This window comes from uncultured Tateyamaria sp. (assembly GCF_947503045.1).
Lineage (GTDB): Bacteria > Pseudomonadota > Alphaproteobacteria > Rhodobacterales > Rhodobacteraceae > Tateyamaria.
On the sequence record NZ_CANNCF010000011.1, the window covers coordinates 1 to 41419 of the forward strand.

General features: G+C 55.5%; 46 protein-coding genes and 1 pseudogene. 25 read left to right on the forward strand and 22 right to left on the reverse strand.

Annotated elements, in window-relative coordinates; genetic code table 11:
- Positions 1-453, reverse strand: a 453-nt coding sequence (locus tag Q1A89_RS22400; RefSeq protein WP_299733809.1) for an NAD(P)H-binding protein, incomplete at its 3' end; no start/stop codon positions are given.
- Positions 454-475: 22 nt separating this feature from the next.
- Positions 476-1120 carry a DsbA family protein gene (locus Q1A89_RS22405; RefSeq protein ID WP_299733811.1) on the reverse strand — a complete coding sequence of 215 codons (645 nt, stop codon included), beginning with the start codon at positions 1118-1120 and terminating at the stop codon, positions 476-478.
- A 211-nt stretch (positions 1121-1331) separates the two neighbouring features.
- Here Q1A89_RS22405 and Q1A89_RS22410 point away from each other — a divergent pair, with 211 nt between their 5' ends.
- Both Q1A89_RS22410 and Q1A89_RS23565 read left to right on the forward strand, forming a co-directional pair.
- Positions 1332-2222 (forward strand): LysR family transcriptional regulator, encoded by an 891-nt coding sequence (locus Q1A89_RS22410; protein WP_299733813.1) that lies wholly within the window; start codon positions 1332-1334, stop codon positions 2220-2222.
- Between the two features lie 189 nt (positions 2223-2411).
- Entirely contained in the window at positions 2412-2672 is a 261-nt protein-coding gene (locus Q1A89_RS23565; protein ID WP_366524524.1) for a 2Fe-2S iron-sulfur cluster-binding protein, read from the forward strand.
- Between the two features lie 9 nt (positions 2673-2681).
- On the opposite strand, the gene Q1A89_RS22415 is transcribed toward Q1A89_RS23565, so the two are convergent.
- Entirely contained in the window at positions 2682-3584 is a 903-nt protein-coding gene (locus Q1A89_RS22415) for a LysR family transcriptional regulator (RefSeq protein WP_299733815.1), read from the reverse strand.
- Positions 3585-3684: 100 nt separating this feature from the next.
- Between Q1A89_RS22415 and Q1A89_RS22420 the strand changes: the two genes are divergently transcribed.
- The 8 genes from Q1A89_RS22420 (at position 3685) to Q1A89_RS22455 (ending at position 8510) form a co-directional block, all read left to right on the forward strand.
- On the forward strand, positions 3685-3993 hold the full coding sequence (locus tag Q1A89_RS22420) for a hypothetical protein (protein ID WP_299733817.1): 309 nt from the start codon (positions 3685-3687) through the stop codon (positions 3991-3993).
- A gap of 4 nt (positions 3994-3997) precedes the next feature.
- Entirely contained in the window at positions 3998-4384 is a 387-nt protein-coding gene (locus tag Q1A89_RS22425) for a DUF4440 domain-containing protein (protein ID WP_299733819.1), read from the forward strand.
- 66 nt (positions 4385-4450) lie between these two features.
- The gene (locus tag Q1A89_RS22430) at positions 4451-4885 is read left to right on the forward strand and encodes a hypothetical protein (RefSeq protein ID WP_299733821.1); all 435 of its coding nucleotides are present in this window, start codon (positions 4451-4453) and stop codon (positions 4883-4885) included.
- Positions 4886-4931: 46 nt separating this feature from the next.
- Complete coding sequence (locus tag Q1A89_RS22435; protein WP_299733822.1) at positions 4932-5318, forward strand: nuclear transport factor 2 family protein; 387 nt, start codon at positions 4932-4934, stop codon at positions 5316-5318.
- 23 nt (positions 5319-5341) lie between these two features.
- Positions 5342-6286: a pyridoxamine 5'-phosphate oxidase family protein gene (locus Q1A89_RS22440; RefSeq protein ID WP_299733824.1), complete on the forward strand. Its 945-nt coding sequence runs from the start codon at positions 5342-5344 to the stop codon at positions 6284-6286.
- Between the two features lie 4 nt (positions 6287-6290).
- A complete protein-coding gene (locus Q1A89_RS22445; RefSeq protein ID WP_299733826.1) occupies positions 6291-7181 on the forward strand; it encodes an NmrA family NAD(P)-binding protein in 891 nt (296 codons plus the stop codon).
- A gap of 10 nt (positions 7182-7191) precedes the next feature.
- Positions 7192-7815, forward strand: coding sequence for a glutathione S-transferase family protein (locus tag Q1A89_RS22450; protein WP_299506064.1), 624 nt, complete (start codon positions 7192-7194; stop codon positions 7813-7815).
- A 26-nt stretch (positions 7816-7841) separates the two neighbouring features.
- Entirely contained in the window at positions 7842-8510 is a 669-nt protein-coding gene (locus tag Q1A89_RS22455; RefSeq protein ID WP_299733828.1) for a DsbA family protein, read from the forward strand.
- Positions 8511-8722: 212 nt separating this feature from the next.
- Here the strand turns inward: Q1A89_RS22455 and Q1A89_RS22460 are convergent, their stop codons facing one another.
- From Q1A89_RS22460 to Q1A89_RS22470, 3 genes are all read right to left on the reverse strand, one after another.
- Positions 8723-9160 (reverse strand): nuclear transport factor 2 family protein, encoded by a 438-nt coding sequence (locus Q1A89_RS22460; protein WP_299733830.1) that lies wholly within the window; start codon positions 9158-9160, stop codon positions 8723-8725.
- Positions 9161-9227: 67 nt separating this feature from the next.
- Positions 9228-9629, reverse strand: coding sequence for a hypothetical protein (locus Q1A89_RS22465; RefSeq protein ID WP_299506070.1), 402 nt, complete (start codon positions 9627-9629; stop codon positions 9228-9230).
- Between the two features lie 39 nt (positions 9630-9668).
- Positions 9669-10202: a peroxiredoxin-like family protein gene (locus tag Q1A89_RS22470; protein WP_299733832.1), complete on the reverse strand. Its 534-nt coding sequence runs from the start codon at positions 10200-10202 to the stop codon at positions 9669-9671.
- A 70-nt stretch (positions 10203-10272) separates the two neighbouring features.
- Here Q1A89_RS22470 and Q1A89_RS22475 point away from each other — a divergent pair, with 70 nt between their 5' ends.
- Entirely contained in the window at positions 10273-10881 is a 609-nt protein-coding gene (locus tag Q1A89_RS22475) for a TetR/AcrR family transcriptional regulator (protein WP_299733834.1), read from the forward strand.
- A 160-nt stretch (positions 10882-11041) separates the two neighbouring features.
- Here the strand turns inward: Q1A89_RS22475 and Q1A89_RS22480 are convergent, their stop codons facing one another.
- Genes Q1A89_RS22480 through Q1A89_RS22495 form a run of 4 tightly spaced genes read right to left on the reverse strand, consistent with a single transcriptional unit; the run spans position 11042 to position 16539 of the window.
- Positions 11042-13423: a 1-deoxy-D-xylulose-5-phosphate synthase N-terminal domain-containing protein gene (locus Q1A89_RS22480; protein ID WP_299733836.1), complete on the reverse strand. Its 2382-nt coding sequence runs from the start codon at positions 13421-13423 to the stop codon at positions 11042-11044.
- 21 nt (positions 13424-13444) lie between these two features.
- Entirely contained in the window at positions 13445-13996 is a 552-nt protein-coding gene (locus Q1A89_RS22485) for an OsmC family protein (RefSeq protein ID WP_299733839.1), read from the reverse strand.
- The gene (locus tag Q1A89_RS22490) at positions 13996-15312 is read right to left on the reverse strand and encodes a PLP-dependent aspartate aminotransferase family protein (protein ID WP_299733841.1); all 1317 of its coding nucleotides are present in this window, start codon (positions 15310-15312) and stop codon (positions 13996-13998) included. Before Q1A89_RS22490 ends, Q1A89_RS22485 begins: the two co-directional genes overlap by 1 nt.
- 21 nt (positions 15313-15333) lie before the next feature.
- Positions 15334-16539 (reverse strand): methionine gamma-lyase, encoded by a 1206-nt coding sequence (locus Q1A89_RS22495; RefSeq protein ID WP_299733843.1) that lies wholly within the window; start codon positions 16537-16539, stop codon positions 15334-15336.
- A 93-nt stretch (positions 16540-16632) separates the two neighbouring features.
- Between Q1A89_RS22495 and Q1A89_RS22500 the strand changes: the two genes are divergently transcribed.
- Positions 16633-17112: an Lrp/AsnC family transcriptional regulator gene (locus Q1A89_RS22500; protein WP_299733845.1), complete on the forward strand. Its 480-nt coding sequence runs from the start codon at positions 16633-16635 to the stop codon at positions 17110-17112.
- Here the strand turns inward: Q1A89_RS22500 and Q1A89_RS22505 are convergent.
- From Q1A89_RS22505 to dctP, 8 genes are read right to left on the reverse strand one after another with little or no spacing between them, the layout of a single operon-like run.
- Complete coding sequence (locus Q1A89_RS22505) at positions 17109-17798, reverse strand: TetR/AcrR family transcriptional regulator (RefSeq protein WP_299733847.1); 690 nt, start codon at positions 17796-17798, stop codon at positions 17109-17111. The two genes, Q1A89_RS22500 and Q1A89_RS22505, sit on opposite strands and share 4 nt — an antisense overlap.
- Positions 17799-17820: 22 nt before the next feature.
- A complete protein-coding gene (locus Q1A89_RS22510; protein WP_299733849.1) occupies positions 17821-18429 on the reverse strand; it encodes a hypothetical protein in 609 nt (202 codons plus the stop codon).
- Positions 18422-21214: a 2Fe-2S iron-sulfur cluster-binding protein gene (locus Q1A89_RS22515; RefSeq protein WP_366524525.1), complete on the reverse strand. Its 2793-nt coding sequence runs from the start codon at positions 21212-21214 to the stop codon at positions 18422-18424. Before Q1A89_RS22515 ends, Q1A89_RS22510 begins: the two co-directional genes overlap by 8 nt.
- Positions 21211-21477 carry a sarcosine oxidase subunit delta gene (locus Q1A89_RS22520; RefSeq protein WP_299210647.1) on the reverse strand — a complete coding sequence of 89 codons (267 nt, stop codon included), beginning with the start codon at positions 21475-21477 and terminating at the stop codon, positions 21211-21213. Before Q1A89_RS22520 ends, Q1A89_RS22515 begins: the two co-directional genes overlap by 4 nt.
- A gap of 12 nt (positions 21478-21489) precedes the next feature.
- Complete coding sequence (locus Q1A89_RS22525; RefSeq protein WP_299733851.1) at positions 21490-22743, reverse strand: sarcosine oxidase subunit beta family protein; 1254 nt, start codon at positions 22741-22743, stop codon at positions 21490-21492.
- A gap of 17 nt (positions 22744-22760) precedes the next feature.
- Entirely contained in the window at positions 22761-24050 is a 1290-nt protein-coding gene (locus Q1A89_RS22530; protein ID WP_299733853.1) for a TRAP transporter large permease, read from the reverse strand.
- Positions 24047-24631 (reverse strand): TRAP transporter small permease, encoded by a 585-nt coding sequence (locus Q1A89_RS22535; RefSeq protein WP_299733855.1) that lies wholly within the window; start codon positions 24629-24631, stop codon positions 24047-24049. The genes Q1A89_RS22530 and Q1A89_RS22535 overlap by 4 nt, the downstream gene beginning before the upstream one ends.
- 58 nt (positions 24632-24689) lie before the next feature.
- Positions 24690-25679, reverse strand: coding sequence for a TRAP transporter substrate-binding protein DctP (dctP, locus tag Q1A89_RS22540; protein WP_299210639.1), 990 nt, complete (start codon positions 25677-25679; stop codon positions 24690-24692).
- Positions 25680-26502: 823 nt separating this feature from the next.
- Between dctP and Q1A89_RS22545 the strand changes: the two are divergent.
- A pseudogene (locus tag Q1A89_RS22545) lies at positions 26503-26670 on the forward strand (hypothetical protein); the annotation flags it as partial.
- 8 nt (positions 26671-26678) lie between these two features.
- Here Q1A89_RS22545 and Q1A89_RS22550 read toward each other — a convergent pair.
- Complete coding sequence (locus tag Q1A89_RS22550) at positions 26679-27554, reverse strand: LysR substrate-binding domain-containing protein (RefSeq protein ID WP_299733857.1); 876 nt, start codon at positions 27552-27554, stop codon at positions 26679-26681.
- 113 nt (positions 27555-27667) lie between these two features.
- On the opposite strand from Q1A89_RS22550, the gene Q1A89_RS22555 reads away from it, so the two are divergent.
- The 4 genes from Q1A89_RS22555 (at position 27668) to Q1A89_RS22570 (ending at position 33114) form a co-directional block, all read left to right on the forward strand.
- Positions 27668-28654, forward strand: coding sequence for a TAXI family TRAP transporter solute-binding subunit (locus Q1A89_RS22555; RefSeq protein WP_299210635.1), 987 nt, complete (start codon positions 27668-27670; stop codon positions 28652-28654).
- An 81-nt stretch (positions 28655-28735) separates the two neighbouring features.
- Entirely contained in the window at positions 28736-31105 is a 2370-nt protein-coding gene (locus tag Q1A89_RS22560; protein WP_299733859.1) for a TRAP transporter permease, read from the forward strand.
- 1 nt (position 31106) lies between these two features.
- Positions 31107-32378 carry a M20/M25/M40 family metallo-hydrolase gene (locus Q1A89_RS22565; RefSeq protein ID WP_299733861.1) on the forward strand — a complete coding sequence of 424 codons (1272 nt, stop codon included), beginning with the start codon at positions 31107-31109 and terminating at the stop codon, positions 32376-32378.
- Complete coding sequence (locus tag Q1A89_RS22570) at positions 32371-33114, forward strand: sulfite exporter TauE/SafE family protein (RefSeq protein ID WP_299733863.1); 744 nt, start codon at positions 32371-32373, stop codon at positions 33112-33114. Before Q1A89_RS22565 ends, Q1A89_RS22570 begins: the two co-directional genes overlap by 8 nt.
- 143 nt (positions 33115-33257) lie before the next feature.
- On the opposite strand, the gene ctlX is transcribed toward Q1A89_RS22570, so the two are convergent.
- Entirely contained in the window at positions 33258-34139 is an 882-nt protein-coding gene (gene ctlX, locus Q1A89_RS22575) for a citrulline utilization hydrolase CtlX (RefSeq protein WP_299733877.1), read from the reverse strand.
- A gap of 167 nt (positions 34140-34306) precedes the next feature.
- On the opposite strand from ctlX, the gene Q1A89_RS22580 reads away from it, so the two are divergent.
- The 6 genes from Q1A89_RS22580 (at position 34307) to Q1A89_RS22605 (ending at position 37807) form a co-directional block, all read left to right on the forward strand.
- Positions 34307-34753, forward strand: a complete 447-nt coding sequence (locus Q1A89_RS22580; RefSeq protein ID WP_299733865.1) for an Lrp/AsnC family transcriptional regulator — start codon at positions 34307-34309, stop codon at positions 34751-34753.
- A 314-nt stretch (positions 34754-35067) separates the two neighbouring features.
- Entirely contained in the window at positions 35068-35493 is a 426-nt protein-coding gene (gene tnpA, locus Q1A89_RS22585) for an IS200/IS605 family transposase (protein WP_299506105.1), read from the forward strand.
- A gap of 605 nt (positions 35494-36098) precedes the next feature.
- Positions 36099-36308: a hypothetical protein gene (locus Q1A89_RS22590; protein WP_299506107.1), complete on the forward strand. Its 210-nt coding sequence runs from the start codon at positions 36099-36101 to the stop codon at positions 36306-36308.
- A 257-nt stretch (positions 36309-36565) separates the two neighbouring features.
- The gene (locus tag Q1A89_RS22595; protein ID WP_299506111.1) at positions 36566-37018 is read left to right on the forward strand and encodes a hypothetical protein; all 453 of its coding nucleotides are present in this window, start codon (positions 36566-36568) and stop codon (positions 37016-37018) included.
- Entirely contained in the window at positions 37000-37431 is a 432-nt protein-coding gene (locus tag Q1A89_RS22600) for a thermonuclease family protein (protein WP_299506114.1), read from the forward strand. Before Q1A89_RS22595 ends, Q1A89_RS22600 begins: the two co-directional genes overlap by 19 nt.
- A gap of 37 nt (positions 37432-37468) precedes the next feature.
- The gene (locus Q1A89_RS22605) at positions 37469-37807 is read left to right on the forward strand and encodes a single-stranded DNA-binding protein (protein WP_299733869.1); all 339 of its coding nucleotides are present in this window, start codon (positions 37469-37471) and stop codon (positions 37805-37807) included.
- A gap of 365 nt (positions 37808-38172) precedes the next feature.
- Here the strand turns inward: Q1A89_RS22605 and Q1A89_RS22610 are convergent, their stop codons facing one another.
- The gene (locus Q1A89_RS22610; protein WP_299733871.1) at positions 38173-38358 is read right to left on the reverse strand and encodes a hypothetical protein; all 186 of its coding nucleotides are present in this window, start codon (positions 38356-38358) and stop codon (positions 38173-38175) included.
- Between the two features lie 53 nt (positions 38359-38411).
- Here Q1A89_RS22610 and Q1A89_RS22615 point away from each other — a divergent pair, with 53 nt between their 5' ends.
- Both Q1A89_RS22615 and Q1A89_RS22620 read left to right on the forward strand, forming a co-directional pair.
- Entirely contained in the window at positions 38412-38771 is a 360-nt protein-coding gene (locus Q1A89_RS22615) for a DUF736 domain-containing protein (RefSeq protein WP_299506120.1), read from the forward strand.
- Between the two features lie 84 nt (positions 38772-38855).
- On the forward strand, positions 38856-39386 hold the full coding sequence (locus Q1A89_RS22620; RefSeq protein ID WP_299506123.1) for a hypothetical protein: 531 nt from the start codon (positions 38856-38858) through the stop codon (positions 39384-39386).
- A 46-nt stretch (positions 39387-39432) separates the two neighbouring features.
- Here the strand turns inward: Q1A89_RS22620 and Q1A89_RS22625 are convergent, their stop codons facing one another.
- Positions 39433-41109 carry a type IV secretion system DNA-binding domain-containing protein gene (locus Q1A89_RS22625; RefSeq protein ID WP_299733873.1) on the reverse strand — a complete coding sequence of 559 codons (1677 nt, stop codon included), beginning with the start codon at positions 41107-41109 and terminating at the stop codon, positions 39433-39435.
- Between the last annotated feature and the right edge of the window lie 310 nt (positions 41110-41419).

Sequence of the window (41419 nt, forward strand, 5' to 3'; positions counted from 1 at the left end):
GTTCTCCAGATACACGGCCGATTGCAGGACAATGGACGGAATGCCAGACCCCAACACGGCGGTCATGCCCTGGGTCGTTCCGTCAACGATGGCAGATGAGGGGAAGCGATCACCAGACGGCCCGCCCGTGACGTAGACCAGCAGGGGCAGGTTGACCTTGTGCGCTGCGGCGAAGAACGCAGCTGCCCAGTTCTGGCTGTCATCTGGCCCGCTTGGCATCGGGAAATGCAGGAAGGCTGCATCCACGCCGCGCAGCGCCTCAGCCACGGCATCTTCGTCGGAAAGGTCAGCCGCCACGGCAACGGCGTTTGGATGAAGTGCCGCGATCTTGGCGGCATCGCGTGCCACAGCCCGGACAGTGTGCCCTTTGGACAGGGCCTCTTTTACGACAGGGGCACCTTGGGCACCGGTCGCTCCAAAGATGGCAACGGTTTTGGGAGTTGTAGATGTCATGTCACGCTCCTTTCGAGCAGGATTAAAGTGTCGAGAGTTCAAATGGATCAGCGGGAACAGCCTCAGGACGACCGTAGAAGGCCTGGTGGTCGACTTTGGATACGTGGTCGCCACTGATCTTCAGCACTGTGGGCACACCACGTGATCCGACGGCAGCCATCAGCGATTGTGCGCGCTCGGAAAGGGCCGCGGCTTCTGCCTCGAGTTCAGGGGTTCCAAGGCGTTCAGCCTGTTCTGGTGAAACACCTTCTGCAATCAGGGCATCGACGATGGATTGCCGGTCGGCCGAGGACATGCCTTCACCGAAGTGAAGGGTTTCGAGACGATGGCGCAGCGCAAATTCCTTTTCCGGACCCTGATCATGTACCAGGGCTGCTGCTTGTGCTGACAGTCCGGATTCAAGGATTTCAGTCTCAGAGCGCGCGATGTTGTCTTTGAAAGCGTCCGAAAAAACCTGTCCGGTAAGGGCTTCGACATGCGGCGTCGTTTGGAGGATTTGAGCCCCTTTACCGTCGCTCATCTTCGGCGCGTAAGGTGCTTGGAACAGGTGGCGGTGCAGAACCTCGACCTCTGCATCTGTATCTATGAGGGCATCGAATACTGGAGCGGCACCATAGCACCAGCCGCAAAATGTGTCATAGATTACAACCAGTTTTTCGTTAGACATGATGTTCTCCAATTTGCTTTGGATAAGAGGTAGCGTCCCCTATCGGTCAGTAAAAGAGAGAATAACTAGACGCACTGTATGCTTTTAGCTTACAATGTAGTGGCACACCGAACTGTCCACGTAGCTTGGTATGTTTGCAGAATTTTTGAAGCCAAAGTGCCAGTTGATACCGGCCAGTTTCGGTAATCTATCAGCCTGAAACAGGACGAACATGGGAAAACGCCTCAACTTCAATCGCTTGGCACACTTCATCGCGACTGTGGAAGCAGGCACCATCACCGGTGCCGCTGCCGCTCTGGGGATAAGCAAGGCAGTTGTCAGCAAACAATTGCAGCTTCTGGAAGAGGATGTTGGTACGCCGCTATTGTTGCGCAACACCCGCCATCTTCAGCCGACGGACGCGGGGCGTGTTTTCTACGAAGACGCAAAATCGGCCCTTACCCAAGCCAACAATGCCTATGAACGGATTCAGGATCGTGACAAGACGCCAAAGGGCGTTTTACGAATAACTGCACCTGTTGATTTCGGCGTGTCTTATGTCGCGCCATTTGTGGCGCGGTTTCAGGACACCTATCCAGAGGTGACGATAGATCTTCATCTGACAGACGGACTCGTCGACATCATAGAAGATCGGTACGATCTTGCGTTCCGCATCGGATGGCTGTCGGATTCTAGTAATCTCGCACGCAAGCTATTAGATTTCGAGGTGATTGCTATCTGCTCTCCCAGCACCGAGCGGCGCTTGAACGTGAAGAACCCAGACGATCTAGCAACAGCTCCATTTGTTCGCAGCACCGCATTTCCTGAAAACACAGAATGGGTCTTTGAAAAGAATGGTCGACGGCAAGTTCTTTCAACCCATACGGTATCCACGATGAACATCACACTTGCGATGCGCACCTACGTGGCTGCGGGGTTTTGCTACACGCTCTTACCTGATTTCTTGCTAAAGGAAGATTTGAAAGAGGGTCGTTTGAAGCAGCTACTACCGGATTGGTCATCGCGCGCCGGAGGCGTCTACACGGTCACGCCACCCAGCCGAGTCCGGTCCAATGCATTGCAACGGTTTTTGGACATGGCACACAAGGATATCAGAAAATAGAAAGGGCGGTGTGTCATTTATTGCTGTCGGTTCTTCTCTATATTCTCTGTTTATTGGGCACACGCCACGCAGTATCTCTTCGATGGCAAATAAGCGTCTTCAGGTGACAACCGGCGGTCAGTGCTCTTCTTGTGCGTTCAGAGCCCGTCGAAATTGTCATCTCAGAACCCGGTTCGCTCTTTGCTGTGGATGCCGGAGAAAAGCAACCTATTGGATTTTGCTGAATTCCATGGACTTGCGCCAAATCTTGTATGTCGACGTGGAAGTCCAGGGGCATGTTCAGTCAAGTCGCGGAGCGGAAAGGTCGACTATCCGACGAAGCCAGATTTTGAGCTTTCCGAGGACCGGGCTTTGATCTGCTGCACAGTCCCACTTCGAGACTTGACTTGTGGCGATGGTGTTGGCGTGTCGGTCGACCAGAGTGCATGCAGGTTAGGTTCTGCGAAATGACATCACCACTCACTGAACATGTGACCCTTCTTTGGCCAGGTCCAAAAACGCGCGAAGGCGACGGGTCATGTGTTTCTTGCTTCGATAGTTGATCGAATATCTAGGGAAGGGGGCCAGGTTATTTGCAAGAACTTCAACCATATCCTCGTTGGCAAGATAGGGAGCTGCGATTTCCGCGTAAGCATAGGCCAGTCCGAGGCCGTGCGCGGCATAATGCAACAGTGATCGCATATCATTTGCGACCAACCTGGGTTTTGGTTGGATTACATACCCGCCATTTGGCCCTTTGAAACTCCATGGTGCAAGCTGGCCACTGCGACCAAAGACATAACAGATAGTGTCGTGGTTCAAGATATCGCGCGGCTCTTTTGGCATGCCTTTTCGCTCGATGTAGCCGCGTGTCGCGACAATAGACATGTTCAACTCCGGTCCAACTTGAACCGCATGGGTGTCCGGTTCCAGCAGCGTGTTAGAGCGGATCGTTGCGTCAATCCCGGACGTTAACAAATCCACTTTTTGATCATCGTAGATCAGTTCGACATCAACCGCCGGATAGGTCGCGGCAAACCGGGCGATCAATTCATCCAGGAAGAAAGGGCCGGCACTGTAAGGCGCAGATAGGCGTAAGACGCCCGAGACGTCGTCTTTCTGATCATCAATATCGCTGACCGCGCCTTCCAACTCGGTCACTGCTGGCAAGCTGCGTTCATAAAACTGTTCACCAATCGCTGTTAGGGCGACGGACCTTGTAGAGCGTTCGAACAGCCGTACGCCCAAGCGTTCTTCAAAACGTTGTATCGCTTCACTCACGGATGCTGGTGCTTGTTGCAGATGTTCAGCGGCGGCGCGGAAGCCGCCGCGGCGCGCGACTTCAACGAAGACCCTAATATCGCCAAAATGGTTACGATTCATTGTTCGATTTTTCGATCACAGTGTAAGGAAATAGATGTATTATCCTTACGATAGCAGTGCGTTACATTGTAAGCAAGCGAACAATTCACAGGAGCTAACGATGGCGGAAATTACTGAAATCTTCATTCTGAAAATGAAGGAGGGTGCCGAAGTCGATGCGATCCGCGAAGCGGCACGGGACGACTTCGTTGCTCTGGAAGGCGTCACATCCTGGGAAACTCTGGTCACGACCGACCGCACTCGTCAGACCCTGTACGCTGACATTTTCACCTTCCCTGACCACGACACGGCCAAGCGTGTGACACCTCAATTTGCAGAACGGCCAGCGACAAAAGCATTCCTTGGCCAAATCGAAGAAATGGTCGTTGGCCAGTTCTTCACAGCCCATCAACCCAAAACATCGGAGTAAGATCATGACTGAACACGAAGAAATCCAAGCCGCAATCGACGAATGGAACAATGGCCTAGACAATGGGGATATCGAACGGATGATCCGGTCGTGTCATCCAGACGTTATGACAGTGAATGAAGGCCAGCCTGTAACGATTGGCACCCAGGCGATCCGCGACAAATACAACCCACGCATCGCCGCAGCCGAAATCACGTCCGGCTACGACATCGAAGACCTGCAAGTGTACGGTGACACAGCGATCGTGTCCGGCCGCTTCTACGGCACCATGAAAATGCGCGACACCGGCGACGTCAAAAATCCTGAGGGCCGTTTGGTCCTTGGCTACAAGCGCGATGAAGCGGGCGCGTGGAAGATGTTCCTCGACATCGACAATAACGGTCCCGTGTAAGGCACCCCTTGGTCGCGCTGTTCAAGCGCGACCAAACCCATCAGACCCATAACTAGGAGTTGGACAATGGCTACTTTGGAGATTGTCAGGAAAGAAATCGTCGATCTGCATGATTTCTTCACAGAATGGTTCAATGGCACGGCAGATCGTGACCAGCTTGAACCGCGCTTCCTGTCGCGCCTGCACGAGGACGTGCAATTCATTCCCCCTGAAGGGCAGGTCATGAGTGGTGCATTCCTCAAAGAAGGGATCGCACGCGGCTACGGAACCAATGCGGATTTCCGGAGTAAAATCCGGGACGTCAATATTCGCTATGAACGCGGTGACCTTGTGCTGGCGACTTACACCGAATGGCAGACCGGATCCAAAGTTTCCGCGGAAGCCAACAACGCGCGCATCACGACAGTTCTAGTGGAAATGACCGACCCTCTGACCTGGCTACATATTCAGGAAACCTGGTTGCCTGACGCGGTGCGCGATGCCGGGATGCCCTCCCTCTGACAGCTGCATGCCCCCTCACTTCAAATCCACATCCAGAGGACGCCCAGTGACGCAACGCATTGCCCATCAACCCCGCGAGATTGCCAATTGCGTCGGTGCTTATCTGCAAGAAGGTGATCTGGAGGGCATCACCTCGCTGTTCCATCCCGACTGCAAGATTTTCTTCCTTCCCGATCAACCTCCCAGCATGGGGCTAGCCGGTGTGCACTCGGTATTCGAAGACTTCATGGACCTTAGACCTGAGATCAAAAGCGATGTGTTCAGCGAAGTCATCATCGGTGACATCGCCTTACTCCGTGCCAATTGGAGCGTCGTCGCACCGGACGGCACAGTCATGGCGGAAGGCCAATCGACGGAAGTGGCCAAGAGGCTGGAAAACGGCGGCTGGGGCTATCTGATCGATTGCCCGAACGGCCCGCCAAACCTCGCGTAACCCCTCACCGAACGGAGCCTCTCATGACACTTCAGCATTTCCACGAAGGCGAATTGCGTTTGCAGGAGCAAACCGGCGACCGCGAGAAAATTGCGGTGATGACCCGGCACCTGATGAATGACTTCATGCCGGATCAGCATCGGGCGTTCTTTGAGGGGCTTGAATATATCTTTCTGGGCACGGTGGATGCAAAGGGATTGCCCCATGCGTCTATCGTGACCGGCCCTGCTGGGTTTGCGTCCTCGCCGGACCCGAAAACGCTGTTGATCAAAACGGGCGACCGTGCCGGAACACCTGCATTCGATGCGCTGGATTTGGGGCAGGCGGTCGGCGTTGTGGGGCTGGATCTGTCCAATCGGCGGCGCAACCGCATGCATGGCAAGGTAACGGCCATAGACGATGGCTCGGTCACGATTACCGTGGTGCAAAGCTATGGCAATTGCCCCAAGTACATCAGCCTGCGCGAGATTTCAGAGCGGGAGCTTCCAACTGCCGGAGGCAAGATCGAAACGCGCGATAGGCTCAATGCAGACGATACGACCCTCATCAAAGCGGCGGATACGTTCTGGATCGCGTCCTACGTGCAGGATGGATCAGACGCCCCCTATGAAGGGGTCGACGTCAATCATCGCGGCGGACAGCCGGGCTTTGTCTCGGTGGATGGCCCGTCGCAGATCACCATACCCGACTACCGGGGCAACAACCTGTTCAACACCTTCGGCAACCTACTTTTGAACCCTGATGCGGGGGTGCTGTTTATCGATTTTGAAACCGGTGACCAGCTGCATCTGCACGGTAAGGCCTCGCTGATCGAAGACGCTGACGAGGTTGCCCAAACCTCCGGTGCTCTGCGCCTATTACGTATCCAAATCAGCGGTGTTCGCCGCACCGCCAAAGCCACACCGCTTCGGTGGTCCTTGGCTGAGCACTCTCCTGTCAATCCAGACCTTGCTCCAGAAAAGGAATGATCTCATGACCCTTAGAATTCTTGCATATGGCGCCAACGGTGCGCAGATGGCGGCCGGAACGCAGGCGCTGGTCGATGCCGGGCATGACGTGCGTGTCTTCACACGCTCCGAGGCCGGAGCTGAGCGGTGGAGAGCCGCTGGTGTCGAAGCCATTATTGGAGACATGGCGGATCAGGACGGGCTGATTGCCGCGAGTGATAAGCGCGATGCGCTATTTCTTCATGTGCCGCTGATCACTAATCCTGATGATGACCGGAATGCCTATGGGTTGAATGCGCTCAGCGCCGCCCGGACAACGGGCGTCAAGAAAATCGTCTGGAACACAGGCGGTCCGATCATGGACCCCGCTTCGACGACTGATCCAGGAGCTGTGTTGCTACGGGCATTGCAGGAGGACGGGTTTTCGTTCCTTGGCCTGACCCCGGTCACTTACATGGAAAACCTGCTTGGTCCTTGGACCACCGCCGGTCTTGCGCAAGGCAAATTGCTTTATCCAACGCCGGCCACTTTCAAGATGCAGTGGGGCGCTGCGGCCGATTTCGGGCGGGTGGCAGACAAGGCTCTTCAGGGCGAGCTGCCCAATGAGGTGCTGACACTTGGCGGCCCTCAGGCCCTTGATGGCGACGATCTGGCCCGGATTATGGGGGATACGCTTGGCACCGAGCTGGCATTTGAAACGATGCCCGCATCTGAATTTGAAACACATCTGGCCAAGATGGGGAGCCCTCAAGTCGCCAGTATGATCGCGGGCATGTACGGCGGCATTCAGGCCAATCCCGATCAGTTCCAGCCGGGCTTTGTGACCGATGCCGGCGCCATCGAGAACCGCTTCAACATCAAACTGACATCCTTCTCTCAATGGGTGTCGGATCACTCCACAGCTTTCAAATCCTAAGGATAAAGACATGAAACTTTATGATCATCCCGTCTCCGGTCACGCACATCGAGCAAGCGCTATGCTAGCGCTTCTGGGCTTGGACTATGAAAATGTCATCGTTGACCTGCAAAGTGGGGCGCACAAACAGCCAGAGTATTTGAGGCTCAATCCGCTCGGGCAAGTGCCCACGCTTCAAGACGGCGATGTGGTCTTGCGCGATTCAACTGCCATCCTGACCTATCTTGCGCTGCAATATGATCCTGCCCGTTCCTGGCTTCCCAATGATCCCGAGCTTGCGGGTAAGGTTCAGGAATGGCTGGCGACGAGCGTGAAGGAGGTTTTTGAGGGACCATGCGGTGCTCGGCTCTCCAAGTTCTTGGGTGTCCCAATTGACTACGATCAAGCTGTCGAGAAAACTCACGCGCTGCTGAAAACGCTTTTTGAACCGCATTTGGCAGAAAACAATTGGCTCGTAGGCACAGCGCCGACGATCGCGGATGTAGCCAACTACGGATACATCGCCGCCGTTGAAGAGGCCGGGGTCTCGCTTGCGGACTATCCGAATGTACAGGCCTGGATTGCCCGGCTTGAATCGTTGAACGGTTTTCCAAAAATCAAGTCCGTAGCCGAAGTCATGGGCGGCAGGGCCTGAGCATTCAAAAACAAGAGGATAGCCTCATGAAAAAGACCAAACTTATCTATGGTCATGACACGCTCTGCGGATGGTGCTTTGGGTTTACCCCGACGCTTGATGCATTTGCCGCAGCTCATCCTGACATCGAAATCGATGTCATCCCAGGTGGTCTGGTCAAAGGTGAGCGGGTCGGCAGCTACGCTGACATGGCAGATTATATTGCCCAAGCTGAGGTCAAAATGACAGGAGTGACTGGCCGCGCTATCGGTCAGCCGTTCCGGGACATGTTGCAGCAAGCAGATGCGCCGCTGAGCATTTCTGCGCCGCCAAGTCTTGCGATCCTGCAGATGAAAAAACTGGCACCGGATCGGGCGCTTGAGTTTGCGCATATCTTGCAGGATGCACATTTTCTTGAGGGAAAAGACGTCAATCTCGCGGTAACTTACGATGACATCTGCGCCGCCCACGGGTTCCCGGCGCTCGATACTGACGCGATTGCCGGCGCCACAGAGGACACCCCGGATGTTGCCGCCAGTTATGCGCAATCAGCTGAATTGGGGATCCAAGCATACCCAACGATCCTTGTGCTTGATGAAAAAGATAGGGTCGTGGGGCAGATTGATTCAATTTACGAGATCGATCCATTTACCGAGCGCTTCAACGAGATCGTAAATACGAAGGCATCAGAAGAAATTCGGGCTCTTTTGACTTAGTTTAGCTCAGCGACAAACCGAATACTGGCTTAGTGTCAATTTATCGCGCGATCGAAGCGAAATTATGGAGCCACGCGCAACCATTCACATGGAAGCGAGGGGCTTCAAACCCTAAATAGTCTGCTTGAGCGTTCGTTTGAGTCGTTTCTTCCAAGCGCTGCTATGGAATTTGATGGATGAGCCAGGCCTTTCAGGCTGGCTCATCCGATCGGTTACTGTTGTGCGTGTTGGTGCCACATGTCGGTGACGATTTCCCAGCCGTCATCCTCTGGTTCCAGGACGAAAAGATACGTACCCGTAGCGTCCATGCCCTGACTTTCGATCACGGCGTCAACCGAGCCGATCATAACCGCCAGCGTTGCATCCTCAGACACAAAAAGGTGGTCAATCGTATGGGTAACGTTTCCCTTGTTCGCGGTGACGAATTCAAAGAGCTGCCTCGGCCCCTCAAGTCCTTGCGTTACAGGTGCGCCTTGTGCAATCCAGAGCGTGTCATCGGCGTAAAGCTCAATCAGACCTTCAGCGTCGTGGGCAGCGGCCGCCTCGTTGAAACGATCATTGACGGCGTTCAGGTTTGAGGCGGCATCTTCATCGGCAAGTGCAATCGATGTGGTCATAGCCAAAAAGGCTAAAGGTAGAAGAGTTTTCATGTGCAATTTCCTATTTATGAAAGTGGAGAATCCGACTCCCTCGTGGACATTTTGAGAGGGGAGGCGGTTAGGCATCATCGTTTCGGGTCATGATGACTTCGCGAATGATCTGCCAGCGGCCATCTTCAAGCACGAAGTCGATGCTCAACGTCAGCAGTTGCTTGCGATTTGTGACGTTGTTCTTGCGGCTGATCAGGATATGCCCACGCGTGTCATCAGCCTCAACAAGGTGATATTCCGCCCAGGGGTTCGGGTCTCCCATCTGGGCCATGGCGCCTTTTACGTGCTCCATGAAGCCAAGTTTGTCATTCTGCATCAGAACGCCACCATCCGCTAAGAGGTAGGTGCGCATGTCGCGGTGGTAGATGCGATCCAGCACATCAAATGAATGCCCTGAAACGCCACCGATGAGGTCGTCGAGTGTCGCCTTCACGGCTGCAACATTTGCATGATCAGGTGTCATGGTCATTGAAGGTATCCTTTCGGGGATTGTTGGGACGGCGGTGTTTTAGGCGTATGTACCGTTTGCTGGAAACGCCTCGGTCATCCCACGCATGAACCGGAGGCCGCTGACCACGGATGGCAATTGAGGGCGCAGGAAAGGGGCGTTTGAAACATCGACCATGCGCAACTCGCGGTCCTCGTTCACCACGAACAGACCCGGTTCAGCAAATGGACCCTCCACATTAATGCCATGGCGCGGGCTGGAGATATAAAGGCCAATCGCCTGCATCTGGTCGATTGTCAGGCCATAGGCGACTGGGTAACTCGGGGAGACTTCAGCAATCTGACTGGTGGCCCGTTCCTTGCTGTCTGAAGAGACAGCTACAGCTTCGATACGCATTTCTTTTAGCGATTGGACGGTCTCGTCCAATTCGCGCAAATAGCGAGTGCAGATCGGACAATGCTTGCCGCGGTAGACGATAATTAATTGCCAATCGTATCCGTCGCTCGCTTCACCCAACCGAATGTTGCCGCCGCCGAGTGAGGGAACTTCGATAACCGGAAATACCTTACCGGGTGCGGGCTTTTTGGATGACATGAATGGACTCCTTGACTTATCTATCAATCGATACATAAATAAAGCGCAACGGCAGTCAAGGACTTTTATTTTGAACGATACAAAAAAATTAGGCAGGCCACGTACATTTGACGAAGCTGAAGCGCTGATGGCGGCGATGAACGCTTTTTGGACAAAAGGGTATGCCGCAACTTCCATGAAAGACCTGACCGCCGCGATGAAAATCAGCGGGCCAAGCATATACGCGGCATTTGGCGACAAGCGCGAGCTCTACCTCAAGACCATCGACCGCTACGCCGATGTCGATGGCTGTGCACCGATCGTTGCCTTTGAGGGCGCGGCATCGATTGAGGATGCCGTCCGTGGCTTTCTGACATCCGTTGTTTCACATTCTACCCAGCAAGAGGGTGCCCCGCGCGGTTGTTTTTTGGCATCCTGCGTGGCCACAACAGTGGGTGAGGTCGAAGGCGTAGCGGAGCGCATGGAGAAGGCTATTCGCGAAACGGACACTCGGCTTGCCGCAAGGTTCGACAAAGAGAAATCACTTGGCAATTTGCCAAAGGACTTTCCATCGCAGGATCGCGCTCGACTGCTCCATGACATGCGCCAGGGGCACGTGCATCGTAGCCGCGCGGGTTGGACCGCAGAACGCCTACTCGATGATCTTGAAGATCGCGTTCGAATGGTTCTGATGATCTGAAATCACAGCGGCAGTAAACACCAAGGCTTAGTGGGCACAAGTGCGCCTCATGCAAGCACCTTGCTTCAGGTGGTCAAGTGCAAGGTGCACCATTAGAAAGTGACCATGCTTGGCGCAGCGCTCCTTTCATTTAGTCCACCATGCAATGATGTGGGCGCGCTCAAACAGCCGCAGAAATCTGGATATGCCGACCGTCCGTCAATCCTTGCACTTTCTCCACGATAGACGCGGCATCGATCCCGTGATGTTTGTAGAGATCGCCGATTGTCCCGGTTTGACCAAAGTGCTCCACACCCAGTGAAATGGTCTGATGACCGGCCACTCCACCTAGCCAAGCCAGCGTCGCAGGATGGCCATCAATCGCCGAGACGATCTTGCAGTGAGGGGGCAGGTCTCCCATAAGTGTTTCGATATGTGACTTTGCCCGGTCGTTGCCCCGTGACCGCGCGCGTTGCGCGGCCGTCCAACCCGCATTCAATCTGTCCGCTGACGTAACAGCCAGGACGCCAATGTCGCGTCGTCCTTCGCCGATCATGCCCGCCGCCTTGATCGCTTCAGAGGCCACTGCACCCTGATAGGCGATCACAACATCGCAGTTTGGTCCCGGCTTGCGCAGCCAGTAGGCCCCATCGATGGCACCTTGCCGAAAGGCGTCGTCGTGACGCTTGCCAGGCTGCTCAATCGGGTTTGTCGTCAGACGTAGATAGATGCTCCCTCCGGTCTCATCCCTGAGCCATGTACGCTCATCGGGATCGCCCTCACCGTCGCGCTGCATATAGTCAAAGGCCCATTCCATGATCACGGCCAGCTCATCGGCAAAGGCCGGCTCAAAGCTCGCCAATCCATCCTGGCTCATCCCGGTCAGGGGTGTTCCGATGGACTGGTGCGCACCGCCTTCGGGCGCAAGCGTCACACCCGAGGGCGTGCCGACGATCATGAACCGCGCGTCCTGGTAACAGGCATAGTTCAGAGCATCGAGGCCACGATGTACGAAGGGATCGTAGACCGTACCGATCGGCAAAAGACGCTTGCCAAAGAGAGAATGCGACAGGCCCGCAGCCCCCAAAAGCAGGAACAGGTTCATCTCGGCGATGCCAAGCTCGATATGCTGTCCGTCCGGTGTGAAGGCCCATTTCGCCGTGGAAGGGATGCGGTGTTCGATAAAGGCATCCGCCTGTTCTGCGCGCGCAAAAAGCTTGCGACGATTGACCCAGGACGCCAATCCTGTAGTGCCCGTCACATCCGGCGATGTGGTCACGATCCGTGCGGCCAAATCGCTGTCGCCCTTGGACAGATCATCAAGGATCTTTCCGAAGGCAGCCTGAGTGGAGATTTCACGGTCGCTGCTGAAGTCGATTGCAGGAACGGCAACCTTGGCATCGCTGAAGCGGCGCGGACCGCTGGCGAAAAAGGGGACATCTTTGAGGAAGACCTCTATGGCCGCGATATCTTTGACACCTGCGAGGCGATCCCATTCCTGACCCTCTGCCACACCCATATGCTTTTGCCATTCCGCAAACTGGGTCTTGTTCATTAAGCCGCCATGGTTGTCTTTGTGCCCTGCAATGGGCGTGCCCCAGCCCTTGATCGTATAGGCCAGAAAGCATGTCGGGCGGTCGTGGTCGATGGCATCGAAGGTGTCGGCCATCGTGGAGACGCAGTTGCCACCAAGGTTTTCCATCAGCGCGGCCAATTCGTCATCGCTGCTCCGGTCGATCAGCGCTGTGACATCGCCCTGATCGCCCAAATCGTCCATGAGCCGCTTGCGCCAGACAGCACCACCCATGAAGGTCAGAGCCGAGTATTCCTGATTGGGGCAGGCATCAATCCAGTCGCGCAGCTTATCGCCGCCCGGTTCTTCGAAAGCCGCGCGTTGCAAAGCGCCGTGTTTGACGCGCACCACGTCCCAGCCGAAGGCATCAAAGATCTTCTCGACACGTTCGAACAAGCCTTCACGAACAATCCCGTCCAGCGACTGGCGGTTGTAATCGATGATCCACCAGGTGTTGCGCAGATCGTTCTTCCAGCCCTCTTGTAGGGCTTCATAGATATTGCCCTCGTCCAGCTCGGCATCCCCGACCAAGGCGACCATGCGCCCCATTGGCGCACCTTTGCCCCAATCCTTGGCCGCGATGTAATCCTGAATGATCGACGCGAAGGAGGTGATGGCCACCCCTAAACCGACCGATCCGGTCGAGAAATCCACATCGTCGATATCCTTGGTGCGCGAGGGGTAGCTTTGCACACCACCCAAACCCCGGAAGTTCTCCATTTTCTCGCGGGTCTGGTTGCCCATCAGGTATTGCGCGGCGTGAAACACGGGGGAGGCATGGGGTTTGACAGCCACACGGTCTTCCGGGCGCAGGGCCGAGAAATAGAGCGCCGTCATGATCGACACCATGGACGCGGACGAGGCTTGATGCCCGCCGATCTTGATCCCGTCCACCTTGGGGCGGATATGGTTCGCGTGGTGGATCATCCAATGCGAATGCCACAGCAACAATTGCTCGACGGTTTTCAAATGGGTGCGCGAAACGGTCATGGTGGGGCTCCCGGTAGGATCTTAGTCTTCGATCTGGTTCACAACGATGTCCCCTGACAAAGACACAGGGTTGATGATCGTCTGCGCATTCGGGCTGTGTTTGATGGCCTTCTTATGTAGCTCTTCGAACTGCTCGGGCGTGCCGTCGCCGGTCACATGGATCGTGTAACGGATTTCCGGGAAGCCAACCGGTGCGTTGGTGCCAAGTCCCATGAAACCACGCAAGTCCAGCGTGCCATCGAAGTCGATTTTGACGGATTCAAGTTGGATGCCTTCTGCCGTGGCCCCCGCGACAAAGGCCACCATCATGCACGAGCCAAGACCCGAGAGCAGCAATTCCTGCGGGTTCGGCCCATGGTTGTTGCCCATCAATTGGCGCGGCTCGTCCGCCTTCCAGACAAAGGACCGGCTGACCTTATGGGGGCCGACAAGCATCGGCTTGGTAGACGTGCGTGCACGCGTACCGCTTTCCCAATCGACCTCGATACCATAGCTCATCAGACCTTCTTCGGGATTGCCTGCGACTTCGTTGACGAACTCACTGAGGGCGGCGGTGGGGATGGAGTTGCGCATTATGCGGCCCCTTTCATGGTGGAAATGGCGTTAAGAGCCTGATCGAAGTCAGCGATCAGGTCGGCGGGGTCTTCGATACCAACAGAGAGACGGACACAGCCAGGGTGAATGCCAATGTCAGCACGTTGGCGGCTGGTCATTGTCGCCTGTGAGGAGTTAAAGGGCAGGCTGATCAGGCTTTCGATGCCCCCAAGGCTCGTGGCCTGTTTTGGCAGGTGCAGCTTATCCATAAGCGCAAGAGCTGCCTGATCGCCCCCTTTCACAAAGAAAGTCACATTGCCCGTCCCCATCTTCATCAGCTCTTTGGCGCGCGCGTGATCGGGGTGACTGGGCAGCATGGGATAGAGCACGTTTTCAACGGCCGGATGCGTTTCTAGGAACTCCGCCAGGGCGGTTGCCGAGGCTTCATGGGCCTTCATACGGATATCGAGAGTCTTGAGCCCGCGCTCCAACAAGAAGCAAGCATGAGGGTCCAGTGAGCCGCCATAGTTGAGCAGTCTTGGCCAAATCATGTCGACCAATTTGCGGGGGCCGCACACAACACCGGCGATGAGATCGGAGTGGCCGTTAAGGTACTTGGAGGCAGAATGCACAACAAGATCGACGCCCATCTCCAACGGCTTCATCACCGGGGGAGGGGCAAAGGTGCTGTCCACGATCAGGCGCAAGTTATGCCGTTTTGCGATATCCACCAGTGCGGGGATATCGACCACTTTGAGCACCGGATTGGTGATCACCTCGAAATAGAGGATCTGGGTATTCGGCTGGATGGCCGCTTCGATTGCTTCGAGGTCATAGCTGTCGACCATGGTTGCCGACATCCCCAGCGACGGAAATTCCTGATTGAAGAGGTTATAGGTGCCGCCGTAAAGGTCGCTTGCCGCCACCACATGTGCGCCTTTATCGACCATGGCCATCACCGCAGCCGTGATCGCCGCCATACCGGAACTGAAGACAATTGCGCTTTCCGCGCCCTCGAGCGTCGCCAGCTTTTCCTGCACCGCCCATTGGGACGGGTTGCCATAGCGGGTGTAGATGAAGCGGTCGCGACCGAACCCTTCTTCAATCGACCCATAGGTTTCTTCGTGCAGAATGAAGGTCGATGTTTGGTAGATCGGCGTACCGACAGCACCCGTGCGCGGATCGTCATGAGTGCCTGCGTGGACAGCCTTGGTCGACATGCCCATCTTACCCATGGGATGTGCGTCCAGGAACGGACCGGATTGGCGGGACCGGTCCAGCTCGTTGATCCAGCGCCCGGTCTGGCGTTTCGCAGGTTGGCTCGAAGCGTCGCCGTAAAGTCGTTTCTCGGTCATAGGGTCCTCCGCACGTAAGCGTTATTCGGCAGCAATAGCGTTGTGTTGCGACAACGCCGTCATCAGGTCGTCAATCAGATCGTCCGCAGTTTCGAGACCCACAGAGAGGCGTACTAATCCTTCGGCGATGCCGTGTTCGGCACGCTCTTCTGGCGTGTACGTGGAATGGGTCATGGATGCGGGGTGCTGGATCAGGCTTTCAGCATCCCCGAGGCTCACAGCGCGTTGGATGAGTTTGAGGCGGTTCATCATCGCGATGCCGCCAGCCTTGCCGCCGATCACTTCAAACGGGATCATCCCACCGAAATCTGACATCTGCCGACGCGCAAGGTCGGCCTGTGGGAAGCTATCAAGACCGGGGTAGTGCACGCGCTCCACGGCCGGATGCTCTTCCAGCATTTGCGCGATGCGCCTGGCCGATTGGCAGTGCCGGTCCACCCGCAGCTCGAGCGTCTTCAAACCGCGCAGGACCAGCATGGCCGTCAGAGGCGCCATAACCGCGCCGGTCATATCCTTCAGCCCGATGAGCCGGACCTGTTTCATATCTTCGGTAGACCCCACAACGAGGCCTGCCACCAGGTCACCATGGCCGCCAAGGTATTTGGTCGCTGAGTGCAGAACGATGTCCGCGCCATGTTCCAGCGGTCGCGTGAGGACAGGCGTCGCATAGGTGTTGTCGACAACCACCTTCGCACCCTTCTCATGGGCGATCCGGGAAATTGCGGCGATGTCTACGAGGCGGTTGTTGGGATTTGCAGGGGTCTCGAAGTAAACGATTTTAGTGCGGTCTGTGATTGCACTTTCCAGGTTGGCAGGGTCGGTCAGATCAACTGGCGTGACGGTCACACCAAACCTTGGCAGCCCGTGAGTCAGAAACGCGAAGGTACACCCATAGAGCGTCTTATCGATGATGACTTCGTCGCCAGCGGCAACGAACGTCCAGAATACCGAACTGATCGCACCCATACCCGACGCGGTGGCCAGACCTGCCTCTGCACCTTCAAGATTTGCGATACGCTGCTCCAACTGGTCGAGCGTCGGGTTTGAGATGCGGCTGTAAAAGTGCCCTGCCTGCTCCCCTGCGAACATTGCCCCGCCAGCCTCGGCAGTCTCAAACGTGAACGTCGATGTCATATAGACCGGTGGGTTGAGAGATCCTTGATGCGCTGCGGCATCATACCCATGATGGATCGCCCGCGTCGAAAAGCCCGTCCTGTCCGTTTGCATGATCTATCCTCCTGACACGTCAGGCATATTAGGATGGATCAAAAGGCATTAGGTTGTTATATTAGCCCCAAAGAATAGTGATATTAGCATTTTATGCCAAAAGAAGTCAAAATTGACGCTACGGATCGCAAGATCATTCGCGCTCTTCAAAAGAATGGGCGCATCACGAATCTCGATCTTGCCGAGAACGTCAACTTGTCCCCGTCACCTTGCCTGCGACGGCTACGCAACCTTGAGCAGAATGGTGTCATCAAAGGCTACAGCATCGATGTCGACGCGAAGGCCTACGGGTTTCCAATCATGGTGTTTGTCCGGGTCACATTGAACGCGCACACTGGCGAGACAGTTCAACTTTTCGAGGCAGAAGTCTGTAAGATCCCCGAAGTTCTCGAGTGCTTTGTGATGACCGGGGCGGCTGACTATTTCCTTCGTGTGGTGGTTGAAGATCTCGAGGATTACGAGCGGTTTGTGCGCCAGCGCCTGCACGAGATAGGCTGTATCAATTCAATCGATACAAGCTTTGTCTATGGCGTGGTCAAACAGACTCACGTCTTTCCGGACCTGCAAAGCTAGCTGACCCCGGCGTGGCGGCGGCGCGCGATCCGATCTGCGAGGCTCTCGCGCCGCGGAAATTCAACAAGAGCCGCTTTGATCGCTTCGGGCGTTTCAAGATCACGAAGCCAGGCGTCCCCGGCGATGATTTCGGCGTAGTGGGGGATTTGAAGGAGACGCTTGTCCGGGTCTTCATCAACACGCATCGCATAATAACCAATCTGGTGAAAATACATGGTGCGCGCGCGGACAATGGCAGACATCGGATCATGTCCAAAACCTTCGAACACCCATTGATAAAGCGATATGCGCTTGTGATCGACATATTTCATAGTGCGCGCCGCGAGTTTTGAGGTTTTCCCCCATTCTCGAATTGCAACATCCAGCGGTGCATCGAATTGTGGGCTCAATACCCAGACATATGCGAGCGCAAGATACTGCGCTTTGGGGCATTCTGCGGCTTCTTCCAGTGCCTCGACAAACGGATGCACATTTGTGGCCAGCCAGTCCTTGAGCAGTGCGCGGTAAAGGGCATCACGGTTCTTGAAGTGCCAATAGAAGCTGCCCGGGGTCACGCCAAGTTTCTTTGCAAGAGGTTCAACCTTGACCGCCGATATCCCACGCTTGATCAGGACGGCGCGCGAAGAATCGATCCAATCCTGAGCCGAGATTGTGCCGGATTTTGGTGCTCTTTTTCTGGCGTTCACCTGAAGTCCCTGTCCTTTTCCGTTAACTTACTTCTTTGCAGGTCAATTTAGCGCCGTCCATGTCCTTTGCCATCTCACCTATATCTCCTTGATCGGCCCAAACACTGGCCAGACTGTCGATCTGACGCTCCAGCATGTTCCATACCGCATCGGCAAGCGCGCTTCGAACATGCATCCGAAACACGTCCACATCTCCGTACCGATAGAGAAGGATGCCAAAACCATGCCAGAGCCGGGAAACGGAGGCCGACGCGTGATCACCATTAAATTCGGTTCCAGTTGCAACCAGCTGTTCGACTCTGGCCCCGGTCATTTCGATCACAGAATAGGCCGACGTCATGTCCGACACCGCAACGTTGTGCTCAGAATGCCAGCCATCGGCAATGTCAGGGGCATTGATCATAACAATACGATCACGTCTTTGACGCAGAGCGTAAGTGTCGCCACTGGCAAAGTCGGTGCCGCCGCCAACAGCTGTTTCAAGTCCACTCAGAGTCAGGCAGTCTTCGAAGTTACCGCTGATGACAGTTTGTCTGGCCAAAGAAACCTGGCGCATAGAGACTGTATCACGAACCAGGTTTGGGCGTTCGGATTCCACGGTGACAGGCCATTTGTTACGATCATCACGCATCAATCCGTGCTCCCTCTGGATCAAAGGCGCAGGAGGCCGCGATCTTGGCACTTCGTGCCTGGCCCAAGTGCCAAAGATCGACTGGTTCTCCCATCGCATGTTCACCACCCTCCACAAGGGCAAGCGCAATTGGCCGACCCAATGTTGGGCTGTAGTGACTGGTGGTGACATAGCCGAGAGAGCGGCGTTTGCCGTCTTTGTTGCGCACTATGTGGGCACCAATAGGGAGCATTGGCTCACCATCCTTGACGATAAGTCCGACAAGCTGTTTGCGAGCTTCACTGTTGGCTTTTTCGGAATGTAGGCTCCTGTCGCCGACGAAGGCCGCGGATTTCTTGAGACGTGGTGCCCCAAAGCCCAGATCGTGCGGCATGGTTTCGCCATCAGTATCCTTACCCACGAGGATGTAACCTTTTTCAGCACGCAGAACCGTCAGGGCTTCTGCCCCAACCGGGCCTGCGCCGTGTTTCTTTCCAATTTCCAAGGTCTTACGCCAAAGCGTCGCCGCAAAGTCGTTGCGAACCGAGATCTCAAAACTCGTGTCGCCCGTAAAGCTGACCCTGGCGACACGGGCTTCTTCGCCTTCAAAGTCCCCAAACCTGAGCGACATATGTGGAAAGTCGCGCAAGTTCTCGAGCACGCCGAGCTCTGCAACGATGTCTGACGCCTTTGGACCTGCGATTGTCACTGTGGACCAGTTCACTGTCGTGTCGTGGATATGGACGCGCTTGGGATCAAAGGAATCCTGCCGCCAATGCTCAAGATGTGCCATGACCGCGTCTGCGTGCGAAGACGAGCAGGAAATAATGAAGCGCGTATCGTCGACACAGGCCATCACCCCATCGTCAAAGACCAACCCGGACTCGCTCAGCATGAAGCCGTAGCGGATACGCCCAGGTTTGAGGTTGGACATGGTGTTGTAGTAGACGAAATTGACGAAGTCTCGTGCATCCGGGCCGATCACCTCGATGGCACCCAGAGCCGAACTATCCATAATCGCGGCGGCCTCGCGCGCAATCTTGCATTCTCTCACAACTGCTGTCTTTTCGTCATCACCGCCATACCAGGCCGGCCGCAGCCATCCGCCATATTCCCCCATCGCAGCGTCAAGCGCGCGGTGCTCTGGCTCAAGCGCAAGGCGTTTCAGCGGGGCCATCTGCCGGTCACGTTTCGTTCCGCGAAAAGCTTCAAGCGGAACCGGGACAAAGGGCGGACGGAAGGTCGTTGTGCCAACTTCAGGGATGCTTTGCCCTTTGAGTTCGGCCATAGCTGACAGGCCTGCGATATTCGACGTCTTGCCCTGATCACCGGCCATTCCAAGTGTCGTGTACCGTTTCAGGTGCTCGACCGAGACCATATTTTCGCGGTGTGCAAGTGCCACGTCTTTGAGCGTGACATCGTGTTGGAAGTCGATCCACTGCCGACCCTTATTGGCCAAATCGGGTCTAAGGGGCGTGACTTTGTAGATTGACCGCGGCGGTGCAGGGGCCTTCAGCGCCACAGCTGTTGCCTCTTGAACGGCAACGTCAAAATCAAACGTACCAGCAGCTGCGCCAATCACGCGCATCCAGTCCGGGCCTGCTGATGGAATAAAGGTTTGCCGGTCCTCGTCCCATGCAAGCTTGCCGCCGGCATGGCGCCAGAGGTGAACAAGCGGGGTCTGTCCTGCGGAGGCCAAGACTGTGTCGCAGCTGATGCTCTTCCCACCGACAACGAGGCCCGTGATGGACTTCGTGCCGATCGCTTGGATGTGCGGCGTAGCGGCTTCCACTATATCTATGGAAGCGCCCGCCGCCGCCAATTGCTCCAGGTTAGTCGACACATCCGGACGGTTGGTCAGAAAGGCGATCTTCTCTCCCACCCGAACCCCATAACGCGCGAGGTATTCGGTGCCCGCATCAACGGACATGATACCGGGGCGATCATTGTTCACAAAGGTAACCGGACGATCAATGGCACCGGTTGCGATGATGACGTGATCGGCTCGCATTTTGCGCAAGATGGGTGCTGTGCCCAACCCGCGATCTGTGACCAGCGAGATCATGCGGTGATCGTACACACCGATTGCAGTGGTATCGGTCAGGATGTGACCGCCTGCAGATTGTATGGCAGCGGTTTGTTCCGCGACCCAATCCGAGGCGTTCAAGCCTCTGGCATGGGCCATGCTGAAGAGACTGCCCCCCAGTTCCGCGTGATCATCGACCAGCGTAACCGACTTGCCCGCTTCGGCGGCCACGCGCGCTGCCGTCAAACCGGCAGGCCCCCCTCCGACAATAAGCGTATCGCAATGCTCGTGCAGGATTGCGGATTGGAATTGGTCCGACACTTCTTTTTCGAGCGTTCCGAGACCGGCCATCTTTCGGATCATTGGCTCAAACAGGTGCCAGTCGGGCCACATGAACATCTTGTAGTAGAACCCGGCCGGCAGGAACCGGTGTGCCAGGTCTAGAACGCCTTTCACGTCTCGCTCTGCCGACGGCCAGGCATTGATCGAGCGGACCTCCATGCCCTCGGCCAGAGCCGTCGTCGTGGCCTGACAATTGGGATATGAAATCCCATCCAACGCGATATCGACAATCGCATTGGGATCATCTGACCAGGCCCCCCAGACGCTGCGTGGTCTGTGATACTTGAAGCTGCGCGCGAAGACACGGATACCAGTGGCCAACAAAGCGGACGCGACCGTGTCACCCTTAAACCCACTATAGGCCTTGCCATCAAACGTGAACTTGATGGGTTTGCTTGGGTCGATCAGACCTGCGTCTTTGATCCGCATTCCGCTCATGCCGCATCCTCGTTCAAAGCTTCAGTCGATAGGACTTCCATCGAGACTGTGTCCCGCGTCATGACAAAGTATTCCTGGCAGGTTGTATGCACCCAGATTTCGCGGGATGGACCCTTGGCATTGGTGCAGTAATACAGATACGTCGTCCAATCGGCGTCGCTGATCTCTTTGGTCGTGTCCGGTCGGGTTTTCCCGGCTTCACCGGCGAAGTGAAACTCTCGCTCGTCGCGCAATCCGCAAAAGGGGCAGGGGAACTGCTGCATTCAATACTATCCTCAATGGGCAATGCCAGAACCAGCGGCCTCATCGATGAGGTGACCGGTGTTAAACCGACCCGGATCAAAGGGTCGGCTGATGTCGTGATGCGCGCCATTGGCAAGCAAATGAGCGAAGAGGTATCCGCCCGCCGGAATGGCCTTGAACCCGCCCGTGCCCCATCCACAATTGATATAGATCCCCTCAGTCCCGGACGGCCCGATTAATGGGGAGCTGTCAGGGCTCACATCGACAATGCCTGCCCAATGCCGGAGCAGTTTGACCTTTGCGAGGGCAGGGGCCATGTCGATGATCCCGGCCAGGACCGTTTCCTGGGTCGGGGTGTTGCCACGCTGCCCATAGGACGGCACCCGGTCCAAACCGCCACCGATTACCAGCCCACCTTTGTCGGATTGGCTGAAATAGCTGCCGGTCATCGGAGAGAAGGCCACCGTGTCCATGAAGGGTTTGATCGCTTCAGTCACAAAAGCCTGCAAAGCATAGGAATGCAGTGGCAATTTGTAGCCACCCATTTCGGCAAGTACGGATGAATGACCCGCAGTCGCGACTCCGACGCTGCCAGATCGGATCAGGCCTTGAGATGTCTCGACGCCCTTACAAACACCGCCTTCGATCAAAAACCCGGTCACTTCGCAGTTCTGAATGATGTCGACACCAAGCCGGTCCGCCGCGCGCGCATAGCCCCAGGCCACAGCGTCATGACGTCCGGTGCCGCCACGTCCCTGGAAAATCGCTCCATGGATCGGATAGCGTGCATCGTCCCGGAAATTCAGGACGGGTGCTTTCTTCTGGACTTCTTTGCCGTCCAGAAGTTCGGCATCTGCGCCACCCAGTTGCATGGCATTGACCGTACGCGCGGCCAATTCCATTTCTGCATCGGAATGGGCCAGCACCATCATGCCGCGTTGAGAGAACATCACATTGTAATTGATGTCGCGCGACAGGCCTTCATAGAGCCGCACCGAAAGATCATACAGCGCCGTGCTTTCAGGGTAGAAATAGTTGGAGCGGATAACGGTCGTGTTTCGCCCGGTATTGCCCCCGCCAAGCCAGCCTTTTTCGATCACGGCGACATTGGTCACGCCGTGGTTCTTTGCCAGATAATAGGCCGTGGCCAACCCGTGGCCCCCGCCGCCGACTATGACGACATCATAGGTGTCTTTGGGTGCCGGGCTCCGCCAAAGCGGGGCCCAGCCTGTATGTCCTTTGAGACCTTCTCGAAGGAGTGAGAGAGCAGAATAGTGCCGCGTCATATATGCCGCTCCCTCTCTTATCCGAGCAACAGCTCAGGCAACCAAAGCGCCACGCCAGGCACAAAGGTTGTGAGCGCAAGTGTCGGCAACCAGGCGAAGATGATGAAAATCATCGTTGGCCCAAGCATTTTCTGCACCGGTGCACCCGTTACACGTGCGCCGAGGAACAATAGAGGCGCAGTGGGGGGCGTGATGTTGCCCATGCCGAGGTTCACACCGAGGATCGCCGCGAAATGGATCGGGTCCACACCAACGCTCGTGGCAATCGGCAAGAGCAGAGTAGCGCTCAAGATAAGACCGCTGAAGTCATCCATGATCATGCCAATGAGGATCATTGTGAGGTTGATCATCAAGAGCACCACAATCGGGTTGTCCGAAATCGAGAAGATCAAGTCCTGTGCCAATCCTGGGATGTCTTCGAAGATCAGGAAACGGCTGACGATCAACACCATGAAAATCATCACCATGACCACGCCAATCGTCACGGATGACTCCTTCAACGTGTCCATAAAGATCTTCCAGTTCAGACCTTTGTAGACAAAGAACCCGATCGGGATTGCGTAGATCACAGCAACACCGGCAGCCTCGGTAGGCGTCATGATGCCGCCATAGATGCCGCCCAAAATAATAATCGGCATCATCAGCGCCGGGAAGGCCGCCAAGGATTTCTTGCTGAAGGCTTTGACGAACTGTTCCTGATGTTCTGGCAGGATAATATCGGTCTGTTTGCGCATCATGATGAGGTTGATGATCACGAGCAGCGAGGCCACGATGATGCCAGGCAGAACTGTTGCCAGAAAACACTTTAGAACGGATTGCTGCGTCAGCCAGGCGTAGATCAACTGCGCAGAGCTTGGCGGAATGAGCAGGCCAAGCGGGCTAGCGGCAACCAATAGTGCTGCGGAGAAGCCTTCAGGATATTTAGCCCTGCGAAGATGCGGCATCATGACCGCGCCGATGCACGTCAATGTGGCCGCACCGCTGCCAGAGATGGCACCGAACATCGCACTTGCAACAACGGAAGCCCCCGAGAGACCACCGCGAATGCGCCCCAAAAGCATTTCAGCTAAGTCAACAATTGGAGCGGCAATCCGGCCGTTCTTCATGATATCGCCTGCAAGGATGAAGAGCGGAATCACGAGGATGACGACAGTGTTCAGTTTCCAATGCCCGGTAGGCATGAAGCCGGACACATCATGACCACCGGTATAGGCCAGAAAGATCAGAACGCCGCCAAAGGCCAACGGTACGGAGATGCCTGCAAAGAGCAGAACACAGATCAGCAAAACGGAAATTGCGATAATCATTGTTCTGCCTCCCGTTCAATGCGCTTGGCTTCTGCATCCGCCTCAAGTTGTTTGGCAAAGGCGTCAACGCCGAGTTTCAGAAGGACGTAGAGGTGGAGCGCGCTGTACAGCGCCATGAACACAAGACCCACAAAGATACCCAGACGCGGGACAAAGAAGGGAATGCGCAATGCGATGGTCGTCTGCCATTGCGGATAGGATGCCAGCTCGTCACGGAGCATGAGAATGGCCCAGTAAACAAGGAAGATTGTTATTAACAGCTCGATAGCAGTCAGGATCACACGACGCATCCAAATGGCGCGGGGATTCTTGAACCATTCCTCGAGAATGTCCGCCTTGATCTGCGTATCGTCGTAGGTGCCGACCGCACTGCCCAGGAAGAAAAGCCAAAAGCACATTGGCAGAAGCCATTCTTCGTAAGCAAAGAGATCGCTTTCGAGGATGTAGCGAAACACAACGACCATGAAAAAGGTGAGTGCCAGAATGAAGGTCGAAAGGATCAGGAAGAATGACTTGATCTTTAACAATTGTTTTACGGTTGCCCCGACTCTCGGAGGCAATTGATCAGCGAGTTCTATCACGGGGACCGCTCCAGGTTTGGTGAAGTGGGCCGGGGAGAGCGACCCACTTCACAAGGCTTCAGTTTGCGGTCAGGCGATCAAGAATGTCCTGTCCAACAACGTCCGCCACATTTGGCCAAACCGTTGCCTGGATGTGCGCTTTGATGGCGTCACGCTCTTCTTGGGTGAACTCAACGATCTCCCAGTTTGCTTCTTTCAACTGGTCCACAAATCCTTGGCTGCGTTCCCAGGCCAGCTTGCTGATTTCCGCTGCGGCTTCAGCGGATTCTTTTTCAACAACTGCGCGCTGCTCGTCTGTCAGACCGTCATAGAAGCGCTTGTTGGCGTAGATCATCGTGCTTTCGATGAAGGCGTTGTAGGGCACATATGTGGTGCCAACACCGCTGGCGGCGAAGGTGGTGTAGGCCCATTCAGGCGTGCAACAGATAGCGCCATCGATTGTGCCGGCCTGCACGGCTGGGAAGACTTCCGCCCAGTTGAGCGTTGTCACATTGTACCCGAGCTCTTCCATCGTTTGCTTGGCAATCTGTGACGACCAGGCGCGCACATTCATGCCCTGACTGCCGATTTTCGTCGGGTCGGCAGGGCGCTCGGTCGCGATCATCCCGATCAGGCCTTCGCCGATTGTCCCGAGTGGCTGAATCCCGAAGGAGGTCAGAATCTCTTCCAGAATCTTGTTATACTCCGAGTCTGGATCACCATAGACCGCGTCGAGCTCTGCTTTGGTGGTGACCATAAAGGGGAGGCTATTGATCTCCAGGCGTGGGTCCTTTTGCGCATAGACGGTCGCATGAACCATCTGCACTTCACCACGGATGGCACTTTCGAGCAGCTCTTCACCTGAGCCAAGTTGGCCCGCGGGGAAATATTTGACGTCGAGACCTACGCCCGCGTCTTCGATGTCCTTTGCCATCTGTTCAAGAACAGCGTTCCCGAAGTGCTCGGCGGGCACCGTTCCGGCGATCCGTAGGCGTGTGTCTGCTGCTGCAGCTGATGCAAGCAGAGCTGCCACCGCGGTCATCATTGTAAGGCGAGAAGTGAATGACATTTAGTCCTCCTGTCGGTTGGTAGAGCTATTTTTTTTGGCGGCAGCAGTAAGAACATAGGCTACCCTACGGTCAAGCATAGGGCGATAAACTCCAATGTGGCAAGTTTTTGTTTGCGAAGAGGTACAAGCCAGATGTCTATGAACCGTCATTTGGGGAATGCTGCGAGCGTGCAAAGGCGGCCAAGCCATTATGAACAAGGAGATTTATGGGGGCTTCAAGGTCAGGGCGAAGCCGTTGACCAATTCTTGGTCTAGTTTTCAAGAAGACATCCCGATCACCCATTTCGTGTTGGAATCGATACGATGTATGGCCAAGTTGGGCGAGTGAGTTGGCTCATCTGCCAACATTTATTCGGGCATCAAGCGCGCCTCCGCAAGGGCGGAGTGTGTCCAAGAAGCGATTGCACAATTCTCTTCTGAAACTGCTCACCGGTGTTACCGCTAAGTGTTGCAACCGGCGAGGTGAGGCTAACTGCCGACGTGAGTTTTAGGAATAAAAAAGGCTGTGCGGATGACCACCCGCACAGCCCATATGCTGCAACAGAATTAGGCCTTTTCTCCTCACTCGAAGAACTGACCCGATACTGTTGAAATTACATCACCATGAGCGTGACGTTACCGGCAACCACTGCGATTGTCAGCGCGATCATGATGGATGCTTCTTTCATGATTTTCAGGGTGTTAGACATTTTCTCGGCTCCGAGGTTATGTGTGTGTTTCCTGAGCCGCACCTAGGCCTGATTTTGAGTCTAAAGAAGTGCCAATTTTGCAGGGCTGGTATGCGTTTTGGGGATGGGTCGCGCATCACAACTGAGAACCACTATACAGGACAAGGGATCAGGTAAGGCGTGATGTGTTTGAATACATCGATCTATTTTACAACCCAATGCGCGAGCTTATTTGCAATGTAATGCTGTCGCCCGTTGACTTCGAAGACAGGCAGCGCAAACTGAAGAAAACGAGGAGCACCTCACTGATCTACCCGAGTTGACCGCCTCTTTACCGCCGGAGCTCGACCCGAAGATGCTCCAGGAAGCTCTCAGCAACTTTGGAAAGCGGCTTGTCTTGTGGGGTCAAAACTCCGATCTGATACTGCACAGCCGGTTTGAACGGCTTAGTCACAAGGCCGTCTGTAAACCCTTGGCTGTTGATTGGGTCAATCAAAGCGACCGCACTGCCTTCACGTACATATTCAATCAGGGACGCAAAATACTGGGCCTCAAGCGTCACATTCCAAACTGCCTGCACAGCCGAAAACGCTTGCCTTAGCTGGTAAGTCGTCATGTGATCGCGAAACAGAGCGGCAAACGGAACACCATCCAGAAGTTCAGGTGTCAAAATGTCATGCTTCGCAAGAGGGTGGTCCTTTGTAAGGACGCAGCAACATTCATAGGTAAACGTCTCAGCATCGACACCTACGAATTGCGACGGTCGTTCTGCAATTGCGATGTCGAACATCTGGGAAGGAAGCTGCTCAATCACGATATGAGAACTGCGCGACAAGAGCCGGATCCTAACATCCTCACGGGTCTCAAGGAAGCGGCCGATAATTTTGGGCAGCACCCGGATCGAGACGCCGGGAAAAGCGGATATCGTCAGATGCCCACGCTCCCCGTGGCGCAACCTCAACGCAGCCTCATTGGTGCGAACGACAGCCTCAAGCATCCGTTGTGCATCTTCATTGAAGATCAATGCCTCAGGCGTAGGCTGAAGGCGGCCCGACTTTCGCAAGAACAACTTGAATCCCAGCCGGTGCTCTAGAGTCGCGATCGTATTGCTGACAGCGGGTTGCGAAATTCCAAGCATTTGCGACGCTCGGGTCATCGTGCCCGCCGTCATGATTGCCTGAAAACACTCGATTTCTCGGATCTGCATAGAGGCAAACTATAATCTGAAATTATAGTTAGATGAAGTAAAATTATTGGATATGATAGACGACTGTCCCCTACCGTGGTCTTGATCAAGCTGAAAATTCATAGGGGGCGTTCATGAAGAAATATCTCACAGCTGCAGCCATATCTGCCTTGATGTCAGTCGGCACAACGGCGTCGGTGCAAGCAGAAACCAAGTTCATCACCATCGGGACAGGCGGCCCAACGGGGGTCTATTTTGTGGCCGGCAACGCGATTTGCCGGATGATCCACAAGGAAGCCGCTGAAGGCCGAAAAGAGGGCCGGCAGCACGGGTATCGGTGTGCGGCACCTTCAAGCAACGGATCGACCTATAATCTGGCCCAGATTTCGCAGGGCGAGTTTGAGCTGGGCGTGTCGCAATCCGATTGGCAGCACTATGCGGTCAATGGCGAGTCCGACAAGGTGGTCAATGACGAAGGGTTCCGGGCCGTGTTTTCCGTCCACCCCGAGCCGTTCCAGCTGATTGTTGCCGCTGATTCCGGCATCAATTCCTGGATGGACCTAAAGGGCAAAAAGCTGAACATTGGCAATCCGGGTTCAGGCCAACGTGGCACCACTGAACTGCTGATGGAACGCTACGGAACCGACAAGGACTTCTTTGGCCTTGTGACCGAAATGACATCGTCAGAGCATTCCAACGCGCTTTGCGACGGCAATATTGACGCGTTCACCTATGTGGTCGGTGTGCCCAACTCTGGCGTTGCGGTCGCAACCGAAGGGTGTGGGGCGCAGATCGTCAGCCTTGATACCGAGGTGGAACAAGCGCTGATCGAAGAGCGGCCCTTCTATGCGAAGACTGAAATTCCTGCAGGAGTTTATTCTTCGCAGCAAAACGATGTGACCACCTTCGGCGGCTACGCCACCATTGTCAGCCACGAAAGCGTTGACGCAGAGCTGGTTTATGAGGTGGTGCGCGCCGTGTTTGAAAACCTTGATGATTTCCGGGGTCTGCATCCGGCATTCGCCAATCTCACGCCGGAAAGCATGATCCACAACGGGAACTCGGCGCCGCTGCACGAGGGTGCTGCAAGATACTACCGTGAAAAGGGCTGGATCGAGTAGCTTCTTCTCCCTGTAGCTCAATGCCAGACCGGTCTCTGCCCCATAGGGCAGAGACACCTCCTTTAGCTTCCGGACACACTTATGACCGATAAATCACTGCAACAGGCAGCGGTTGATGATGCGCTGAAAGTCGAGCGACAGGACTATTTTGGCCCTTGGCCGAAAACGTTCATCGCTGTTGCCGCCCTTTGGTCATTGTACCAACTCTGGATCGCGTCGCCATTGCCCTACTCGCTGGGTTGGGGCATTTTTGTCGATCTGCCAGCCCGCGGGATCCATCTCGCATTCGGTTTATTTCTGTGTTTTCTGCTTTTCCCGACCAAATTCGAAGAAGCCCAGCCCGGCAAGTCCTGGATGAGCCTTGTGTTGGCCGGCATTGCTGCCGCAAGCGCGCTTTATGTGTATTTTGGCTATGACGGAATTGTTCTGCGCGCTGGCATCCTGCTCAATGTCGACTTTCTTGGCCTCAGCATCCCGATTGAGGTTCTGATATCTGCTGTTGGGATGGCCTTGCTGTTGGAGGCCACGCGTCGTGGTGTGGGGCTGCCGCTGGTGATCGTCTGCGGGGTCTTCATGGTCTACGCGCTGTTTGGCCCGTACATGCCTGACATCATTTCCCATCGCGGCGTCTCGGTCTCTCGCCTTGTTGGATATAACTGGCTGACGAGTGAAGCGATCTTCGGCATCCCGATTGCCGTCTCCCTCAGCTATGTGTTTCTGTTCGTATTGTTTGGCGCTTTCATGGATACGGCTGGCGCGGGCAAGTTCTTCCTCGATCTGTCCTTTGCGGCCGTTGGCAAGTATCGTGGCGGGCCCGCCAAGGCCGCAATTCTTGCGTCTGGCATGACGGGCATGATCTCTGGCTCGTCGATTGCTAACACGGTCACCACAGGGGCCTTCACGATCCCGGTCATGAAGAAAACCGGCTTTCCGGCAGACAAGGCAGGCGCCATCGAGGTGTCGGCCTCGATCAATGGTCAGCTCATGCCGCCAATCATGGGGGCCTCCGCCTTTATCATCGCAGAATTTATCGGCATCTCGTATTACGATGTGATCGTTCATGCTATGATACCGGCCTTCATCGCGTATCTGTCGTTGTTTTACATCTCGCACCTGGAAAGCCTGAAGCTGGGCCTGGTGGGACTGCCAAAGGCGGATCTTCCCGCAATGGCCAAGACGATGAAAGAGGGGGCCTATTTCCTCATTCCGATTGGGATGCTGGTTTATCTGCTGCTGGTCAAACGCTGGAGCCCGGGCAGCGCCGTCTTCTGGTCGATCATGATGATGGCCGGAATCATCATCATTCAACAGATCATTTTGGCGCGCCAACACGGGTTGTCTCCGATCAAAGGGATCCGGTCAGGCGCGATCATCGTGTTCTACTCGTTGGTGGCCGGTGCCAAATCCATGACCGGCGTCACGGCAGCCGTTGGGGCGGCAGGCATCATTGTGGGTATCGTGTCTTCGACAGGTCTCAACAACGCAATGCTCGGCATTGTTGAGGCGCTCAGCCAAGGCAATATCTACATTCTGCTCGGACTGGTCGCTGTGGTCAGCATCATTCTGGGCATGGGCTTGCCAACAACGGCAAACTACATCGTCGTCGCTTCGCTGATGGCAGGGGTCATGGTCGAACTTGGCAATGCCTCTGGGCTTGTTCTGCCGCTGATTGCTGTGCATCTCTACGTCTTCTATTTCGGTCTCATGGCAGATGCGACGCCGCCGGTCTGTCTTGCCGCGTTTGCGGCATCGGCCATCTCCGGCGCGGACCCGATGAAAACGGGCGTGCAGTCTTTCAAATACGCGATCCGTACCGCGATCCTTCCGATCGTGTTCATTTTCAACCCAGAACTGTTGTTGGTCGGTGTCGAAAGTATCTGGCACGGGATGCTGGTCTTTGTAGTGTCACTGATCGCAATTTTTGCGTTTTCTTCGCTCACATTGCAGTGGATGTTTGTGCGCCTGAAGCTCGTCGAGGCGTTGCTTCTGATCTTTGTTGTCGTCAGCCTCTTCCGCCCTGATTTCGTACTCGATAGGTTCAGCCCTGCCTTCAGTGATGCGCCTCTGGAACAGGTGCTTGCTGGGGAAACATCGGTCCGTGCAGATCAAAAAGTCCGCCTCCACGTCGCGCGCGAGACCGAATATGGTGACCGCTACAAGCTGTTCACCGCGACGGCTGGTGAGGCTTCGGACGACGTTTTGCAAGCGGTTGGCCTCAGCATTAGCCCTGAGGAAGACGGGCGGTTCTCTGTCACTGACATCGCTTTCAACGGTGCCGCAGAGAAGTTAGGTATCACGTGGGGTGACTATGTCACCGCGGTGGGCTTGGAACAGTCCGGTCGGATGCCGAAAGAGATCATCTATATATTCGGTCTGCTTGCCTATGTTGCTGTCATCATGATGCAGCGTCGCCGACTGACGAACAAAGAACAGCAGTCGGCGAGGGCCTGATATGACAACATCCCAAATAGAAGCGACCATGCGCGACAGGATCGACGCATGGTTGACTGAAAACCGTGAAGAAGTTCTTGAGCTGACCTTAAAGCTGGTGCGTATCAAAAGTCCGCAACCCGAAGGTGACGTGCGCGGGGTGGCCGATGCCATCGAAGCAATCGCCGCGTCAATTCCCGGCGTTGAAACGGAAAGACATATTTCTGAGGAACCCATTCACAATCTCGTCTTGCGCCTGCGGGGGAACAGACCAGGCAAACGCCTGATCTTTAACGGCCATATGGATACCTTTCCCGTAGGTGATCTATCCAAATGGGCGCGCAGCCCCGAAGGTGAGGTTGAAGGAGACAAGGCCTATGGTCTTGGCATCTCCGACATGAAGGGCGGCATTGCCGCAAGCCTCATGGCGCTGAAATGTCTGGCGGAAACGGGTGGCGACTTCCCCGGAGAGATCGTATGTACCTTCGCCGGTGATGAAGAATCGATGGGTCTGAAAGGCACCCAATTCCTGCTTGATACCGTCCCGCACGCAAAGGGGGACGCAATGATATGCGGGGACGTCGGATCGCCGGATGTGTTGCGGTTTGGCGAAAAGGGGATGGTCTGGGCAAAAGTGACCGCGACCGGCACGTCAACCCATGCCGCCCATGTACACAAGGGCGACAGCGCCATCGAAAAACTTACCTCGGTCATGGACGCCGTGAAGACTCTGCGCGACTTCCCGGTTGATGTCACCGGCAGCAATGTGATCCCCTTCATTGATCGCTGGTCTGAGAAGTCGGAGGCCATCTCGGGTACGGGTGAAACCGAGGTCCTCAAAAACGTGACCGTGACATTTGGCACCTTTTCGGGCGGGCGGTTGTCCAACCTTGTGGCGGACAGGGCAGAATTCACATGCGATATTCGCCTTCCGGTTGGCGTAAGTGTCGCTGATGTCGAGGCTGAAATGACGCGCATTTGCGCTGATGTTGACGGGGTCACATTGGAAGTAACCCGCCGGTTCGAACCCAGCTGGACCGCGCCGGATCATCCCGTAATCGAAACATTGCGGAAGAACTGCACCAAGATCTTAAGTCGGGAACCAGCTGTGACCATGCGGGTAGGGGCCTCCGACGCGCGATTGTATCGCTACGCCGGCGTGCCAACCGTGGTTTGCGGCCTCACGCCACATAATCTGGGCGCGCCCGATGAACATATCATGATTGAGGAACTCAAATCGCTCGTCGATATCTTTGCGTTTTCGGCGTATGACTTTCTGGCGCAGAATGCTTGACGCGACAATTATTGCCGTTGCGGCGTTCTTGGCAGGCCTGTTGAACGCGGTCGCCGGGGGCGGCAGCTTTCTGACATTCCCAGCATTGGTCTTTGTGGGGGTCCCACCAATCGCGGCCAATGCGACCAGCACAGTTGCGGTTTTCCCCGGCTATCTCAGCAGCGCACTTGGATTTCTGCCGGAAATCAAAGCGTTTGATAGGGGGGAGCTGATCTACTTTCTCGGCCTCTCCATCGCAGGGGGCATCGCAGGTGCGGTATTGTTGCTGGTGACGCCGTCGGAGCTTTTCAACTTTGTCGTGCCTTGGCTGTTGCTCTTTGCCACCATCCTATTTGCCCTGGACCACAAGATCCGCGACTGGACACGCGCAGAGGCCGGGCCCACTAAATTTGGCAAAACAGCGGCCACTTTCGCCGTCACAACTTATGGGGGTTATTTCAACGGCGGCCTGGGTATTGTTCTTCTATCACTTATTTCGGGGCTTGGGTTTCGGGACATCAATTTGATGAACGGGCTCAAAAGCGCCCTGTCGTTCATTTTATCTGCGGCTTCCGTGGTAACCTTCCTGTTGGCCGGTATCGTTTTCCTGAAGCAAGCCGCAATCATGATGTTGGCGGCAACAGCTGGGGGCTACGCCGGTGCGCGGATTGCGCGAAAAATGCCGGTCAAACTCATACGTATGACTGTAATCGTCATCGGTCTTGGGATGACGCTCGCCTTCTGGATTCGAAGTTGACGCTGGTACGCTGCGTTCGGCATCAGCCAAACCTGTCCGTTCTGATAACAAGGCGTGCAAAGGCCAGACGTCACCCAAAACCACGTCCATCATCGACGAGAATTTGCCCAATCCTGCAGCTGCCGCAGTTATCCAAATTGCAGCTACGCGCGTGGCGTCAGGTGAATTCCTGCTATCGTACAACGCACAGACCCGCCTGATAGCTCAATGGTCGGGATGCTCAGTGAGACCAGTGTCGCGCTGTCAGAGCTCACGGCCTTTTGGTCGGCGTCCAGCGCGTTCAAAGCCGTCTCGGAAAGCGCTAGAATGCGCCCGGAAGCACCTTGCAGCTCAATTGCGTTCCCGGCGAATTTGCTGATCTGGTCTTCGGTCAATTCGATAACCGACCGCCCCGATTGGCTCAAACGTTGCAGCACCTCATCGCGACGCGCGGTTTGTTCGATCATACTGCTGCCGATCAGGACAAATTCAGTCGCGATGCACATCAAGACATTGGTGTGGTAAACGGCCCGACCTTGCGCATCAGCGGCGCAAAAAGCCATGGGCTCGTAGTTGAAATGGGTGCAGAACCGCTCCAGCGCAATTTGGCTCGTCCGCTCGGATTCGACCGCATAGGCAATTCGGTCCACATGATCGAGCACCATCGCGCCGGTTCCCTCGAGGTAGAGGCCATCATGTTCCAGACCAGAATAATCCATGACATCTTGCACCCGGAAGTTGGTTTTCAGCATATCGAGCACATCCGCACGCCGTTCCAATCTGCGGTTCGGGGCCATCATCGGGTAGACGGCGATGTGACCACCGGTATGGGTGGAAATCCAGTTGTTCGGAAACACGCAGTCTGGTGTTCTGGGGTCTTCTCCGTCGAACAGAAGCACATCGACCCCGTGGGACCGCAATATGTCAGCCGCCTCAGTCAGTTCCTGATAGGCACGGGTGGCATCATCGGCCGAAGAAGGCGTTGCGGACTGGAAGGCGTTGTCGGATGTCTCCGAGTTTACTGCAAAATGATGCGGTCGGACCATCACGACGGAGGATGGGGCTTGAAGGCTTTTGAAAAGGGTCACGGGGCGTCTCCTGTCAGATCACAGGTATTCTCGGCTTTCAGAATGTAGTGACAATGCTCAAATAGCTGTCATTTTGCTGACTAACCATACATTATGTATAGGTATAACCTAACTATCGTGAATTCATGGATTCCAACAAACCCGACAAACACAGATTTGACGACCTTGATCGCCGACTGGTTGCTTTGCTTATGCGGGATGGGCGCGCACCGATCGCCAAACTGGCCGATATCCTGTCAGTGTCCCGCAGTACGGTGCAACACCGGCTCGACCGCATGTTGCAATCCGGAGCCTTGCTCGGGTTCACTGCGCGGGTTCGGGAAGACTATGAGGATGGCCAGATCAACGCGATCATGATGATCAAGATATCCGGCAAAAGCACCACCCAGGTCATCACCAACCTGCGCCGCCAGCCGGAACTGCGCCGGGTTCACACCACCAGCGGAAAGTGGGATCTAGTTGCAGAAATTCGTGTGGCGACCCTGGCGGAATTTGACCGAACGCTGCGGGAGGTTCGCCAGATCGACAATATCCATGATAGCGAAACGAGCATGTTGTTCACGAGCGTCTAAAGCAAAGGCATGCATTCGGAATCGCAGCCGTTTCAGATAAAACGAGACATGCGTCCGACGAGTTCGTTCCTCCTGCTTCTATTTCGGTGCGATGTCCGCCGTTGTGAGCCGGCAGGGGGCATCCATTCCATCCGTTTTGGTCGGTTGGAGATGCCCCTATGTTAGAAAAGTAACTGTTTAGTATCCACTCTTTGGAGTAAACCCACCGACTTCCAGTCGGTCCCGCTTTAGCGTGAAACAAAGAGCATATGTCCTTACCCTCTGGAAAATGAGCCGCAGCCGGGTCGAAAGCTCATTTTCCAGAGGGTAAGGACATGCACTATTCCACCGGCAGCCACTGCGTTTTCTATCATCGCTACGACCTCGTCTGGTCGACGAAGTATCGCTACAAGGTGTTGACTGGGGACATAAGGTTACGGGTGCGCGACATTTGCCGTCAGGTCTGCCACGAGCAGGGCGTGGACATCATCCGGGTCGTTCTGTCGTCCGATCATGTCCACATGTTCGTGTCGGTCCCACCGAAGTTGGCGATCAGCGACCTGATGCGGCTCATGAAAGGCAGATCATCCCACAAGGTGCAGCGGGAGTTCCCGCAGTTGAAGCGCCGCTACTGGGGAAGACGGTTTTGGAGCCGAGGGTACTTCTCAACGACCAACGGTGCCATCACCGAAGACATCGTACTTCAGTACCTCGAACAACACATCGCTAATCCCACCGGCGCCAGCCGGTCGGTGGTTTAGTAGTTCTGTTGATTGACGGCATCTCAGTACATGCCTTTCGAAAAGAAGCCGCTCTATCACGCAAACGGCATCGATATAGGCAGAAATCGCCACTTCCGGCAATTAAATAACAAGCTTATCAAGTTCGATTGAAGTGGATTTACTGCCCACTCTCAAGACTAGGTTTCTGATATGCGCGTGCTTTGGCGCGCCGTGCCGGCCGCGCTCTAGGAGCTCACGCTCCCGAAGCCCGTTTTGCGGTCTTCGCCCTCCGGTGACGATCGCTTCCGCATCACAGGATACTAACGCAAATCGTTAAATGTCGAAATCCATACCGATAGACATAACGATATGTTCTTGGCGAGTGACCTGCGCGTGCAGATTATCAAACGCATCATCTTTTAGTGTTTTCATTGCAAATACTGCGCGAACCTAGCATAACACAGACGCGCTCCGCACACGGAGGGTGAGGCTTAGAAACCTCTCTGTAACAGCCCCAAACGGCTTACGGGCCGGGTGGCGCTGCCATGTCCAAGGCGCTCGCGCCCAAAAGCGGCGCGCCTTTGTTACAGAAGGTTTCTAACACCCGGCTTTGGGTTGCGGCCTCGAACTGAGGAGGCGAACTATTGACGCAATCGACATTCACAAATCCCGACGAACGCGATGCGATCGTGCGCGCTCTGGATCGCGGCGATGCCCAACGGGCGTTCACTCTGCTGGCCGATTATCTGATCCGTAACAAGATCACCCTCTCTGACGAGCTGTTCCGCCTCTACCTCGAGCGTGAGCTGTTTGCCTGCCTCGAGGGCAGGGGTCATATCTTTGACACCATTTGAGTGCGTGATTTGCTCTTAATTGCATTCGGCACGAACTTGCTCAATTGCCACGTGAAGACAAAAACCTGTTTCCTTTCTGCCGCGCTGCAGCAAATCTGAGACCTTTACAGCAAGTCGAACTCAGCTGTGCTTGCTTGTATGTAACATGGATATACACGTTGTGATGGAACGGGCGGCTTCCAAGTCGCGTAATACATAGCATAGACGAATATCGTTATATATTACGAAATAGGCGGTTTTGTAGAAGGAGCAGTGATTTGAAACAGTTCGACGATACCTTCAAAGAAAGCTTGATGCAGGCACTGGATGATGAGCGCCATGACGACCTGGTCCTGATGATTGCCAACCGATTGAGAAGCCGGCAACTTGTGGTCAGCAAACATGCCCGCGCTGCATTGCCCGTCAACAAAGACCTTTGCCAACCCCTTTGTACCAACAGACTGACCCAGACGGAGATCGACAATTTCGACATCCGTGACAATGGCTGGCACATCATTGCAGTCCAGAACTGCCGGATCGCAGGTGCAGAACTGTTTCCTTACACCGTCAAAGATCCGGACTACCGAGCGCGGGTTGAAGAATATGTGGCCTCTCTCAACAGCTATTACGGCGACACTTCTGACATGTTTGGAGCCTACCATCTGAATGGTATGTTTCTCGACTTTCAACACCTGCATGAGTTTCGCCCGGAATGCCGCGGGGACGCCTGAAATATACGGCGCTCGCCGCTGCGATTTCCCTTGGCGCTGTCTTACCAAACCAGCTGTTCGCGCAAGATCTAACATGGCGGACCTGCCAGCCGGATGAGCGCCGCGTCACATGCGTCGTCGATGGCGACACACTCTGGTATCAAGGCACCAAGATACGTCTCATCGGGATCGATACGCCCGAAGTCGAAGGACGCTGCGCCGCTGAGCGACAGATTGCTGCCCAAGCCACCCGATACCTCACGAAGTTGCTCAATACCGGACTGCGCAAAATTGAATTCAACGGCGAAGACCGCTACGGTCGTGCGCTTGCGCGCCTCTGGGTGACAGGCGGTGAGATCGGCCCGGCCATGCTCGCCGCCGGATTGGCAGAACCTTTCCCGCGGCGCGGGCCGCCGCCATGGTGTGGATCATGATTGAGTGTTCTGAAGCACATTTCCTGGAGCAGGACGCTTGAGCGGCTCGTTTACATGGGACGCCATCGTGCGCATCGGCACCATCAAACCTTATAAGAAAGCGCTCGTCATCACTGTCTATCATGAGCTGGATGGCTACAGAAGCGACACCAGATCCCCGGCGCGGCCCGTCTGGAACACCATCATCTGCTTCAAAGACCGCTTGCGGGCTGAGCTTACAGATCAGCTTGCCCCGGGCGACCTGGTTCATTTTGAAGGCTATGTGCGTACCACCACGTTCACCGACGATGCTGATGCCAAACGGCGCGCGGTGGATCTCATCATCACGCGCTTCGATCTTTTGCACAAACATATCGACGGCCCCACCGACCACTGAGCAGGTCATGAAGCGACCCCGGTCGCGGGGAAATCCGGAGCAGATCCCGGCATCAGAGCCTTCCGGTCGCAGCCAGACTTCGACGCCAGGCCAGAGCGGTGGACAGAGACATGTCACCGACGGCGACGCGCAATCACTTGAGTTGATGACCTGTGCCAGCTCGAAGATGCCATTTTCGCACGATCGATCATGACCGGTGGAACAGATGTCTCCGGCGACAGCCCGATTGGATGCCATAGGGCGCATATGATGCAGGTCTGATCGCTATGGGCCCTTGTCCGGGGCCGGGATGCCGTGCGGGTAGGCCATAGGGCAAGGGGTGTGCCTGACGTTTTCGTTCTGTTTTTGGGGGAGTTGCAAATTGCTCAAAAGATTTCCTCACACAAATCGGCCGTCAGGGACCAGTTCCTGATTGACCGCCACTGGGCATGGGCGCTCCAAAACGCAATGTCGAAAAGCCCGACCGAGTTCTCGCCGTTCTGCGCTGCGCTTGCCCGGCTGCGAGCCGCACCACTCGGTTTTTCTCGGTGCGTTTTCTCGGCTTCACCCATGCTGGTCCAGTGTCATCAGGAAATGGTTCCTGACAACTTAAGAGGAAAATAGCATGAGCAACAAACTCGCATCTCTCACCAAGAACGAAAAAGACATCTTCACCGGCACACTCGCCACAATGGCCGTTCGCTCCAAGATCACGATCGTCCCCAACGCTAAGGCCCACAGCGATCAGCCCGACTACCGCGTCTTCGCCAATGGCACCTACGAAATCGGTGCGGCCTGGAAGAAGACCTCCGAAACCACCGGCAACGACTACCTGTCGGTGAAAATGGCCGCACCCGAGCTCGGCGCCATGGCGATCTACGCCAACGTCATCGCGCTCGACGAGATCGGTGATGACAACGTCACCCACCTGATGCTCTGGTCCGCTCGCGAACCCCAAGCCGCCAGCAACCAGCAGGCAGCCTAATCGAGCAGTCGGCCCCGGTGGATCCTCCCACCATCGGGGCCGATTTCTAACCCCAGGTGACATTGATGTTGAAGGCACTTCGAGATGACAACGACATTCAATTCCGTTAATGATTCCACCGATGTCACCACGCTTGATGGGCAAAAAGGGAGACACATAGGGGAAACAGGGGTTGGGACATGTCAGATGCACGGGTGTACTGTGAGTGACGAAGAGACACTATTTGAAGCCAAAAATGTGAAGTTCTTCGAAGGACCACCACAAATCAAAGACCTGACTCCGGACCATTTGGGCGTGAATATAGATCTCTTCCGACAGGTCAAAGAGCACTACAACAAGGCCAAAGAGAACATTGCCTGCCGCGTGCTGGCTGACATTTGTCAGGACATTCAGGAGACCGGCTTTATCGGCCGCATGGATGACAGTGCCGAGCGCCTCTCAACAACAACGGTGACGATCCAACGTTGGAGATCACGCTTTGCGGATGCCGGATTGCTCAAGAGACAGAACCGCAACGGGCTCTACTCCGTCGATCCGAAAGTGGCCATCCGTTTGAATGCGCAGGGCGACATCATCAAACCCGCCAATGAGCGAAAGGCCGTGTTCAAGTTCTAGGTGTTGGCAGCGCAAGCTGACATTTATGAGTACAGCCGGTACCACTCTAATCGCGCGACAGGCCATAGCCCGGATCGTCACGATCGCGCTCACCAAACCGCATCTCTTCTTGTGCGGTGATATCATTCTGCCTGGCGACTTCCGCCTCATCCTCGAAAGTCTCACGCAGCTTCATCGTCCATGACGCCGGCTTTTCAGCCGCGCGCATGTCGACGGATTTCGAGTAGGGCACCAGCACGCGGTAGATGTGGTTGCCAATCCCGCTGACCAGCACATAAACACCCTTCTTGTGCAGAAGCGGTCCAAGCTCTGTCTGGAAGTCTGTGCGATGCACGACCGGTTCGCGCTTCTCCTCACGCATCCATTTGAGCCGACCACCGCCATCGGTGTCCCGTCGGTGGGTGATCATGATCGTGTTGCCGAACTGTTCTTCGAGCCGCCGTGCGGTCTGCCCGACATTGATCTTGGCGATCACCTTCGTGCCGATCAAAGACTCGATCTGGTCTGCGACCTGCTGCGAGTATTTGGCGACCAGCTGCTCCACACCCTGAATGCCCAGCACAACAGCAAGGCCTTTGGAGCGTCCCGTTTCCAGCATCGCTTCGAAGCGATGGACTTTGGGCAATTGCGCGAACTCATCGACGAACAGCCAGACCCTGCGGTCTGTGCTGTCGCCGAAGGAAACATCCGACACGTTGGAAGACATCACCGTCAGGAACGCTGATATCCATCCTTCGGATTGATCCTGAAATCTTCCCGAGCGTTGCAGAACGAGCGTTCGATCCTTCGTCTCCTCATCGAGCAGCCACTTGCGCAGGGAGAAGGTCTGGCGCTTGCCTTCGCTCGCCCGCCATCCATAGGCAAGCATGCGCACCGCACCGAGGCCTGCGGCCATGGTCGAGATGGTTGCGGACACCTGACGGTAGTCCGCGTTGAGATAGATCATCGCATCGCGGTGGTATTTTTTGGCAAAGGTTTGCAGCTGTTCGAGCGGCAGTTGCGTGGTCTCCATCAACTCCCACCATGTCCACTTCTGCGGCTTGGTTTTCATCAGTGTGATGATGCAGAGCGCTAGAACGGTGCGAGATGAGTCCGAGAAAAAGCGGTCCTTGGTCTCGGGGATGATCCGGTTTGCCACCTCGATCGCATCCTCTTCGACGATGAGATCGTTGGCGATGTCCCATATCACCGAGCGGTCATCATGAGGCGCAAGCAGTAGTGGTGCTTGCGGCTCTTTCGTGCCCGTGGGCTTTGAGAAAGCCATGCGGGTGTAATCGCCTTTGAAATCGAACACGACGACTTTGTCGCCGCGTTCCATGACCGAACGGAGCAAAGGTAGGATCGTCTGTGTCTTCCCACCGCCAATCGCGCCGAAGACCAGAAAGTGGTTCACTTCGCGCAAACGGCTGACGAAAAAATCGCCAAACCAATGCAGGCCCTTCGCGTCGCGTTTGATCTCCTTATTGGACGCAGCGACCAGTTCTTTTGGACCGGCGATGGTCAGTCCGGCTTTGATGATGAGTGGTTTGACCCGCAAACCCCATTCCCAAACCAGATAGCCGAAACAGCCGACAGCCATCACCACGAAGGCCGCAAAGGTTGTTGTGCCGAGATAGAATTGTCGCTCCGAGTCCGGCGACATGGCCGCTTTGATCTGTCCGCAATAGGCTTGGTCGAAGGGATGCAGGCAGGCGTTAACATAGTCCCACTTGATCGGGATCAATGCCCCATCAGCTGTGCGATAGGCGGTGTTTTGAAAGAAATACCAATACACCATTGCCGCACACAGAGCGCAGATGAGAGTGCCGATTATGAGCCAGCGATAGGGCGCAACCTCCGGCTTATAGATCATTGCAACACGGTTTCGGAACGCACCATCGGCTCTATCTCGACATCGCCTCGGCGGGTCGCTTCGCTTCCGCCCTTGGCTGCTGTCTCTGCAGACAGTTCGGGGGTCTGGACCTGTCGCGCTTTCGTGCCGCCCCAAGTGCTCGTTTAAGCCACTTTTCTTTCGAATGCGACGGGGCTTTTCC

Excerpts from the sequence above, each read along its gene's own strand:
- Q1A89_RS22445 (WP_299733826.1), top strand. The coding sequence starts at position 6,291 with ATGACCCTTAGAATTCTTGCATATGGCGCCAACGGTGCGCAGATGGCG.
- Q1A89_RS22465 (WP_299506070.1), bottom strand. The coding sequence starts at position 9,629 with ATGACCATGACACCTGATCATGCAAATGTTGCAGCCGTGAAGGCGACA.
- Q1A89_RS22455 (WP_299733828.1), top strand. The coding sequence starts at position 7,842 with ATGAAAAAGACCAAACTTATCTATGGTCATGACACGCTCTGCGGATGG.
- tnpA (WP_299506105.1), top strand. The coding sequence starts at position 35,068 with ATGCACTATTCCACCGGCAGCCACTGCGTTTTCTATCATCGCTACGAC.
- Q1A89_RS22460 (WP_299733830.1), bottom strand. The coding sequence starts at position 9,160 with ATGAAAACTCTTCTACCTTTAGCCTTTTTGGCTATGACCACATCGATT.
- Q1A89_RS22620 (WP_299506123.1), top strand. The coding sequence starts at position 38,856 with ATGACAACGACATTCAATTCCGTTAATGATTCCACCGATGTCACCACG.
- Q1A89_RS22550 (WP_299733857.1), bottom strand. The coding sequence starts at position 27,554 with ATGCAGATCCGAGAAATCGAGTGTTTTCAGGCAATCATGACGGCGGGC.
- Q1A89_RS22490 (WP_299733841.1), bottom strand. The coding sequence starts at position 15,312 with ATGACCGAGAAACGACTTTACGGCGACGCTTCGAGCCAACCTGCGAAA.
- Q1A89_RS22525 (WP_299733851.1), bottom strand. The coding sequence starts at position 22,743 with ATGACGCGGCACTATTCTGCTCTCTCACTCCTTCGAGAAGGTCTCAAA.
- Q1A89_RS22520 (WP_299210647.1), bottom strand. The coding sequence starts at position 21,477 with ATGCAGCAGTTCCCCTGCCCCTTTTGCGGATTGCGCGACGAGCGAGAG.
- Q1A89_RS22495 (WP_299733843.1), bottom strand. The coding sequence starts at position 16,539 with ATGCAAACGGACAGGACGGGCTTTTCGACGCGGGCGATCCATCATGGG.
- Q1A89_RS22565 (WP_299733861.1), top strand. The coding sequence starts at position 31,107 with ATGACAACATCCCAAATAGAAGCGACCATGCGCGACAGGATCGACGCA.
- Q1A89_RS22510 (WP_299733849.1), bottom strand. The coding sequence starts at position 18,429 with ATGCGTGATGATCGTAACAAATGGCCTGTCACCGTGGAATCCGAACGC.
- Q1A89_RS22615 (WP_299506120.1), top strand. The coding sequence starts at position 38,412 with ATGAGCAACAAACTCGCATCTCTCACCAAGAACGAAAAAGACATCTTC.
- Q1A89_RS22450 (WP_299506064.1), top strand. The coding sequence starts at position 7,192 with ATGAAACTTTATGATCATCCCGTCTCCGGTCACGCACATCGAGCAAGC.
- Q1A89_RS22470 (WP_299733832.1), bottom strand. The coding sequence starts at position 10,202 with ATGTCATCCAAAAAGCCCGCACCCGGTAAGGTATTTCCGGTTATCGAA.
- ctlX (WP_299733877.1), bottom strand. The coding sequence starts at position 34,139 with ATGGTCCGACCGCATCATTTTGCAGTAAACTCGGAGACATCCGACAAC.
- Q1A89_RS22425 (WP_299733819.1), top strand. The coding sequence starts at position 3,998 with ATGACTGAACACGAAGAAATCCAAGCCGCAATCGACGAATGGAACAAT.
- Q1A89_RS22480 (WP_299733836.1), bottom strand. The coding sequence starts at position 13,423 with ATGACCGTTTCGCGCACCCATTTGAAAACCGTCGAGCAATTGTTGCTG.
- Q1A89_RS22430 (WP_299733821.1), top strand. The coding sequence starts at position 4,451 with ATGGCTACTTTGGAGATTGTCAGGAAAGAAATCGTCGATCTGCATGAT.
- Q1A89_RS22410 (WP_299733813.1), top strand. The coding sequence starts at position 1,332 with ATGGGAAAACGCCTCAACTTCAATCGCTTGGCACACTTCATCGCGACT.
- Q1A89_RS22580 (WP_299733865.1), top strand. The coding sequence starts at position 34,307 with ATGGATTCCAACAAACCCGACAAACACAGATTTGACGACCTTGATCGC.
- dctP (WP_299210639.1), bottom strand. The coding sequence starts at position 25,679 with ATGTCATTCACTTCTCGCCTTACAATGATGACCGCGGTGGCAGCTCTG.
- Q1A89_RS23565 (WP_366524524.1), top strand. The coding sequence starts at position 2,412 with ATGCCGGAGAAAAGCAACCTATTGGATTTTGCTGAATTCCATGGACTT.
- Q1A89_RS22600 (WP_299506114.1), top strand. The coding sequence starts at position 37,000 with ATGCCGCGGGGACGCCTGAAATATACGGCGCTCGCCGCTGCGATTTCC.
- Q1A89_RS22420 (WP_299733817.1), top strand. The coding sequence starts at position 3,685 with ATGGCGGAAATTACTGAAATCTTCATTCTGAAAATGAAGGAGGGTGCC.
- Q1A89_RS22555 (WP_299210635.1), top strand. The coding sequence starts at position 27,668 with ATGAAGAAATATCTCACAGCTGCAGCCATATCTGCCTTGATGTCAGTC.
- Q1A89_RS22485 (WP_299733839.1), bottom strand. The coding sequence starts at position 13,996 with ATGCGCAACTCCATCCCCACCGCCGCCCTCAGTGAGTTCGTCAACGAA.
- Q1A89_RS22415 (WP_299733815.1), bottom strand. The coding sequence starts at position 3,584 with ATGAATCGTAACCATTTTGGCGATATTAGGGTCTTCGTTGAAGTCGCG.
- Q1A89_RS22515 (WP_366524525.1), bottom strand. The coding sequence starts at position 21,214 with ATGAGCGGAATGCGGATCAAAGACGCAGGTCTGATCGACCCAAGCAAA.
- Q1A89_RS22560 (WP_299733859.1), top strand. The coding sequence starts at position 28,736 with ATGACCGATAAATCACTGCAACAGGCAGCGGTTGATGATGCGCTGAAA.
- Q1A89_RS22440 (WP_299733824.1), top strand. The coding sequence starts at position 5,342 with ATGACACTTCAGCATTTCCACGAAGGCGAATTGCGTTTGCAGGAGCAA.
- Q1A89_RS22570 (WP_299733863.1), top strand. The coding sequence starts at position 32,371 with ATGCTTGACGCGACAATTATTGCCGTTGCGGCGTTCTTGGCAGGCCTG.
- Q1A89_RS22500 (WP_299733845.1), top strand. The coding sequence starts at position 16,633 with ATGCCAAAAGAAGTCAAAATTGACGCTACGGATCGCAAGATCATTCGC.
- Q1A89_RS22405 (WP_299733811.1), bottom strand. The coding sequence starts at position 1,120 with ATGTCTAACGAAAAACTGGTTGTAATCTATGACACATTTTGCGGCTGG.
- Q1A89_RS22530 (WP_299733853.1), bottom strand. The coding sequence starts at position 24,050 with ATGATTATCGCAATTTCCGTTTTGCTGATCTGTGTTCTGCTCTTTGCA.
- Q1A89_RS22610 (WP_299733871.1), bottom strand. The coding sequence starts at position 38,358 with ATGGGTGAAGCCGAGAAAACGCACCGAGAAAAACCGAGTGGTGCGGCT.